At 64.9% G+C, this 57,166-nt stretch carries 48 protein-coding genes, 1 tRNA gene and 1 other RNA gene (2 of these 50 only partly in view); 19 read left to right on the top strand and 31 right to left on the bottom strand.

Annotated elements, in window-relative coordinates:
• The 5 genes from ACE04A_RS00860 to ACE04A_RS00840 form a co-directional block, all read left to right on the top strand.
• Positions 1–1,251, top strand: the 3' portion of a protein-coding gene (locus ACE04A_RS00860; protein ID WP_448717772.1) for an ABC transporter substrate-binding protein. Its footprint begins 75 nt before the window's first position; 1,251 of the gene's 1,326 nt are visible here — the last part of the coding sequence; the start codon falls outside the window, past its left edge; it ends in the stop codon at positions 1,249–1,251.
• An 87-nt stretch (positions 1,252–1,338) separates the two neighbouring features.
• Complete coding sequence (locus tag ACE04A_RS00855) at positions 1,339–3,051, top strand: ABC transporter permease (protein WP_448717771.1); 1,713 nt, start codon at positions 1,339–1,341, stop codon at positions 3,049–3,051.
• A complete protein-coding gene (locus ACE04A_RS00850) occupies positions 3,048–4,133 on the top strand; it encodes an ABC transporter ATP-binding protein (RefSeq protein ID WP_259249354.1) in 1,086 nt (361 codons plus the stop codon). The genes ACE04A_RS00855 and ACE04A_RS00850 overlap by 4 nt, the downstream gene beginning before the upstream one ends.
• Positions 4,134–4,143: 10 nt before the next feature.
• The gene (locus tag ACE04A_RS00845) at positions 4,144–5,052 is read left to right on the top strand and encodes a LysR family transcriptional regulator (RefSeq protein WP_485819789.1); all 909 of its coding nucleotides are present in this window, start codon (positions 4,144–4,146) and stop codon (positions 5,050–5,052) included.
• A 76-nt stretch (positions 5,053–5,128) separates the two neighbouring features.
• Positions 5,129–5,773: a histidine phosphatase family protein gene (locus ACE04A_RS00840; protein WP_100854946.1), complete on the top strand. Its 645-nt coding sequence runs from the start codon at positions 5,129–5,131 to the stop codon at positions 5,771–5,773.
• Positions 5,774–5,788: 15 nt separating this feature from the next.
• Here ACE04A_RS00840 and ACE04A_RS00835 read toward each other — a convergent pair whose 3' ends face one another.
• From ACE04A_RS00835 to carA, 3 genes are all read right to left on the bottom strand, one after another.
• The gene (locus ACE04A_RS00835; protein WP_448717769.1) at positions 5,789–6,553 is read right to left on the bottom strand and encodes an SDR family oxidoreductase; all 765 of its coding nucleotides are present in this window, start codon (positions 6,551–6,553) and stop codon (positions 5,789–5,791) included.
• Between the two features lie 104 nt (positions 6,554–6,657).
• A complete protein-coding gene (gene carB, locus ACE04A_RS00830) occupies positions 6,658–9,903 on the bottom strand; it encodes a carbamoyl-phosphate synthase large subunit (RefSeq protein ID WP_485819788.1) in 3,246 nt (1,081 codons plus the stop codon).
• 10 nt (positions 9,904–9,913) lie between these two features.
• Positions 9,914–11,068, bottom strand: coding sequence for a glutamine-hydrolyzing carbamoyl-phosphate synthase small subunit (gene carA, locus ACE04A_RS00825; RefSeq protein WP_050449029.1), 1,155 nt, complete (start codon positions 11,066–11,068; stop codon positions 9,914–9,916).
• Positions 11,069–11,272: 204 nt separating this feature from the next.
• On the opposite strand from carA, the gene tal reads away from it, so the two are divergent.
• The gene (gene tal / locus ACE04A_RS00820) at positions 11,273–12,226 is read left to right on the top strand and encodes a transaldolase (RefSeq protein ID WP_259249356.1); all 954 of its coding nucleotides are present in this window, start codon (positions 11,273–11,275) and stop codon (positions 12,224–12,226) included.
• Between the two features lie 93 nt (positions 12,227–12,319).
• Here the strand turns inward: tal and ACE04A_RS00815 are convergent, their stop codons facing one another.
• Positions 12,320–12,847, bottom strand: a complete 528-nt coding sequence (locus tag ACE04A_RS00815; protein WP_100854943.1) for a carboxymuconolactone decarboxylase family protein — start codon at positions 12,845–12,847, stop codon at positions 12,320–12,322.
• A gap of 99 nt (positions 12,848–12,946) precedes the next feature.
• Here ACE04A_RS00815 and ACE04A_RS00810 point away from each other — a divergent pair, with 99 nt between their 5' ends.
• The 4 genes from ACE04A_RS00810 to ACE04A_RS00795 are packed head-to-tail and all read left to right on the top strand — an operon-like array spanning position 12,947 to position 16,765.
• Entirely contained in the window at positions 12,947–15,139 is a 2,193-nt protein-coding gene (locus ACE04A_RS00810) for an ATP-binding protein (RefSeq protein ID WP_279996663.1), read from the top strand.
• Positions 15,140–15,164: 25 nt separating this feature from the next.
• Positions 15,165–15,518, top strand: coding sequence for a response regulator (locus ACE04A_RS00805; RefSeq protein ID WP_485819804.1), 354 nt, complete (start codon positions 15,165–15,167; stop codon positions 15,516–15,518).
• Positions 15,519–15,526: 8 nt separating this feature from the next.
• On the top strand, positions 15,527–16,180 hold the full coding sequence (locus ACE04A_RS00800; protein ID WP_447990873.1) for a hypothetical protein: 654 nt from the start codon (positions 15,527–15,529) through the stop codon (positions 16,178–16,180).
• A gap of 9 nt (positions 16,181–16,189) precedes the next feature.
• On the top strand, positions 16,190–16,765 hold the full coding sequence (locus tag ACE04A_RS00795; protein ID WP_438858881.1) for a biliverdin-producing heme oxygenase: 576 nt from the start codon (positions 16,190–16,192) through the stop codon (positions 16,763–16,765).
• Between the two features lie 29 nt (positions 16,766–16,794).
• On the opposite strand, the gene ACE04A_RS00790 is transcribed toward ACE04A_RS00795, so the two are convergent.
• The 12 genes from ACE04A_RS00790 to ACE04A_RS00735 form a co-directional block, all read right to left on the bottom strand.
• Positions 16,795–17,589, bottom strand: coding sequence for an ABC transporter permease (locus ACE04A_RS00790; protein WP_259249360.1), 795 nt, complete (start codon positions 17,587–17,589; stop codon positions 16,795–16,797).
• A 3-nt stretch (positions 17,590–17,592) separates the two neighbouring features.
• A complete protein-coding gene (locus tag ACE04A_RS00785; protein ID WP_259249361.1) occupies positions 17,593–18,402 on the bottom strand; it encodes an ABC transporter ATP-binding protein in 810 nt (269 codons plus the stop codon).
• Complete coding sequence (locus ACE04A_RS00780) at positions 18,395–19,435, bottom strand: ABC transporter substrate-binding protein (RefSeq protein WP_100854936.1); 1,041 nt, start codon at positions 19,433–19,435, stop codon at positions 18,395–18,397. The genes ACE04A_RS00785 and ACE04A_RS00780 overlap by 8 nt, the downstream gene beginning before the upstream one ends.
• Positions 19,436–19,447: 12 nt before the next feature.
• Positions 19,448–20,707 (bottom strand): CaiB/BaiF CoA transferase family protein, encoded by a 1,260-nt coding sequence (locus ACE04A_RS00775; RefSeq protein ID WP_279996666.1) that lies wholly within the window; start codon positions 20,705–20,707, stop codon positions 19,448–19,450.
• Between the two features lie 72 nt (positions 20,708–20,779).
• Positions 20,780–21,388, bottom strand: a complete 609-nt coding sequence (recR, locus tag ACE04A_RS00770; RefSeq protein WP_050449018.1) for a recombination mediator RecR — start codon at positions 21,386–21,388, stop codon at positions 20,780–20,782.
• A 21-nt stretch (positions 21,389–21,409) separates the two neighbouring features.
• On the bottom strand, positions 21,410–21,736 hold the full coding sequence (locus tag ACE04A_RS00765) for a YbaB/EbfC family nucleoid-associated protein (protein WP_006221090.1): 327 nt from the start codon (positions 21,734–21,736) through the stop codon (positions 21,410–21,412).
• Positions 21,737–21,780: 44 nt separating this feature from the next.
• Complete coding sequence (dnaX, locus tag ACE04A_RS00760; protein WP_448717765.1) at positions 21,781–24,231, bottom strand: DNA polymerase III subunit gamma/tau; 2,451 nt, start codon at positions 24,229–24,231, stop codon at positions 21,781–21,783.
• A gap of 151 nt (positions 24,232–24,382) precedes the next feature.
• An RNA gene (ffs, locus tag ACE04A_RS00755) (signal recognition particle sRNA small type) lies at positions 24,383–24,480 on the bottom strand.
• A gap of 501 nt (positions 24,481–24,981) precedes the next feature.
• Positions 24,982–28,461, bottom strand: coding sequence for a UvrD-helicase domain-containing protein (locus tag ACE04A_RS00750; protein ID WP_448717763.1), 3,480 nt, complete (start codon positions 28,459–28,461; stop codon positions 24,982–24,984).
• A gap of 3 nt (positions 28,462–28,464) precedes the next feature.
• On the bottom strand, positions 28,465–31,143 hold the full coding sequence (locus ACE04A_RS00745; protein ID WP_448717761.1) for a PD-(D/E)XK nuclease family protein: 2,679 nt from the start codon (positions 31,141–31,143) through the stop codon (positions 28,465–28,467).
• 21 nt (positions 31,144–31,164) lie between these two features.
• On the bottom strand, positions 31,165–31,419 hold the full coding sequence (locus ACE04A_RS00740) for a hypothetical protein (protein ID WP_448717760.1): 255 nt from the start codon (positions 31,417–31,419) through the stop codon (positions 31,165–31,167).
• On the bottom strand, positions 31,416–32,627 hold the full coding sequence (locus tag ACE04A_RS00735; RefSeq protein ID WP_485819787.1) for an MFS transporter: 1,212 nt from the start codon (positions 32,625–32,627) through the stop codon (positions 31,416–31,418). Before ACE04A_RS00735 ends, ACE04A_RS00740 begins: the two co-directional genes overlap by 4 nt.
• Before the next feature lie 370 nt (positions 32,628–32,997).
• On the opposite strand from ACE04A_RS00735, the gene ACE04A_RS00730 reads away from it, so the two are divergent.
• The 4 genes from ACE04A_RS00730 to ACE04A_RS00715 all read left to right on the top strand — a co-directional run bounded on the left by ACE04A_RS00730 (position 32,998) and on the right by ACE04A_RS00715 (position 37,710).
• Complete coding sequence (locus tag ACE04A_RS00730) at positions 32,998–33,276, top strand: DUF485 domain-containing protein (protein WP_050449774.1); 279 nt, start codon at positions 32,998–33,000, stop codon at positions 33,274–33,276.
• Positions 33,273–34,949: a cation/acetate symporter ActP gene (actP, locus tag ACE04A_RS00725; protein ID WP_448717758.1), complete on the top strand. Its 1,677-nt coding sequence runs from the start codon at positions 33,273–33,275 to the stop codon at positions 34,947–34,949. Before ACE04A_RS00730 ends, actP begins: the two co-directional genes overlap by 4 nt.
• 96 nt (positions 34,950–35,045) lie before the next feature.
• Positions 35,046–37,001 carry an acetate--CoA ligase gene (acs, locus tag ACE04A_RS00720; protein ID WP_485819786.1) on the top strand — a complete coding sequence of 652 codons (1,956 nt, stop codon included), beginning with the start codon at positions 35,046–35,048 and terminating at the stop codon, positions 36,999–37,001.
• A gap of 7 nt (positions 37,002–37,008) precedes the next feature.
• Positions 37,009–37,710 carry a response regulator gene (locus tag ACE04A_RS00715; protein ID WP_448717755.1) on the top strand — a complete coding sequence of 234 codons (702 nt, stop codon included), beginning with the start codon at positions 37,009–37,011 and terminating at the stop codon, positions 37,708–37,710.
• Here the strand turns inward: ACE04A_RS00715 and ACE04A_RS00710 are convergent.
• The 4 genes from ACE04A_RS00710 to ACE04A_RS00695 form a co-directional block, all read right to left on the bottom strand.
• Positions 37,687–39,429 (bottom strand): hybrid sensor histidine kinase/response regulator, encoded by a 1,743-nt coding sequence (locus ACE04A_RS00710; RefSeq protein WP_448717754.1) that lies wholly within the window; start codon positions 39,427–39,429, stop codon positions 37,687–37,689. The genes ACE04A_RS00715 and ACE04A_RS00710 overlap by 24 nt on opposite strands.
• A gap of 320 nt (positions 39,430–39,749) precedes the next feature.
• Positions 39,750–39,824: transfer RNA gene (locus ACE04A_RS00705), tRNA-Arg, on the bottom strand.
• Positions 39,825–39,943: 119 nt separating this feature from the next.
• A complete protein-coding gene (locus ACE04A_RS00700; protein WP_279995314.1) occupies positions 39,944–40,264 on the bottom strand; it encodes a type II toxin-antitoxin system RelE/ParE family toxin in 321 nt (106 codons plus the stop codon).
• Positions 40,261–40,542: a type II toxin-antitoxin system Phd/YefM family antitoxin gene (locus ACE04A_RS00695; protein WP_100854926.1), complete on the bottom strand. Its 282-nt coding sequence runs from the start codon at positions 40,540–40,542 to the stop codon at positions 40,261–40,263. Before ACE04A_RS00695 ends, ACE04A_RS00700 begins: the two co-directional genes overlap by 4 nt.
• A gap of 331 nt (positions 40,543–40,873) precedes the next feature.
• Here ACE04A_RS00695 and pbpG point away from each other — a divergent pair, with 331 nt between their 5' ends.
• Positions 40,874–42,109, top strand: coding sequence for a D-alanyl-D-alanine endopeptidase (pbpG, locus tag ACE04A_RS00690; RefSeq protein ID WP_447990895.1), 1,236 nt, complete (start codon positions 40,874–40,876; stop codon positions 42,107–42,109).
• Between the two features lie 93 nt (positions 42,110–42,202).
• On the opposite strand, the gene ACE04A_RS00685 is transcribed toward pbpG, so the two are convergent.
• Positions 42,203–42,592 (bottom strand): ribbon-helix-helix domain-containing protein, encoded by a 390-nt coding sequence (locus ACE04A_RS00685; RefSeq protein WP_100854924.1) that lies wholly within the window; start codon positions 42,590–42,592, stop codon positions 42,203–42,205.
• Positions 42,593–42,838: 246 nt separating this feature from the next.
• Between ACE04A_RS00685 and adhP the strand changes: the two genes are divergently transcribed.
• On the top strand, positions 42,839–43,864 hold the full coding sequence (adhP, locus tag ACE04A_RS00680; protein ID WP_259249373.1) for an alcohol dehydrogenase AdhP: 1,026 nt from the start codon (positions 42,839–42,841) through the stop codon (positions 43,862–43,864).
• 24 nt (positions 43,865–43,888) lie between these two features.
• Here adhP and ACE04A_RS00675 read toward each other — a convergent pair whose 3' ends face one another.
• The 4 genes from ACE04A_RS00675 to ACE04A_RS00660 form a co-directional block, all read right to left on the bottom strand.
• The gene (locus tag ACE04A_RS00675) at positions 43,889–44,467 is read right to left on the bottom strand and encodes a DJ-1/PfpI family protein (RefSeq protein WP_259249374.1); all 579 of its coding nucleotides are present in this window, start codon (positions 44,465–44,467) and stop codon (positions 43,889–43,891) included.
• 124 nt (positions 44,468–44,591) lie between these two features.
• A complete protein-coding gene (locus ACE04A_RS00670) occupies positions 44,592–45,296 on the bottom strand; it encodes an SDR family NAD(P)-dependent oxidoreductase (protein WP_448717751.1) in 705 nt (234 codons plus the stop codon).
• Positions 45,286–46,254, bottom strand: a complete 969-nt coding sequence (locus ACE04A_RS00665; RefSeq protein WP_448717749.1) for a Bug family tripartite tricarboxylate transporter substrate binding protein — start codon at positions 46,252–46,254, stop codon at positions 45,286–45,288. Before ACE04A_RS00665 ends, ACE04A_RS00670 begins: the two co-directional genes overlap by 11 nt.
• 96 nt (positions 46,255–46,350) lie before the next feature.
• On the bottom strand, positions 46,351–47,289 hold the full coding sequence (locus tag ACE04A_RS00660; RefSeq protein ID WP_448717748.1) for a dihydrodipicolinate synthase family protein: 939 nt from the start codon (positions 47,287–47,289) through the stop codon (positions 46,351–46,353).
• 140 nt (positions 47,290–47,429) lie between these two features.
• Between ACE04A_RS00660 and ACE04A_RS00655 the strand changes: the two genes are divergently transcribed.
• Positions 47,430–48,347 (top strand): LysR family transcriptional regulator, encoded by a 918-nt coding sequence (locus tag ACE04A_RS00655; protein WP_448717746.1) that lies wholly within the window; start codon positions 47,430–47,432, stop codon positions 48,345–48,347.
• Between the two features lie 180 nt (positions 48,348–48,527).
• On the top strand, positions 48,528–49,586 hold the full coding sequence (locus tag ACE04A_RS00650; protein WP_448717745.1) for an NADP-dependent oxidoreductase: 1,059 nt from the start codon (positions 48,528–48,530) through the stop codon (positions 49,584–49,586).
• On the opposite strand, the gene ACE04A_RS00645 is transcribed toward ACE04A_RS00650, so the two are convergent.
• The 6 genes from ACE04A_RS00645 to ACE04A_RS00620 are packed head-to-tail and all read right to left on the bottom strand — an operon-like array spanning position 49,539 to position 56,806.
• A complete protein-coding gene (locus tag ACE04A_RS00645; protein ID WP_447990906.1) occupies positions 49,539–50,045 on the bottom strand; it encodes an aromatic-ring-hydroxylating dioxygenase subunit beta in 507 nt (168 codons plus the stop codon). The genes ACE04A_RS00650 and ACE04A_RS00645 overlap by 48 nt on opposite strands.
• On the bottom strand, positions 50,042–51,355 hold the full coding sequence (locus tag ACE04A_RS00640; RefSeq protein ID WP_448717744.1) for an aromatic ring-hydroxylating dioxygenase subunit alpha: 1,314 nt from the start codon (positions 51,353–51,355) through the stop codon (positions 50,042–50,044). Before ACE04A_RS00640 ends, ACE04A_RS00645 begins: the two co-directional genes overlap by 4 nt.
• A 29-nt stretch (positions 51,356–51,384) precedes the next feature.
• On the bottom strand, positions 51,385–53,328 hold the full coding sequence (locus ACE04A_RS00635; protein ID WP_448717743.1) for an ABC transporter ATP-binding protein: 1,944 nt from the start codon (positions 53,326–53,328) through the stop codon (positions 51,385–51,387).
• Between the two features lie 3 nt (positions 53,329–53,331).
• Positions 53,332–54,228, bottom strand: coding sequence for an ABC transporter permease (locus tag ACE04A_RS00630; protein ID WP_448717741.1), 897 nt, complete (start codon positions 54,226–54,228; stop codon positions 53,332–53,334).
• On the bottom strand, positions 54,228–55,244 hold the full coding sequence (locus ACE04A_RS00625) for an ABC transporter permease (protein ID WP_447990912.1): 1,017 nt from the start codon (positions 55,242–55,244) through the stop codon (positions 54,228–54,230). Before ACE04A_RS00625 ends, ACE04A_RS00630 begins: the two co-directional genes overlap by 1 nt.
• Positions 55,244–56,806, bottom strand: coding sequence for an ABC transporter substrate-binding protein (locus ACE04A_RS00620; protein WP_448717740.1), 1,563 nt, complete (start codon positions 56,804–56,806; stop codon positions 55,244–55,246). The genes ACE04A_RS00625 and ACE04A_RS00620 overlap by 1 nt, the downstream gene beginning before the upstream one ends.
• A 227-nt stretch (positions 56,807–57,033) precedes the next feature.
• Between ACE04A_RS00620 and ACE04A_RS00615 the strand changes: the two genes are divergently transcribed.
• Positions 57,034–57,166: the 5' end (the start) of a V4R domain-containing protein gene (locus tag ACE04A_RS00615; RefSeq protein WP_438858193.1), read on the top strand. It continues 365 nt past the right edge of the window; only the first 133 of its 498 coding nucleotides appear in the window; it begins with the start codon at positions 57,034–57,036; the stop codon falls past the right edge of the window.

Raw genomic sequence — 57,166 nt, 5'->3', positions numbered from 1 at the left:
ACGGTGATCACGTCGTTCCCGAAAGATCTGACTCAGGCCTACAAGACCGCGTTCGAAAAGGCCAACCCCGGCATCACGCTGGAAATCCTGAACAAGAACACCGTGTCCGGCATTGCGTACGTGCGCGAAACCCCCGCGGGCCAACGCCCCGAGGTGTTCTGGGCCAGCGCGCCCGACGCCTTCGAAGTGCTGGGCCGCGACAAACTGCTGGCCAAGTCTTCCGACGTGGCCAACAAGGACGTGCCGGACAAGATCGGCAACTATCCCATCAATGACCCGTCCGGCATGTACCTGGGCCAGGCGTTGGCGGGATACGGCATCGTCTACAACACGCGCTACATTGCCGCGCACAAGCTTGCCGCGCCGGTGGAATGGAAGGATTTGCTGTCGCCCAAGTGGTTTGGGCATGTCGGCATCACCTCGCCCTCGCGGTCGGGCACGATGCACCTGACGGTCGAAACCATTTTGCAAGGCGAAGGCTGGGATGATGGCTGGAACACGCTGCTGCGCATGTCGGGCAACAGCAGCGCCATTACGGAACGGTCCTTCGGCGTGCCCGACGGCGTGAACAACGGCCAGTTCGGCGCCGGCCCGGTCATCGACTTCTTTGGCCTGTCCAGCAAGTATTCCAAGTTCCCGGTGGAATTCGTCTACCCCTCCGAGACGGCCATCGTGCCGGCCAACATCGCGCTGATCGATGGCGCGAAGAACAGCGAGGAAGGCAAGAAGTTCATTGCCTTCACGCTTAGCCAGGCGGGCCAGGAACTGCTGCTGCAACCCAAGATCTCGCGCCTGCCCGTGCTGCCGTACTCGGCCTTGGCCGGCAAGATTCCGCCCGGCTACCCGGACCCCGCCGACATCGCCAAGCGCAGCAAGGTGCAGTTCAACGCCGACCTGTCGCAAAGCCGCTATTACGTCGTGCAATCGCTGTACGACCAGACCATCACGTTCCGCCTGAAGGAATTGCAAGCCGCCACCAAGGCGATCTATGACGCCGAGGCCAAGCTGGGCGACAAAGCCAAGAGCGGGCGCGCCGCCGAGCTGCTGGGGCAGGCGCGCAAGCTGGCGTGGGCGCCGCTTATCGATGGCAAGAAGGCCGCCGACCCGGCGTTCCTGGCGGTCTTCGCGGGCAACAAGAAAGACGCCTCGGTGAACCAGCAGATCACCCAGTTGGAAGGCGAGTGGAACGGCCGCGCTCGGGCGAACTACGAAGAAGCCGTGAAGCTGGCCAGAGAGGCTGCGTCACTCTAAGCCACACGTCGCAAGGCGCGTGCGGTGGGCACGACAACATGCCCCCGCCGCGCGGGCAATCCCCTGGCAACACATTCGGGAATCTCGATGACTTCTTCGGGCCACTCACGCCTGCCCGCCGGCCCCGTATTGACGGCGCTGCTGGTGTTCGGCTTTCTGCTGCTTTTTCTTGCCGTGCCCGTGGGCACGGTGTTCTACAGCGCTTTCGTAAACGCCGACGGCAGCTTCACGATGGGCCACTTCGGCGCGTTCTTCAACCAGCCATTGATGCAGGAAGCGTTCTTCAACAGCCTGTACGTGGCGGGCTGGTCTGCACTGCTGGCGTCCCTGATCGCCGTGCCGCTGGCGTACTTCACGGTGCGCTTCGATTTCCGGGGCGCGCTGATCATCCAGACGCTGGGCGTGCTGCCGCTGATCATGCCGCCCTTCGTGGGCGCGGTGGCGATGCAGCTGATCTTCGGACGATCGGGCAGCGTCAACCTGCTGCTGAACGACTGGTTCGGCGTCACGATTCCGTTCATGGAAGGCTTGAACGGCGTCATCTTCGTTGAAGCCCTGCACTACTTCCCCTTCATCCTGATGAACCTGGTGGTGGCGCTGCGCAACATAGACGGCGCCATGGAGGAAGCCGCGTTCAACCTGGGTTCGCGCGGGTTCCGCCTGTTCCGCCGTGTGATCTTTCCCTTGGCCCTGCCCGGCTATGTGGCGGGCGCGTCGCTGGTGTTCGTCAAGGTGTTCGACGACCTGGGCACGCCGCTGGTGCTGGGCACCACCAACATGCTGGCGCCGCAAGCGTACCTGCGCATTACGCAGGTGGGCCTGGAAGACCCGCTGGGCTATGTGATCAGCGTGATCATGATTGCGTTTTCGATCCTGGCGTTGTGGCTGTCGGCGCGCGTGCTCAAGGGGCGTGATTACTCCACGCTGCAAAAGGGCGGCAATTCGATCCAGAAGCGCAAGCTGGGGCCGATGGAAAGCGTGCTGGCCTACGGCTGGATCATCCTGGTGCTGATGTTGGTGCTGTCGCCGCACATGGGCGTGCTGCTGCTGTCGCTAGCCAGCGTCTGGAGCTATGCGCCGCTGCCCGACGGCTACACGCTGGCGCATTATTCGGCGGTGTTTTCCGAGTCGCAGGGCATGATCGCCAACACGCTGCTTTATTGCGGGCTGGCGGCGGGCGTGGATGTGATCATTGGCACCGCCATCGCCTACCTGATGCTGCGCACCCGGCTGCCGGCGCGCCAGTGGCTGGATTTCATGGCCTCCGCCGCCCTGGCGATACCCGGCATCGTGCTGGCCATCGGCTTCTTGCGCACGTTCCGCGGGATCGAGCTTCCCGGAACCGGCACGCTGCTGACCTCGTCGTGGATCATCATCATGATTGCGTATTCGGTCAGGCGCTTGCCGTACGCGCTGCGATCTTGCGTGGCGTCCTTGCAGCAGATCAATGTGTCGCTGGAGGAAGCCGCGCAATCACTGGGCGCGACGCGCATGAGCACGATCCGCCGCGTAGTGGTGCCGTTGATGGCGGGCGGCATGCTGGCGGGCTTCGTGACCAGCTTCGTGACGGCGGCGGTCGAGCTTTCGGCCACCATCATGCTGGTCACCAAGGACAGCCAGGCGCCCATGAGCTACGGCATCTATCTGTATATGCAAAGCGCGGCGGGCCGGGGGCCGGGGGCCGCGCTGGGCGTGCTGGCGGTGGCCGCGGTGGCCATCGGCACGTATGTATCGCACCTGCTGGTGGAGCGCGCGCAGTCGCGCCAGCGTCCGGCACGCACTGAAGGGGAATCCGCATGAAGAAAGTCAGCGTAGAGTGCCGCAACATCCGACTGTCGTATGGCACGACCGAAGTGCTGAAGGATGTGAACATCCACGTCGAGCCGGGGGAGTTCTTCGCGTTGCTGGGGCCGTCCGGTTCGGGCAAATCGACGCTGTTGCGGCTGATTGCCGGTTTCAACCGGCACAGCGCGGGCCAGTTGCTGGTGGATGGCAAGGACATCAGCGGCACGCCGCCCTGGAACCGCAACATCGGCATGGTGTTCCAGAACTATGCGTTGTGGCCGCACATGTCGGTCTGGGACAACGTGGCGTTCGGCCTGGTCGAACGCAAGCTGCCCCGCGCCGAGATCCGCGCCAAGGTCGAAGCCGCGCTCGAACTGGTGGGACTGTCGCAGTTTGGCAAGCGCCGGCCCAATCAGTTGTCGGGCGGGCAGCAGCAGCGCGTGGCGCTGGCCCGAACCATCGTCATCGAACCGCAGGTGCTGCTGCTGGATGAACCGCTATCAAACCTGGACAAGAAGCTGCGCGTGCAGATGCGCCAAGACCTGCTCAGCCTGCAACGCCGGCTGGGCATCACCACCATTTTCGTCACGCACGACCAGGAAGAAGCCATGACCACGGCTGACCGCATGGCGGTGCTGGACCATGGGGTGGTGCAGCAGATTGGCGCGCCCAGCACGCTGTTCGACTATCCGGTGAACCGCTTCGTGGCCAACTTCGTGGGCACGATGAACGTGCTGGAAGGCGATGTGCGCGAACGCACCAGCGGCAGCGTCGTGCTGGCGGTGCCGGGCGTGGGTGACCTGCATCTGCCGCTGACGGCCGAAGCGCCCGCCGCAAGCCGCCTGGCGGCCAGCTTCCGGCCGCACACCGTACAGATTGAAATGGCGGATGGCCTGGGCGATGCGCGCTATGTGTGGCTGCCGGGCATTGTGGAAAGCAGCGAGTTCCTGGGCGAATTCACGCGCTATCAGGTGTTGATCGGTGAGCAGCGCCTGACGGCCGACCAGTCACATCTGGCGGGGCTGTCGCCCTTTCCTGCCGGCGCGCCGGTTTCCATTGGACTGGAGCCCACCCAGGTACGGCTGTTGGCGGCCTAAACTTGCCGCCATGGAAATCTATCAGATCCGCGCCTTCGTCACGGTTGCCCGGCTGGGCAACCTGACCAAGGCGGCCGAAGCGCTGTCCTTGACCCAGCCCGCCGTGACCGCGCAGATCAAGGCGCTGGAACAAAGCCTGGGCGTGGCTTTGTTCGACCGCAGCGGCGGACGGCTGGCGCTGGCCAAGGCGGGCGAGGTGCTGCTGCCCACGGCGGAATCGCTGCTGGTGCTGGGCGCGCAGTTCAAGTCAGAAGCACAGCAGTTGCAGGGCAGCCTGCATGGGGTCGTGGAACTGGGCGTGCCCAGCGAAAAGCCGGACTTCCTGCGCCTGGGTGAGCTGGCCTCGGCCGTGACGCAGCGCCTGCCTCTGGTGGAATTGAAGACCCAGACCCTGCCCACCGCCACGCTGGCCGAACAGGTCAGCACCGGCCGGCTGCCGGCCGCGCTGACCATCGCCGCCAACCCGCCGCGCGGGGTGCTGTGGCTGCCGTTGCGCAGCGTGCGCTATCGCATTGCCTTGCCGAAAGACCACGCCACGGCGCTCAAGCGCGGCGGCTGGCGCGAAGTGGCCCAGTTGCCGTGGCTGGACGGGCCGTCGGGCAGCCATACGCATCTGCTGCTGCGCGACATGTTCGAACGCCATGGCCTGACACCGCGCATCGTCATGCAAAACGATGACCAGGCCAACCTGGAGGCGCTGGTACGCGCCGGCGCGGGCTGCGCGCTGTTGCGCGAAGAGACCGCGCTGGCGGGCGCCGCCTCCAATGATTTCATCGTGTGGGGCCAAGCCCGCGCCGACGCCATGCTAGGCTTCATCCTGCCTTATGAGCGCGCTAGCGAGCCCGCGCTCGTCGCGTTAAGCTCGATCATTCATGCCATTTGGAAGCCGCGCGCGGTGATCGCGCCGGCCCAGCTTTGATGACCAAGCGTTGATTAACAAGCGTTGATCACCACGCTTTGCCCCACTCCCTGCCTTATTCCCCACTACGACCGTAATGACTGAAATCTGGTTCATCCGCCATGGCGAAACCGACTGGAACCGCCAGCGCCGCCTGCAAGGCTGGAAAGACATCCCCCTGAACGAATTCGGCGTCAACCAGGCCAGCCTGCTTGCCGCGCGCCTGCGCGACGAGGCCCGCGAAACGCCCATCCACGCCATCTACAGCAGCGACCTGCAACGCGCCCACGCCACGGCGGTGCCGGTATCCGAACAACTGGGTTTGCGCGTGCGGGTAGAGCCCGGCATCCGCGAGCGCGGCTTCGGCGTGCTGGAAGGGCTGGACCACGAACACATCGACGTGCAGGCGCCCGAAGCCGCCGCCGCCTGGAAAAGCCGCGACCCCCTGCGGCCGCTGGATGGCGGCGAAACGCTGGGCCAGTTCCAGTCGCGCGTCATTTCCACCGTGGACGACATCGCCAGCCGCCACGACGGCGAGCGCATCCTGATGTTCACGCACGGCGGCGTGCTGGACATCATCTGGCGCCATGCCTCGGGCGTGCCGCTAAACGGCGCGCGCGATGCCGCGCTGCTGAACGTCAGCATCAATCGCGTCGGCGTAGAGGGGCGTAAATGGGAAGTGCTGGATTGGGGCGACGTGGGCCACGTGGCCGATGAGGTCGGCGACGACGTGGTGCCGTAACGCACGCAACACGCATCACCCCACTTTGCGCGGCTTGCGTGGCGCGTTGCGCGCCAGCTTGTCGTACAGCGCGTTGGGCAGCAGGCGCATCAGCTTGGCCACCACGCCCATCTGCCACGGAATCACCGTATACGACGTGCCGCGTGCAATCGCCGCATGCGCGCGTTGTGCAAAGGCGTCCGCTTCCATCAAAAAGGGCATGGAATACGGGTTCTTCGCGGTCATGGCGGTCTTGATGTAGCCCGGGGCAATTGTCACCACCCGGATACCGTCAGCCGCCAATTCCAGACGCAGGCTTTCGCAATAGGTCACCACCGCCGATTTAGAGGCGCTGTAGGCGCCCGCGCCCGGCAGTCCGCGCACGCCCGCCACGCTGGCAATGCCCACCAGGCGGCCCGATCCGGCGGCGCGCATGGCGCCTACGAAGGGCTCGAAGGTGGCCACGGTGGCCAGCAAGTTGGTGTCCACGATGGCCTTGAAGACGTCGTAGTCCTCGCCGTGCTCGGTCAAGGTGCCCGCGCTGATGCCGGCGCTGGCGATGACGACATCCACCCTGCCCTGGCAAAACGCAATGAAATCGGCCGCCGCCGCATGCAGCGCGGCGCGGTCGCGCACGTCCACCGCGTAGCAACGATGCTCGCCCGGCAGGCTGTCGGCCAATTCGCGTAGCGCGTCTTCGCGCCGGCCCAAGAGACCCAGCGTGGCGCCCGATGCGGCGTACTGCTGCGCCAGGGCGCGACCCAGGCCACTGCTGGCGCCGGTGATGAAGACTCTGTTCATGGGATCGTCGTAAGCGGATAGGAAGATAGAAAAGAAAAAGGGCGGCCCTGTTCAAGGGCCGCCCCGGCATCCTACCTCAAGCCCGTAGGCTTGGCGCTATCGCGTCAGTCTTGACCGCTAAGCGATGCGTGCAGTTCCTGCAACGGATACACCTGCAGGCCCAGACCCTGGCGCAGATACTGCATGCCTTCGACCGCGGCGCGGGCGCCGGCGATAGTGGTGAAGAAGGTGACGCGGGCAGCCAGCGATTGCGTACGGATCGTGCGCGAATCAACGATGGCGTTGCGGCGTTCTTCGACGGTGTTGATGACCAGCGCGATTTCGCCGTTCTTCACCATGTCGACGATGTGCGGACGGCCTTCGGTGACCTTGTTGACCACTTGCACCGGAATGCCCGCGGTTTCAATTTCGGCCGCCGTGCCGCGCGTGGCAACCAGCTTGAAGCCCATGGCATGCAGGCCGCGCGCCACTTCCACGGCGCGGGGCTTGTCCTGGTTCTTCACGCTGATGAACACCGTGCCGGATTCCGGCAGGCGCACGCCAGCAGCCAATTGCGACTTCACGAAGGCTTCGCCGAAGCTCATGCCCACGCCCATCACTTCGCCGGTCGACTTCATTTCCGGACCCAGGATGGTGTCCACGCCCGGGAACTTCACGAACGGGAACACGGCTTCCTTGACCGAGAAGTAAGGCGGCACGACTTCCTTGGTGATGCCTTGCGCCGCCAGCGTCTGGCCGGCCATGGCGCGCGCGGCGATCTTGGCCAGTTGCAGGCCGGTGGCCTTGGACACGTAGGGCACCGTACGCGAGGCGCGCGGGTTCACTTCCAGCACGTAGACGTCACCGCCCTGGATGGCGAACTGCACGTTCATCAGGCCGCTGACGTTCAAGGCCTTGGCCATCATCGTGGTCTGGCGCTTGATCTCGGCGATGACTTCCGCCGACAGCGAGTAAGGCGGCAGGCTGCAAGCCGAGTCGCCCGAGTGCACGCCGGCCTGCTCGATGTGTTCCATGACGCCGCCGATGAAGACGGTTTCGCCATCGGCCAGGCAGTCCACGTCGACTTCGGTAGCGTTGTTCAGGAAGCGGTCCAGCAGCACGGGCGAGTCATTGCTGACCTTCACGGCCTCACGCATGTAGCGCTCGAGGTCTTGCTGCTCGTGCACGATTTCCATGGCGCGGCCGCCCAGCACGTAGCTGGGGCGCACGACCAGCGGGTAGCCGATCTCGGTGGCGTGGGCCAGGGCCTCGCCTTCGGTGCGCGCGGTGCGGTTGGGCGGCTGACGCAGACCCAGCTTGTTCAGCAGCTTCTGGAAGCGTTCGCGGTCTTCAGCAACGTCGATGGATTCCGGGCTGGTGCCGATGATGGGCACGCCGTTGGCTTCCAGGGCACGGGCCAGCTTCAACGGGGTCTGGCCGCCGTACTGGACGATCATGCCGACCGGGTTTTCCTTGTGGACGATTTCCAGCACGTCTTCCAAGGTCAGCGGTTCGAAGTACAGGCGGTCGGACGTGTCGTAGTCGGTGGACACAGTTTCCGGGTTGCAGTTGACCATGATGGTCTCGTACCCGTCGTCGCGCAGCGCCAGCGCGGCATGCACGCAGCAGTAGTCGAACTCAATGCCCTGGCCGATACGGTTCGGGCCACCGCCCAGCACGATGATCTTCTTGCGATCGGTGGGGGCGGATTCGCACTCTTCCTCGTACGTGGAGTACATGTACGCGGTGCGGGTGGCGAATTCGGCGGCGCAGGTGTCCACGCGCTTGTAGACCGGGCGCACGTTCAACTGGTGACGCAGCTTGCGCACTTCCGATTCAGCGGAATCCAGCAGGAACGCCAGGCGGCGGTCGGAAAAACCACGGCGCTTCAGTTCCCACAGCGTGGCGTAGTCCAGGTCGGCCAGCGTCTTTTGTTCCAACGCCAGTTCGATGTCGACGATTTCCTTGATCTGCGACAGGAACCACGGGTCGATGTGCGTGATGTTGTGCACTTCGTCCAGCGTGAAGCCTTGCGCAAAGGCGTCGCCCACGTACCAGATGCGTTCCGGACCGGGCTCGCCCAGTTCGACTTGCAGCTTTTCGCGGTCGGTGGTTTTCTGGTTCAGGCCGTCGACGCCGACTTCCAGGCCACGCAGCGCCTTCTGGAACGATTCCTGGAAGGTGCGGCCGATGGCCATGACTTCACCCACGGACTTCATCTGGGTGGTCAGGCGCGCGTCGGCGGTGGGGAATTTTTCGAAGGCAAAACGCGGCACCTTGGTGACGACGTAGTCGATCGACGGTTCAAACGAGGCGGGCGTGGCGCCGCCGGTGATTTCGTTCTTGAGCTCGTCCAGCGTGTAGCCCACGGCCAGGCGCGCGGCGACCTTGGCGATGGGAAAGCCGGTGGCCTTGGATGCCAACGCCGACGAACGCGACACGCGCGGGTTCATCTCGATGACGATCATGCGGCCGTCACGCGGGTTGACCGCGAACTGCACGTTCGAGCCACCCGTATCCACACCGATCTCGCGCAATACCGCGATCGATGCGTTACGCATGATCTGGTATTCCTTGTCGGTCAGCGTCTGGGCCGGCGCCACGGTGATCGAGTCACCGGTGTGCACGCCCATCGGGTCCAGGTTTTCGATCGAGCAGACGATGATGCAGTTGTCCGCCTTGTCGCGGCCCACTTCCATCTCGAATTCCTTCCAGCCCAGCAAGGATTCTTCGATCAGCAGTTCGCTGGTCGGCGAGGCTTCCAGGCCGCGGCGGCAGATGGTTTCGAATTCTTCGGCGTTGTAGGCGATACCACCGCCCGAGCCACCCATGGTGAAGCTGGGGCGAATGACGGCCGGGAAACCCGAGGTACCAACTTCGGAAGCGATGCGGCGCTGCACTTCCCAGGCTTCGTCCATGCTGTGGGCGACGCCCGACTTGGCCGATTCCAGGCCGATGTCGGTCATGGCCTGCTTGAACTTCTGGCGGTCTTCGGCCTTTTCGATGGCGTGCTCGTTAGCGCCGATCAGTTCCACGTTGTGCTTTTTCAGCACGCCGTGGTGGGCCAGGTCCAGCGCGCAGTTCAGCGCGGTCTGGCCGCCCATGGTGGGCAGCAGCGCATCGGGCTTTTCACGCTCGATGATTTTTTCAACCGCTTGCCAGGTGATGGGCTCGATGTAGGTGACGTCGGCCGTTTCCGGGTCCGTCATGATCGTGGCGGGGTTGCTGTTCACCAGGATGGTGCGGTAACCCTCGGCCTTGAGCGCCTTGCACGCCTGTGCGCCGGAATAGTCGAATTCGCAGGCCTGCCCGATGATGATGGGGCCGGCGCCGATGATGAGTATGCTTTTTAGGTCTGTACGCTTGGGCATGATGCAATCTTTACTTTTGGCCGGACATCAGGGCGATGAACTTGTCGAACAGTTCAAGGATGTCGTGCGGACCCGGGCTGGCTTCGGGGTGACCCTGGAAGCAGAAGGCCGGGCGGTCGGTGAGCTCGAAGCCCTGCAGCGTGCCGTCGAACAGCGACACGTGCGTGACGCGCGCATTGGCCGGCAGGCTGGCCGCATCGACCGCGAAGCCGTGGTTCTGGCTGGTGATGAACACGCGCTTGGACTGCAAGTCTTGCACGGGGTGGTTCGCGCCGTGATGGCCCGTCTTCATCTTGAGCGTCTTGCCGCCCACGGCCAGGCCCATGATCTGATGGCCCAGGCAGATGCCGAAGACCGGCAGCTTCTTGTCCAGGAACGTGCGCGTGGCGTCGATGGCGTAGTCGCAAGGCTCGGGGTCGCCGGGGCCGTTGGACAGGAACACGCCGTCGGGATTGAGCTTCAGGACGTCTTCGGCGCTGGTTTGCGCCGGCACCACGGTCAGGCGGCAACCGCGATCGGCCAACAGGCGCAGGATGTTCGTCTTGATGCCGAAGTCGTAAGCGACGACGTGGAACTTGGATTGGTCGGGCTTGGAGAAGCCTTCGCCCAACTGCCAGGTGCCTTCGGTCCATTCGGTGCTGGCTTTCTGCGACACGACCTTGGCCAGGTCCTGGCCGGCCATGCCGGCAAAGCCCTGCGCCATTTCAACGGCGCGCTCGGCGTCGGTGCCGACGAAGATGCAGGCGCCCTGGGCGCCTTTTTCACGCAGGATGCGCGTGAGCTTGCGGGTGTCGATGCCGGAAATGGCAACGATGCCCTGCGCGGCCAGATAGTCGGGCAGGGATTGCGTGGAACGGAAGTTCGACACGCGGGCGGGACAGTCGCGGACCACGAGTCCGGCGGCATAGACGCGATTGGCTTCCACGTCTTCGGCGTTGACGCCGGTGTTGCCAATGTGCGGATAGGTCAGCGTAACGATCTGACCGCTATAGCTGGGATCGGTGAGAATTTCCTGGTACCCGGTCATCGCGGTGTTGAACACCACTTCGGCAACGGTAGCCCCAGGCGCACCGATCGACACGCCTCGAAAAATGGTACCGTCCGCCAGAGCCAGAATTGCAGGAGGGAAGCGGTTGATCCCCTCGGGAAAAAGTTGCGGCAGCACAGTAAACCCCGGTTTTAGAATCGATAATCAAACCTTCGGATTATACCTTGACCGGGCAAATTCCCCGGCGAACCGCGCCAAATAAGGCCGGAATCGCTGATTGGCCCCTGCGCGACCTCCGGCTTGTGGGCGACGGCGAGACACCAAAGGCAGTGATACGCTAGGGAATCTTCAACCCTTGCCGTTGTGAGCCGCACCTTGTCCATGCCCAGCCAACTTGACGCCTTGCGCAACCACACCACCGTTGTCGCCGACACCGGCGATTTCGAAGCCATGAAGGCGTTGCGCCCCACCGACGCCACCACCAATCCGTCCCTTATTCTTAAAGCCGTTCAGCAGGATGCTTACCGCCCCCTGCTGGAACACACCGTGCGCGATCATCCGGGTGCGTCCGCGCCGGAACTGGTCGACCGCCTGCTGGTGGCCTTTGGCCGCGCCATCCTGAATATCGTGCCGGGCCGCGTGTCCACCGAAGTGGATGCCCGCCTGTCGTTCGACACCCGCGCCACCATCGAGCGTGCGCGCGGCCTGATCGCCCTGTACGAAGCCGCCGGCGTGCCGCGCGAGCGCGTGCTGATCAAGATCGCGTCCACCTGGGAAGGCATCCAGGCCGCCCGCGCCCTGCAAGCCGAAGGCGTGCGCTGCAACCTGACGCTGCTGTTTTCGCTGCCCCAGGCCGTGGCCTGCGCCGACGCGCGCGTGCAGCTGATTTCGCCTTTTGTTGGCCGCATCTACGACTGGCACAAGAAAAGCGCCGGCGCCGCGTGGGTGGAAACCGATAACGCCGGGCCGCAAGATCCGGGCGTGCTGTCGGTGACGCGCATCTACCGGTATTACAAGCAGCACGACATTTCTACCGAAATCATGGGCGCCAGCTTCCGCAACGTGGGCCAGATCCTGGCGCTGTCGGGCTGCGATCTGCTGACCATCAGCCCGGACTTGCTCAATCAGTTGGCCGGCACGCAAGGCGATGCACCGGCGCAATTGCGCGCCGACGACACGGGCCCCGCCATTGATCGTATCGGCGCGGACGAAGTCAGCTTCCGCACGCTGCTCAACGACGACGCGATGGCCAGCGAAAAACTGTCCGAAGGCATCCGCCTGTTCGTCGCCGACGCGGTGAAGCTGGATGCATTGATCGACGCTCAGCGCCGCTGAGCCATCTACTTTCAGCTAAAAAAACAAGCGTGCCCAGACTTTGGGCACGCTACTTGCTGACACGCCTGATGGCCTGCCTGTTTAGCGATGAGCTTAGCGGTGGTCGTGCGAATGCACCTGCAACGCTTCCAAAAAGCGCGACACCATGTTGTAGGCCGCGACCGTCGCGGTCAGTTCGACGATGAGCTTTTCCGAGCCCATAGCCGCGCGGGCCGCCTGAAACACCGGTTCCGGCACCTGGACGTTGCGCGTCATGGCGTCGGTGTAGGCCAGTACGGCTTTCTCGCGCTCGTCGAACAGCGTTGAGTTCTCCCAATCGCCCAGGGCATCCAACTGGGCTTGCGACACACCTTCTTTAAGCGCGATCGGCGCGTGCTGATCGGCCTCGTAGGGCGCGCCGTTTAGCGCGGCGACGCGCATGATGACCAGTTCGCGCACGTCGCCGGGCAAGGTACTTAGTTGCCGAATGGACGTCAGGTAGTTCAACCAGCCTCCGGCCACGGCGGGGCTATGTAGCAGCATTTGGTACAGATGAAGCACGCTGCCCCGTTCGGCAACGATGCGGTCCACCAGGGGACGTGCTTCGGGATGAGACAGATCGGCGTAGGGAAGACGGGCCATGGGCGCTCCAGAGAGTCGAAGGGGCTGCAAATGCATACATTCGAACAATATATTTGACATAATGACAGCTCATTGCGCGTCCCAGGTACCCCACCCACAATGAATGCGCCAACCCAATCCCCCACGCCAGTCACGCTCGCCAACTGCGACAGCGAACCGATACATATACCGGGCGCCATCCAGCCGTTGGGAGCGTTGCTGGCGTTCGACGCGGATGGCGTGCTGCAATTTGCCAGCGAAAATGCGCCTGCCGTGCTGGGGGTGTCGCTAACCTTGGGCGAGTGCTGCCTGCCAGGCGCGCTGCCCGCCAGCCTGGCCGAGTACCTGACGGTGTGGCTGGACAAGTCCGATCCCGTTTTCGACCCCTTCGCGCTTGCGTTGAACGACGCTACGTACGACGTGATCGGCCACCGCAATAGCGACGGCCTCACGATTATCGAACTGGAGCAACGCGTCCAGGTCGGCGAGAGCGTCGCCGACCCCGCACGCATTTACCGCAGCATCGAACGTGTACGCCGCGAGCGTGACATCGCCGGCTTGCTCAAGAGCGCCGTGCGCGAGGTGCGCCGCGCCACCGGTTTCGATCGCGTCATGGCCTACCGTTTTCATCCCGACGACAGCGGGGAAATCGTCACGGAAGAACGCCACGAATCGTTGGAAGACTGGGTGGGCCGCCGCTATCCCGCGGGCGACATCCCTGCACAGGCGCGCCGTCTGTACACCGTGAACACGCTGCGCCAGATTGCCGATGCACGTTACGCGCCGGTGCGCGTGCTGGGCGCGCCCGCGGCGGCCGCGCAGCCGCTGGACATGAGCTTTTCGGTGTTGCGCAGCGTGTCGCCGATCCACCTGGAATACATGGCCAACATGGGCGTGCAGGCATCAATGAGCCTGTCGATCGTGATCGGGGACCGGCTGTGGGGCATGATTGCCTGCCACCACCATGGGCCCCGCCCCATCCCCTACCCCGCGCGCCTGGCCTGCGAAGCGCTGGCGCAAGTGCTGTCCGCCGCGTTGGCCAATATCGAAGGGGCTGAACGCGCCGCCCAGGCCCGCCGCAATGCGGCCTTGGTCAGCCAGCTGACCGAACGCGCCTCCGCCTCCGAAAACCTGCATATGGCCTTGTCGAGCGGGCCGGACACGCCCGCGTCGCTGATCGCGAACGATGCCGCGCTGTGCCTGTGGGGCAATAGCGTCACGGTGTTTGGCGGCATCGCGCCGCGCGGCGAGTTGTCGGGCATTCTGTGCGCGCTGGACCAAAGCGGCCAGCGCCTGGTGCATACCGACAACATCGCCCTCGACTACCCCGACCTGCAAACCGATCTGGTCCCTTATGCCGGCCTGCTGGCCTGCAAGTTCGACCCGATGAACAACGGCTGGCTGATCTGGCTGCGCAAAGAGCAGATCGAAACGCTGGTGTGGGGCGGCAAGCCCGAAAAGCAATACGCGGTCGGCAACCAAGGCCCGCGCCTGACGCCGCGCGGCTCTTTTGAGGCTTGGCGCGAAGTGGTGCGCAATACCTGCACCCCGTGGCTGCCCGCCGAACTGGAAGCCGCTGACAATCTGCGCGACGAACTTTCCCACATTGCCACGAGCCGGGCCGCCGACGTCGACCGCGCGCGCACCGCGCTGCTGGCCATGCTGGGCCATGATCTGCGTGACCCATTGCAATCCATTTCCATGGCCGCCACGCTGCTGTCCAAAACGGATTCCGGCGCGCGCATGGGCGAACGCATCCGTTATTCCAGCGGCCGCATGCAGCGCCTGATTTCACAGGTGCTGGATTTATCGCGTCTACAGGGCGGCATGGGCCTGGGCATCGAAAAGCGGCCGTGCGCCCTGAGCGATCTGGTCAACGGGCTGATCGACGAAAAGCGGCAGGCCTACCCCGGCTTGCGCATCGAACCCGATGTGGAACCCGGCTTGATGCTGATGGCCGACACCGATCGCATCGCCCAGGTTGTGACCAACCTGATGAGCAACGCGCGCCAGCACGGCGCGCCGCGCCAGCCCATCATTGTTCAGGCGCACCAGCGCGGCAACGACATAGAATTGCGCGTCATCAACCATGGCGCGCCCATTGCGCAAGAGGTGTTGACGCACCTTTTTTCGCCTTTCAAACCCGAATCGCTGGGCCAGTCGCGCAACCGCAACGGCCTGGGGCTGGGCCTGTATATCGCCGAACAGGTCGTGCGCGGCCATGACGGCGAGATCTCGGTTGCGTGCCGAGACGGCCTGGTCATTTTTACGGTGAGGCTGCCGCGCGACGTGCGCGACACGCCCGCCCCTTGAACCTTGGAGACACCTTTTGAACGAAGTGCGCGCAGTTCGCGTCCTGCTGGTTGACGACAATGAAATGGGCTCGGAGCTGCTTGCCGAGTTCCTGGCGCTTTCAGGCGTGGAAACGCGCTGCGCCGCCTCAGGCGAAGCCGCCCTCGACATGATTGACGGCTTCAGCCCCGAAGCCGTGCTGGTTGACATCCTGCTGCCTGATATGGACGGCTATGAGTTGGCGTCCCGCTTGCGCTCGCGCGGCGCACCACCGCGCATCTATGCCCTGAGCGGCCTGGCGCGCCACGAGCGCCGTGACGCGGACGGCATGTTCGACGGCTGGATCGAAAAGCCCGCCGCCCCCGACGCGCTGCTGGCCATCTTGCAACAGACTCACTAGGGCCGCCCATGTCTATCGCCAACCCCCTGGACGCCCTTGCCGCGCAAGGTGTGCGGTTCAAAGTGCTGGCCCAGGTGTTCCCGGTGCTGCGCCACGAAGTCGTGGGCCCGCTGTCCAACGCCACGCTGGCCGCCGCGATGCTGCGCCAAACCCCGGACGGCGCGGATGCCGACGCCTTGCAGCAGCGCTGCCATCGCCTGGCGGGCGACCTGACCGGCATGCTGGAAGACAGCGTCACCATCGTGCGCGAACTGGACCAATGGCTGCTGGACAGCGACGCCACCACGTCCATCGAAGCCCTGCTGCGCGAGTGCCGCAAGCTGATGTTTTCGCATCTGCTGCTGTCGCGTCATAGCATCGTCTGGCCCGAAGACGCGGCCGACATTCAGGTGCCGCAATTCACCTCGCGGTATCTGCTGCTGGCATGGCTGCTGAGCCTGCTGTCCGTCCTGCCTGCCGACGCCGCGTTGACGCTGGATTGTTCGCAGCCCGATGCCTGGCATGTGCATTTTCCGAACAGCCTGGCGTCGACGGCGCCGTCCGAGCAACCCGCCTTTGCCCCCGAAGAAGTGGAACTGCTGGCGGCGGTATCCGGCTGGCGCCTGGAGCGCCAAGCGCAGTGCTGGTCGTTGCACCTGCCTGTTGCCAACCAAGAGCAATAAGCAACCGCCATGATTTCGCCCGTACACCAACGGCTTCGAGACGGCACGCGCGACAGGCACGAAGCGTTGGATCAGGGCTTGGCCCTGACCAGCGGCGAGATGGACCGCGCCGGTTATTTGAACTATCTGCGCGCGTTGCTGGGCTGGCTGGAACCCTTGGAACAGCGCCTGTGGCAACTGGACTGGCCCCACAGCCTGCAAGCCTCCGCGCGCGCCGGAAAAAGCGATTGGATCCGTGCCGACCTGGCCGCCGCTGGTGACGCGGCACCGGTGTCGTACTGCGCTGACGCGCCCCGTATCGAGGCGGCCGACGCCTATGCGTTGGGGGTTGCATACGTCGTGGAAGGGTCGCAACTGGGCGGACGCTTTCTGGCTAAGCACCTGGCCGATGTCACGCCCGCGCTGCCGCTGCGCTATCTGCGCGGCTATGGCGACGCGCTGGGCCCGATGTGGAAGACGTTTCTACAGTTTCTGGATAGCGAGGCCGGCGCCCAAGGGCGCGAAGACCACGCTTTGCAAGGCGCGCGTGACGCCTTCGACAGCCTGACGGCTTGGCTGCACAGCCGGCACGCGCTGCGAACCTGAACGGTTCGCGGCGCGGCCGCGCCGGTTGATTACAGCTTTTCGGTTTCGCCCGATTTGGGCTGCCACTTCATCAAGCGCTTTTCACCCACGCCGACGATGTAGTCCAGCACCAGCGCAAACGCGGTCAGCACCACGATGCCCGCGAACACGGTGTTCACGTCGAACGTGCCTTCGGCCTGCAGGATGAGGTAGCCCACGCCGCTTGCCGAGCCCAGGTATTCCCCCACCACCGCGCCCACGAAGGCCAGGCCCACGGACGTATGCAGGCTGGAAAACACCCAGCTGGTGGCCGACGGCAGATAGACGTGGCGCAGCAACTGACGCTTGCGCGCGCCCAGCATGCGGGCATTGTCGAGCAGGGTTGGGCTGACTTCGCGCACGCCCTGGTAGACGTTGAAGAACACGATGAAGAACACCAGCGTGACCGCCAGCGCCACCTTCGACCAGATCCCCAAGCCAAACCACATGCCGAAAATAGGCGCCAAAATGACGCGCGGCATCGAGTTGGCGGCCTTGATGTAGGGGTCGAGGATTGCGCTTGCGCGCGGCGACAAGCCCAGCCACAGGCCAAAGCCCAAGCCCGCGATGGTGCCGATGAAAAAGGCCAGCACGGTTTCGGTCAGGGTCACCCACAAGTGCGTGTAGATGTCCGCGTTGGTGACGAACCAGGCCCAGATGCGGCCCCAAACCTTCAAGGGTTCACCGAAGAAGAACGCGATCTTGGGATCGCGTGCCGCGAAATGCCAGACGCCCAGGATGACGACCAGCAACAGCAGTTGCCAGAAGCGCAAGCTGGCGGAACCGGATTTAAGTGACTTCGACATACCTCAGGCTCGCTTCTGTTGGGCATAGCCCTTGAGCACTTCTTCGCGCAGCACCGCCCAGATGGCCGAGTGCAGTTCAACGAAGCGCGGATGGGCGCGTACCTCGGCCACGTCGCGCGGACGCGGCAGGTCAATGGCGAATTCCCCGATGGGGTGCGTGCCGGGACCGGCCGACAGCACGATCACGCGGTCGCTCATCGCGATGGCTTCGTCCAGGTCGTGCGTGATGAACAGCACGGCCTTGCGCTTGGCCATCCACAAGTCCAGGACTTCGTTTTCCATCAACTGGCGCGTCTGGATGTCCAGGGCGGAAAACGGCTCGTCCATCAGGATGATGTCGGGGTCGCGGATCAGCGTCTGGGCAAGCATGGCGCGCTTGCGCATGCCACCCGACATCTGGTGCGGATAGCGGCTTTCGAAGCCGCCCAGCCCCACACGACGCATCCACTCCCGCCCGCGCTCCAGCGCTTCGGGGCGTGGCACGCCGGCGAAATCCAGGCCGGCCACCACGTTGTCCAGCGCGCTGCGCCAGGGCAACAGCGCTTCGCCCTGGAACATGTAGCCCGCACGCTCATTGATGCCGGACAAGGGTTGGCCGAAGACCTTCACCTGCCCGCTCGACGGCGCCAGCAAGCCGGCGCCGACATTGAGCAAGGTGGACTTACCGCAGCCGGTCGGGCCCACCACCGACACGAACTCACCCGGCGCAATGGCCAGAGTTGTGTCGCTGACGGCGGTGTAGCGCTGCGACCGGTCGTCGCGCGAAACAAAGGTGCAACTGATATTTTCCAGCGATAGTGCGGCTTCAACCATTGGCGTACTTCTCGTTGGCGCGGCGAGCAAAATCGTTGGTCCAGACCTTCGACGGGTCGATCTTCGACGCGTTGAACTCCGCCTGGTACGCGGCCAGCGCCTTGAGCGCCGTGGCCGCGCCGTCCTCGGGGATCATGCCGTCGGGCGACAGGCCTTCCAGGCTTTTCGCGATGGCGGCCTTGTAGATGGCCGGGTCGCCCAGCAGATAGGTTTCCGGCACGACCTTGGCGATTTCATCCGGACCTGCCTTCTGAATCCACTTGTCGGCGCGCACCATTGCATTGGCCAGCGCCTGGGTGGTGTTCGGATTGGCGTCGATGAACGCTTGCGGCGCGTACAGGCAACCGGCCGGCATATTGCCGCCGAAGATGTCCTGCGTGTCCTTGAGCGTGCGCGTGTCGACAATGATCTCGATGTCGCCCGGCATCTGCAACATCGACACCACGGGGTCGGTGTTGGAGATGGCGTCGATCTGGCCGCTGCGCAACGCCGTCACGGCACCCGCGCCGGCGCCCACGCCAATGATGGAAACGTCAGAGGCCTTCAAGCCATGCTTGGCCAGGAAGAAGCTGACGACCATGTTGGTGGACGAACCCGGCGCGGTCACGCCGATCTTCTTGCCCTTGAGGTCGGCGGCGCCCTTGTAGTTGGGCAGGTTCTTCTTGGACACGCCCACGCCGATCATCGGCGCGCGGCCTTGCAGCACGAAGGCGCGGTAGGCCTGGCCCTTGGACTGCATCGACAGCGTGTGTTCGAAGGCGCCCGACACGATGTCGGCGCTGCCACCCACCACGGCTTGCAGGGCCTTGGAGCCGCCCGCGAAGTCGGCGATGCTGACGTCCAGCCCTTCGTCCTTGAAGTAGCCGCGGGCTTCCGCGATGGACAGCGGAAGGTAATAGATCAGGGGCTTGCCGCCCACGGCGATCTGGACTTTGGTCTTCTCAAGCTTCTGAGCCCGCACGATGGCGGGTGCCATGCCCATGACGCCGGCGGCGCCAGCCATCTTGAGCAAGTCACGGCGAGTAACTGACATTGGGTTGTCTCCTTAGTTGTCGGGTTTACCGATAGCGCCGGTCTTCGCCAGCTCGTCAATAGCCGCTGAATCATACCCCAGCGCTTTCAGGACTTCCTCGGTATGTTCCCCTAATTTCGGGCCTACCCAGCGCGTCTGGCCAGGGGTTTCCGACAGCTTGGGAACCACTGCGGGAAGCTTCACGGGACTGCCGTCGGCAAGCTGATGTTGTTCGATCATGCGGCGCGCCAGGAACTGCGGATCGCTGAACATATCGGCCACGCTGTAGATTTTTCCGACCGGCACATCGGCGCCCTTGAGCGTGCCCAGCGCCTCGTCGATGTTGCGGCCGTTGCACCACTGCTGGATCGCGCCGTCGATTTCTTCCACGCGGCGCGCGCGCCCATCGTTGCGCACCAGGTCGGGGTCTTCGGCCAGGTCGTCGCGGCCGATGGCGCGCATCAGGCGGTGAAAGATGGCGTCGCCATTGCCCGCGATAACGATGTTCTGGCCGTCGCGGGTGGTGTAGGTATTTGATGGCACGATGCCCGGCAGCGCGCCGCCGGTACGCTCGCGCACCACGCCGGCCACGTCGTATTCGGGCACCAGGCTCTCCATCATGTTGAAGACGGCTTCGTACAAGGCCACGTCCACCATCTGCCCCTGCCCCGCCTGGCAGGCATCGCCCGTCTTGCCGTTCCACCGCCCGCCCGTGGCGTCGCGGTGGCGCAGCGCCATCATGGCGCCGATCACGCCGTGCAGCGCGGCGATGGAGTCGCCGATGGAAATGCCGACCCGCAGCGGGGGGCGGTCAGGATGGCCCGAGACATAGCGCAGACCGCCCATCGATTCGCCGATGGCGCCAAAGCCGGGCTGGTCTTTCATGGGGCCGGTCTGGCCGTAGCCCGACAAGCGCACCATGATCAACGCCGGGTTGATGGCGCGCAGTTGCTCAAAGCCCAAGCCCCACTTTTCCAGCACGCCGGGCCGGTAGTTTTCCACCACGACATCGGCGTCCAGCGCCAGCTTGCGGGCAATTTCCTGCGCGCGTGGGTCTTTCAGATTGAGGGCGATGGATTGCTTGTTGCGCGCCTGTACCGTCCACCAGAGCGAATTGCCCTCGTGCAGGTGGCGCCAACTGCGAATGGGGTCGCCACCCCCCGTGCCATCCGGCCCGTGCGGCGTTTCCACCTTGATGACGTCGGCGCCGAATTCGCCGAAGATGCGCGCGGCAAAGGGGCCGGCGATAAGCGTGCCGAGTTCCAGGACTTTCAGTCCGGTCAGCGCTGACATGGTTTGTCTTCCTCACGTTTCGTGCCGAGCCGGTACGTTGCCGGTGGCTGTTTTAACGTTGCGAGCCTTGGATCAGGTGGTCTTGCGCTCCATCAGCGCCCAGGCGATGGTGCCGGCATCCACGTATTCAAGTTCGCTGCCCGCGGGCACGCCACGCGCCAGGCGAGTAACGCGCAGGCCGCGTTCACCAAGTGCTTCGCCCAGGAAGTGGGCGGTGGTTTCGCCTTCGGCGGTGAAGTTGGTGGCCAGGATGACTTCCTGCACCACCCCATCGGTTGCGCGCTTGATGACGCGATCGAAATCCAGCTCGCGCGGGCCGATGCCCTCAAGCGGCGCCACCCGGCCCATCAGCACGTAGTACAGGCCACGGTAGCCGTGGCTGGACTCGATCATGTTCTGGTCGGCCGGGGTTTCCACGATGCACAAGAGCGACGGGTCGCGCTTGGGGTTGGCGCAGGTGCCGCAGACCTCGTCTTCGGAAAAGCTGTTGCAACGGGCGCAATGTTTCAAGTCCCGCACCGCGCCGGCCAACGCCCGCCCCAGCATGTCCGCGCCTTGCGGGTCATGCTGCAACAGGTGATAAGCCATGCGCCGGGCTGATCGGACGCCCACGCCGGGCAGGCGCCGCAGCGCCTCGATCAGGGACACCAGCGGTTCGGGTTCAGGCAGTAAGGGATCCATTGCAGCCCAGGGCAGCCTTGATCAGAACGGCAGCTTCATGCCCGGGGGCAGCGGCATGCCGGCGGTGACGCCCGCCATCTTTTCCTGCGACGTGGTTTCGGCCTTGCGCAGCGCGTCGTTGAACGCGGCGGCAACCAGGTCTTCCAGCATGTCCTTGTCGTCGCCCAGCAGCGACGGGTCGATCACGACGCGCTTGACGTCGTGGCGGCAGGTCATGGTGACCTTGACCAGGCCGCCGCCCGAGGCGCCTTCGACCAGGATCTCGGCCAGCGCGTCTTGCGCCTTCTTCATGTTTTCCTGCATCTGCTGCGCCTGGCGCATCAGGCCGGCCAGTTGTCCTTTCATCATGATGGATGTTCCTTGAACGAGGGGAATAAGAGATGGCCGCCGCGTCAGGCAGCGGCCGGGGGATCAACGTGGCGGATGGAGCCGGCGACGACCTGCCCGCCGAAATCGGCCAACAACGCTTGCACGAAGGGATCGACGGCCACAGCATCTTCGGCGGCCTGCTGGCGCGCGGCGCGTTCGGCTTTGGCAACCGCATGCGCCGTGTCGTCACCAGTGATGCCGACTTGTACATCCAGCCGGATGCCCTGGCCGAAATGTTCGCACAAGACGGTTTGCAGACGCACGCGGCTTTCGCTTTCGGCCAGCGTCTTGACGGCCACTCGCAGCACGATGGCATCGCCCTGCACGCCGGCCCATTCGCTTTGCCGCGCCAATTCGGCCGCCAAGCCGGTGACGGGCAGGCGCGCGGCCAATTCGGGCCAGCCGGCCTGCGTCATGTCAGACATGCGAGCGCGCGAGGCGCGCTTGCGCGACGGCGCGGGGGCTTCGCGACGGGCTGCCGGTGGCGGCGCCACCGACGGCGCGCTGGCCAGCGTTTCAAATTCGTCGTCGTCCGGGTTGGACGTGAAACCGCCCTCCGGCACAAAGCCGCCTTCGGCTTCAAACGGGATTTCTTCGTCAACCCAGGACGGCGGGCCGTCGTCGTCGGCCTCGGCCGGCGCGGTGGCCAGCACGGCAGCAACCGCGGGCGTGACCGCCAGCGCGGCGGAACCTGCGCCCTTGCCGGCGGCGGCGTCGACGGCGGGTGCGGTAGCAGCGGCGGGCGCGACGGCAGCGGCCGCATCGGCGTCAAAGGCAGGCGCGGCGGGGGACAGCTCTGGCGTGGGTTCCGGCGTAGGCGCCAGCATGGATTCGGGCGCAGGCGCTGCCGCCGCTTGCGCGGTAGACGTCGTGCCAGCCGGAAGGTCTTCCCACGGCGGCACGCTGCCTGGCGCGGGCGTCACTGCCGTTGCGGCAGTGGCCGACTGCGGCGCGGGCAGGGGTGCGGCTTGCGGTGCCGGTTGCGGCGCGGTTTGAGACGCGGCTTGCGGTGCGGCTTGGGCCGTAACTTGTGGCGTCGGCGCGGCGGGCGCGGGAGCCACCTGGGCAGGTTCGGCAACCGGCGCGGTGGACGCGACCGTTGCCTGCGGCGCGGGTTCGGTCACTGCGGCTGGCGCGGGCGCAGCCGTGGGGGCGGTCACCGGGGCTGCCGCGCGAGCAGCTGCGGGTTCAGCCACTGGCTCTGCCACAGAAGCAACAACGGGGGCAACAACGGGCGCAACCATTGGCGCGCTGACGGCTGCGGCGGCTGGCGCAACAACAGGCGCAACCTCGGCCGCCGCAACAACGGCTTCCTGCGCGGAAGCCGCAGCCGGCTCCGCCGTCTGGCGGGCGGGAGTGGCAGGCGCTTCCAATGCAGTCTGCGGACCGGCGTCGCCATTGAGCGCCAGCATGCGCAGGCAGGCCATGATGAAGCCCGCGTATTCGTCCGGCGCCAACGTCAGTTCGCTGCGGCTATGCACGGCCACGGAATAGAACAACTGGACGGCGTCGGGATGCAGGCTCTGGGCCAGCCGCGCAATATCCGCGGCCAGCGGGTCTTCGGCAGCCGTAACGCCCGTGACGCGCTGTTCGATCGCAACGCGCGACAGCAGCACGGCCAGGTCGGCCAGCGCCCCCGCGTACGACAACCCGCGTATGGCCAGCTCATCAGCCACGGCCAACACGCTCTTGGCGTCACCCGCCGACAAGGCGTCAAGCAGGCGCACCAGATGGCGCTGGTCGATGGTGCCGAGCATGCCGCGCACGGCGTCCTCGGTCATGTTGCCGGCGCTATAGGCAATGGCTTGATCGGTGAGCGACAGCGCATCGCGCATCGAACCCTGCGCGGCCTGGCCGATCAGGCGCAAGGCCGGCACTTCAAAGGCGACTTCTTCGTGACCCAGCACCGCTTGCAGGTGCCCGACGATGGAGTCGGCCGGCATCTGCTTCAAATTGAATTGCAGGCAGCGCGACAGCACCGTGACCGGGATCTTTTGCGGATCGGTGGTGGCCAGGATGAATTTGACGTGGGGGGGCGGCTCTTCCAGCGTCTTCAACATGGCGTTGAAGGCGTGGCCGGTCAGCATGTGCACTTCGTCGATCATGTAGACCTTGAAGCGCCCCGCGCCCGGGGAGTACACCGCCTGTTCGAGCAACTGCGTCATTTCCTCGACGCCGCGGTTCGAGGCCGCATCCAGCTCCAGGTAGTCAACAAAGCGCCCGGCGTCGATTTCCGTACAAGCGCGGCAGACGCCGCAAGGCTTGGACGTGATGCCGGTTTCACAGTTGAGCGACTTGGCCAGAATGCGGGACAACGTGGTCTTGCCCACGCCCCGCGTGCCGGTAAACAACCAGGCATGGTGCAGGCGTTGGGTGTCGAGCGCATGAGTCAGCGCGCGGACCACGTGATCCTGTCCCACGAGGGTATCGAACGATCTCGGCCGCCACTTGCGGGCCAGTACCAGATAAGTCATGGCTGGATTGTAGAGCCTGTTTCGCGTGCTGGCTGAAATGCAAAGGGGACGGGCTTATTCCCGTGGAACGAATCCCTGGAAAATAACCCCGTCCCCCTTGAAAGCGAAGGGCCATGAACTGAAATCATGACCCTTTGCTTTGAAGAATCCGGTTGGCGAGCCTTACTCCGGCACTGACCCTAAACGACTATGGCTGCTTCGTTCCCGACCTGACCAGGTTCACCGTCGAACCATGCGGAGGGGCCCGCCAACCGGAATTCTAGCAGAGCTGCGCTTCGCTTGCTTGCAGCCTTCCGGTTGGCGGGCCCCTGTGGGGCGGTATGTTGCCCCCTCCCCGGCCCTCCCCCCGAGGGGGAGGGGGTGATGGCTTTGCTTCGCTTGCCATTTTTGGCTCGCTTCGCTTTGCCTTGCTTTCTGCGGCTTGCTTCGCTTTGCCGGGCTGTTTGCCGCTGTTCGATTGGCCGGATTTTTGGCGGCTCACTTGCTCGTAGGATGGGTGAAGCGCTTGCTCGTAGGATGGGTGAAGCGCTTGCTCGTAGGATGGGTGAAGCACTTGCTCGTAGGTTGGGTGAAGCACTTGCTCGTAGGATGGGTGAAGCACTTGCTCGTAGGATGGGTGAAGCACTTGCTCGTAGGATGGGTGAAGCGCTTGCTCGTAGGATGGGTGAAGCGCGGGTTGGCTGTCAGAAGAAAATAGATCGTCTACGCGCGCAACCCATCTCCCGCATACTTCACACCCCCCCACATCCCTCACCCCTGCAAATCAATCCACGCCTTCGCCCTGGGAAAGTACAGCGCGGCTTTGGCCTTGCGGCCGTCTAGCGATGTGACTTGCGTGCAATACCGCAGCAGCTGATCGCCATGTCGTTGACGCATCCGTGCCGCGAACGCCGCTGGGGGTTCGCCGGGATGGGGACGGCCGGTTTTGTAGTCGACGATCAGCCAGCCGTCTTCGGTGCTCAGCGCTAGGTCGATCACCGATACCTTGCCGGCGGCGTCGATCAGCGGCCATTCGCGGCGGGCGCCGGATTGGGATAGCAGCCATAGGCCGCGCTCATCCGCCAACGTGGCTTGCAGCGTTTCCAGCACGGCCTCGGCGGCGGCGGCGGCCTGGCTGGCGGGGATGCCGGCGCGGGTTAGTTGGCGACGCATGGCGGGTAGGCGGTCGGCCAGAGCGTTGGCCGGCCAGGCGTGGATGCCGTCTTGGCCGATGCGGGCAAGCCAGGCGTGCGCCAGCGTGCCGATGGCGGCGTCGTAGCCGGCTTCAAGCTGCCAGGCGGGGTGTTCGCTGCCGTCGCCCCAGGCGCCGCGTTCGGCCGCGCCGAAGCCGGGGCTGATGACCACGTTGGACAGCCGCGCCAACTGCGCAAGGCCGTCGCCGGCCACGCGGCGCAGCGGCTCGCCTTGCCATTCCGGGGTGTCGACCGCGTCGGGCTCGGCCTCGTTTTCCTGCTTGGGTGGCACCGGCGGCACCAGGCACGGCCACAAGCGGCCCAGCAAACTGGCGGATGGCGGCGTCTTGGCTTGACCCGTGGCCTCGTCGACCGCGACATGGCCCACCAGGTGCAGGCGTTTGCGCGCCCGTGTCGCCGCCACGTATAGCAAGCGATCAATCTCGTAGGACGCGCGGCGGGCCTCGCGGGCGCCCAGGTAGCGCGATATCGGGTCGGCCTCGACCTCGGCGCGCGGCTTGACCGGGCCGAACAGCACACGGCCGCTGCTTTGTTCAAAACGCACCAGCGGCGCCTGATCACCCCGGGGCGCGCGGTGCAGGCCGTACAGGATGACCGTTTCAAACTGCAGGCCCTTGGACTTGTGCATGGTCATGATTTCGACCGCGCCGTCGTCCTCGTCCGCCGCATCGGGCGCGGCGAACAGGCGCGAGATGCCGGCGTCCAGCGCTGCCGGATCAATGCCGCCGTGCGGCGCCAGCCGCTCCAGCAGTTGGAACAGGCTTTCGGCGTCGTTCGAGACCGACAGGCCGGTGTACAACGCCGGGCCGCCCAGGCGCCGCCACAAGGATTCCACCCAGGCCGCGAACGGCATTGCACCCGAGGCATTGCGCTTGTCCAGCAAAATGGCGGCCACCTGGCGCAGGCGTTCGAATTCATCGGCGCTCAACACCGATTGCGCGGCGGGCGTTTCCAGCGCTTCGCTTGCTTCGGACGCTGCCGGAACCGCGTCGAACAAGGAACCCTGCGGTTCACTGCGCGCGGCCTGGGGCAGCGTCACCGGCGCCGTCGGCGGCGCAATGCGCAGCGCGCGTTCCAGCAGCACGGGAACGGGCGTGATGTGGTCGTCGCCAAACAGGCGCTGCAGGGACGTCAGCGTCAAGCCGCAGTACGGCGCGCGCAAGACCGACAGCCAAGCCAGCCGGTCGGCCGGATGCGACAGCGCCCGCACTAACTGCACCAGGTCGGCCACCACCGGGCGCAAAGCCAACGGCACCAGATCCACGGCGCGGCAACGGATGCCTTCCTGCGCCAGCCGGCGCGTCAGGTTGCCCAGGTGGCTGCGCGCGCGCACCAGCACCGCCACCGGATGCTTGGCGCCCTTGTGGTCGATCAGCGCCTGGCGCACCAGGCCCAGCGCGATTTCCTCGGCCTGCTCTTCCGCCGGCGTTCCGCCCGCCCGCGACCAGGCCGGGTGAAAGCGCACCGCCGGGTCCGGCAGCGCCTCGTGGAAGGCCGTGGACGGGCTGTAGGCAATGGCCCCCGCGGCGGCGTCGCTGCGCTTGGGCAGCAGGCCCGCGAACGATTGGTTCACCCATTCCACGATGCCCGCCTGCGAGCGGAAGTTGTCGGTCAGGTTCAGGAAGTCGGGCGTCAATTCGCCCACGCCGATGTCGGCCACTTCCAGGAACAGGCCCACCTCCGCCTTGCGGAAACGGTAAATGGATTGCATCGGGTCGCCCACCAGGAACAGGCTGCGGCCATCGCCCGCCTGCCAGCCCGAGGTCAACGTGCGCAACAGGTCAAGCTGTGTCTGGCTGGTGTCCTGGAACTCGTCGATCAGCAGGTGGCGGATCGACGCATCCAGTTTCAGCAGAAGCTCACCGGGATCGTCGGCGCTGCCCAATGCGGCCGCCGCGCGTTGCGCGATTTCGATGAAGTCCACCTCGCCCTGGTCCGCGAAGCGCAGGCGCAGTTGCGCCACGGCCAGTGCCAGCGTCATCAACTGCGCGCCCAGCACTTCCCATTGCGCGTCCGTGAAATGCGGGTTGGGGATGTCGCGCACGGCGTTCAGCCGGCGCACCCAGGCGGCCTTGTCGTCCGCCGCTTCCAGCCATGCCACAAAGGGTTCCTTGTGCGCGCACTTGGCCGGAAAGCCCAGGTTTTTGTTGACGGTCTTGCGCAGGCTGCCGGTGCCCGTCAGCAGCAGATGGGCCACGGCGCGCCACTGGTCCAGCATGTCCGCATCAGGCGGCAGCTCTTCCGTCCAGTCCAACAACGCCAGCAGCTTGTTGTCGTCTTCGCCGTCTTGCAGATGAGCCGCGGCCAACCGGGCCGGGCCGCACAGCGCGTCGGCCCAGCCATAAGGCATGGCTTCGCAAAGCGCGTCCAGGTCTTCGCCGATGGCCTCGGCCAGCATGGCTTGCATGCCGGCGCGGTCGGAACCGTGGCGCAGCAGCGGCAGCCATTGGTCGCGCTGACCCAGCATGTCGGCAATGGCGTCCTTGGCCGCTTGCACGTCTACGTCCAGATGCTGCAACAGAATGCGCACGGCGTCGTAGTCGTCGGCCAGGTCCAGCGTGGCGCGGGCCGCTGCTTCGTAATGGGCGCGCGCGTCGTCGGTGATGTCCGGCATGCCGCCCAGTTCGGACAGCCACGGCATGCTGCGCACCAGCCCCGCGCAGAACGAGTCGATGGTGCGGATTGCCAGGCGCGCCGGGTGGTCCAGCAGATGCCAGCCCTGCTCGGCGTTGCGGGCCAGCGCGGCGCGCGCCAGTTCCCAACTGCGGCGTTCGTGCATGGCCTCGGGCGGCCCGTCCAGCCCGCGCCGCAGCTTGCTGAGCACGCGCGCATGCATCTCGGACGCGGCCTTGCGCGTGAACGTGATGGCGACGATTTCCTCGGGCCGGTTCACCGTGGCCAGCAAGGCCAGGATGCGGTCGGTCAGCAGCTCGGTCTTGCCGGACCCGGCCGGGGCTTGCACCAGGAATGAGCGGGTGGGGTCCAGCGCGTCGGTGCGCGCGGCGTGATCCTGTGGCAGGCGTTCTGTGTCGGCCATGGCTCAGGCGTCCTCGTCGTCAAGATGCAGACGCAGGAACGGCAATGCATCGCAGTATTTCAGGTCGTCGCGGCGGTAGGCCACATTGCTGGCCACGCCCGCCACGTATTCATCGGCCAGCGCCTCGATGGCCACCCGCCACCGCTGCCGGATCTCCGGCCAGGTCAGGCCGTCGAAAAACTTGCTGTCGCTGGCCAGCGTCACGCCGGGCACGCCCAGGTCTTCGTCTGCCAGGCCTTGCGCGGCCACTTGTCGCGCGTGAATCTGCGCCAGCACCAGGCCCGCGACTTCGCCGCCCGCCGCATCGGCCAGCACCGACGCATAGAACGGCAACTGCACGTTCACGGGACGGCTGCGCGACCAATCGGGTTCGGGCTTGGCGGCGGCCACGCCGGTCTTGTAGTCGACGATGACGTTGCGGCCATCGGCCAGGCTATCGATGCGGTCCAGCCGCAGCTTCAAGGTCAACGCGCCGCGCTGCCACTGGTGGCTCTTTTCGACCTGAGCCACCGCGAACGGCAGGCGCTGCGCCTCCATGTGGAGCCACGACGCCAGCACGGTCTGCGCGCGCTGGCACTCCAGCGTCTTCAACGCGGGCGCATAGTCCTTGAGTTCTTCATCGGCGGCCTGGGCCACGGCTTGTTCCAGCAAGGCGGCCAGCCGCTGAGTGGCGATGACCTCGTGCAGCGCGTCCTGGTCGGGCATCATGCCCCACACCAATTCCAGCGCCTTGTGCAGGAACTGGCCGCGCACGTTCACCGTGGCGCTATCGGCATAAGGCGCCAGCTCGCGCCCGCCCAGGCGGTGCCGCACGAAGGCCCAAAGCGGATTGCGCGCCTGCGTGTCCAGCACGTCTAGCCCGCCGCCACCACGGTTGCCCGCCGCCAAGGGCGGGCCCTGCCTGTCGTCCAGCGACTCCTGCGGCAGCGCCGCGGTGGTTTCGACCAGCGGCGGCGTCCAATCGGTCAAGGCGGCGCCAGCAATCAGGGGCGATGGCCGCAGCTCGCGTTCGCCATCCATATGGGCATGGCTGACGATGATGTCGGGTGCGCAGCGGCACAGCGCGGCATACATGCCTTCGGCCCATTCGCGTTCGCGTTCCGGCGTGGCGCGCGGGGCCTTGGCCTGGCGCAGCACGGCCAAGGGCAACAGCGGGTTGGGCTTGGGCGACGCGGGCAGTACGTCGTCGGTCAGCCCCAGCATCCACACGCCGTCCCAGTAGCCGCCTTCGGCCTCCAGCAGGCCCAGGACGTCCAGCCGCGCCGTGGGATCGCGCTGCGGCTGGAACGACGCCGACCGCGCCACGCTTTGCAGCAGGTTGACCGCCGCCACGCCACCCAGTCGGCCGGCCGCCGGCGCCAGCGCCGAAAAGCTGCCCAGTGCATCACCCAATGCGCCCATGACCTGATACGCCACACTGTCCAGCGCGCCTTCGCCCGGAAAACCCAACGCCGTCAACGCCGCCTTCATGCGCAGCATCCAGACGTCGCACGTGGCCTGGCGGCCGCCCTGGGTCCAGATGTCCAAGGCCTGGTTCCAGGCCTGCGCCAAGGCGGGCGTGTCGGCCAGCAGCTTCTTCCAATCGTTCGGGCTGACGCGCTGCACCGCCTGACGACGCCAACGCGCATCGATAGCGGCCAGGCGCGCGCGGTCGCGCACGTCGCCGGCGCAATGGCCGGCCAGCAGCGCCGCGCCCAGCACGTCCACGCCGCAGCCCTTGCCGCCCGCGCATTCGGCCAACGCGCGCAGCCACGCCAGCGCGGCCCGCGCCATCGGCCAGTCATTCAGCGGCCGGCCCACGGCCACGTTGAAGGCATAAGCCGGCGCGCCGTCGCGTCCGGCCAAGGCCTGGCTCAAGACACGGCGCGCAAACGGGGATTCGGCTTCCAACTGTGGGGACACGATGGCAAACCGCCCCTGCGGATGCGCCCGCAACTGGCTGGCGGCCCAAGCCGCCGCCGCGCGCCATTCCGCGCCCTGGTCAGCGGCTTCGAAGCGGCGGGCCACGGTTTCAACGCGCTGTTCGTCGCGCCATTGCGCAACCCGGCAGCCCTGGCCTTCAAAGGCGCGCAGCAGGCGGCGAAAACGTGGCGATACGTCAGTAAAGCCGGCCAGCACCAATTGCCCGGGAATGGGTAAGCGGCCTTCTTCCAAGGCGCGCAGCACGCGGGCATAGCCTTGGTTGGCGTCCTCGGCGTCGATACCCGCCAGCGTTTGCCGATAGCGCACGCGCCACTTGGCAAAGCCGCGGTATTCGTCGGTGTCGGCGCCGGAGGGTACATGCAAATCCCATTCGTCCATCAACAGATCGGCGTCCATGGACAGCTTGGCCGCCTGGCTGGCGTCCAGCAGCACGCGCTCGGCCTCTTCGGCGCGGATGGCTTCGGTCCAGACCAATTGCGTGGCGAAGCTGTCCAGCCGGTAGGCGGGCACGTCGTCGTCGGCTTCAAACGCCAGTTCGTTGGCGGATTCTGCAAGCCAGGCGGACAAGGGCAAGATGCGCGGCAGCTCGCTGACCTGGCGTTCCAGGCGCAGCAGGCCAGCCAGTTCCAGCGTCAGCCGGCGCGACAGGCGGTTGTTCACCGTCAGCACCAACGTGTCGGCGGCGGCCAGGGCGCCGATGTCCGGCAGGGACAGCAAGGATAGTGAAAGCAAGGGAGGGGAAAGCGGCGCGTCCTGCATGGGCATCCGAAAAAGAAGCGGCTAGAAACCGCACAGGGCGGCCAGATTTTCCCAATGCAGCTGCATGTCGGGCGTGGTGTAGCCCCAGAACGCCAGGCCCAGCACCGCCACCAGCGCCAACACGCCCACGGCGCGCCAGCCTCGATGGCGGCGGACGGTGGGGGGAGTGGCGTGCGGCATGGTCAGGGGTTCCATAGGGCAGGCAGGCGGGTAGCGGATGTCGGTGACGGCAGGGTTGCTGTCGGTCGGGTTGTAGTCGGCTTGCGGCGATATCAAGTTGCCACGGGTCGGGGTTCGGCGACATTCACCGGCTGCTCGCGCACCGGCAGGCACAGCAGCGCGGCAATGATGGCAAGCGCCAAGCCCAGCCACCAGACCATATCGTAATTGCCGGTCTTGGCGTAAGCATACCCGCCCAGCCAGACGCCGATAAAGCTGCCCAACTGGTGCCCCAAAAAGACAATGCCCGACAGCGTAGCGGCGTAGCGCAGGCCGTAGATCTGCCCGATCAGCCCTTGCGTAAGCGGCACGGTGCCCAGCCAGAACAAGCCCATCCACGCCGCGAACACATACAGCACCCAGGCCGACAGCGGCACCGCCAACAGCAGCACGATGCCAAAGGCGCGCATGAAATACACCAGGGCCAACAGGCGCTTCTTGCTGTATTTGCCGCCCAGCTTGCCGGCATAGAAAGAGCCCACCACATTGAACAGCCCGATCAGCGCCACCGCGGTCGCGCCCTGCCCGGCCGTCAAGCCGCCGTCGGTCACGTAGGCGGGCAAGTGCAGCGTGATAAAGGCCGTGTGAAAGCCACAGACGAAGTAGCTCAGGAACAGGAAGTGGAACGACGGGTGGCGCACTGCCTGGCGCACGGCGGCGGCCAGCGATTGCTGCGGACCCGACTGCGCTTGCGGGCGGCCGCGCAGGAAGTAAGCCAGCGGCGCGGCGCAGGCCACGAACAGCGACAGCACCCATAACGCGCCCGGCCAGTCCATGCCGGTGATGAGCGCCTGCCCGGTCGGCACCACCGCGAACTGGCCCAACGAGCCGCCCGCGCTGGCGATGCCCATGGCCGTGCTGCGGTAGGCGGGCGGCACCGCGCGCGCCACCACCGGCAGGATCACCGGGAACGTGGTGCCCGCCTGGCCCAGCCCGACCAGTACGCCCGCCGTCAGGTACAGCGTGGCTTCGTCGGTGGCGAAGCGGGTACCGATCATGCCCAGCATGTAGAGCACCGCGCCCAGCGCGATCGTGCGGCCGGAGCCGTAGCGGTCGGCCAGGATGCCCATGAAGATACAGGCCACGCCCCAGCCCAGGTTCTGTAGCGCGAACGCCATCGAGAACACGTCGCGCCCCCAACCGTGCGCCAGGCCCATCGGCTGCATGAAGAGGCCAAAAGTGGCGCGCACGCCCATCGCAAGCAGCACCACCAAGGTGCCCAGGATGAGGGTGCGCGTGGAAATCGTATCGGTTTGGTTAGACATGAAACCCGTGTCTGGTTGTTGTTTGGGTTTGCGTCCCCTCCTCGGGACCCGGCCAACATCATATACAAGTCGCCGCCCGCGCAACGGGAATAGCCCTGTTGCCGAATCGCACTTTGCGCGCCCTGTCACTAGGGCCTACCCCCTACGACCAAGGTCGTGTGTCCGAGCCTGTGATGCGTCTCTATATTGGGCAGAGGCCCGCGAGGCATCGCCAGACGAGCCGATCCGGATGCGCTGACGGCGCCCGGCCATAACAACAAGGAGCCCTATCGTGCCCACCCCCAAACACGTGCCTTCACCCCACGTGCCCCCCTCCCACATGCCCCCCTCCCCCCAAGCACCCGAACCCGAAAGCAGGGTCGCCGCCGTCATGCGACATCCCAAATATCAGGAACTGCTGCGCCGCCGCAGCCGCGCCAGCTTGTTGTTCTTTGCCATCACGGGCGTGATCTACGCCGGTTTCATTCTGACGCTGGCCTTTGACCCCGTGTTCTTCGGCAGCCCGGTACCCGGCATGACGATGAGCATCGGCGTGCTGACCGGCACGCTGGTCGTGTGCAGCGCCGTGGTGCTGATTTCCGCCTACGTGCATATCTCCAATTCCGTGTTCGACCCGCTGCTGGCCGCCATCATCAAGGACGTGTCATGAAAAACAAGAAACTGGGCGCCGCATTGATCTTCATCCTGGGCTGCACGCTGGCGGGCGCGGCGCGCGCCGCCACCGGCGGGCAGGCCAGCATGTCCGCCATCGTGATGTTCCTGGCTTTCATCGCCGGCACCATGGGCATCACCTACTGGGCCGCCAAGCGCACCCGCACCACGTCCGACTTCTACACGGCGGGCGGCGGGCTGTCGGGCTTTCAGAACGGCCTGGCCATCGCGGGCGACTACCTGTCGGCCGCGTCGTTCCTGGGCATTGCGGGCATGGTCTACGTCAGCGGATTCGACGGCATGATCTACGCCATCGGCTTTCTGTTCGGCTGGCCCGTGGTCATGTTCCTGATCGCCGAACGGCTGCGCAACCTGGGCCGCTACAACTTCGCCGACGTCACCTCGTTCCGGCTGTCGCAGACGCCGATGCGCGTGCTGGCGGCCAGCGCATCCCTGCTGATCATTGCGCTGTACCTGATTGCGCAGATGGTGGGCGCGGGCAAGCTCATCGTGCTGCTGTTCGGCCTGGACTACAACGTCGCCGTGGTGATCGTCGGGTCGCTGATGATGATCTACGTGGCCTTCGGCGGCATGACCGCCACCACCTGGGTGCAGATCATCAAGGCGGTGCTGATGCTGCTGGGCGCCACGCTGATGACGGTGCTGGTGATGGCCGCGTTCAACTACAGCCCCGACGCCCTGCTGGCGGAAGCCACGCGCGTGCACCCGTCCGGCAGGGAACTGCTGGCGCCGGGTGCGCAGGTCAGCAGCAACCCCTTGAACGCCTTGTCGCTGGGTATTGCGCTGGCGTTCGGCACCGCCGGGCTGCCGCACATCCTGATGCGATTCTTCACCGTGTCCAACGCCAAGGAAGCGCGCAAGTCGGTCATCTACGCCAGCTCATTCATCGGCTACTTCTACCTGCTGACATTCATCATCGGCTTTGGCGCGGTGGCGCTGCTGGTGCGCCATCCCGAGTATTACGTGACGGGCGCGGACGGCCAGTTCGACATGCTGAAAAGCCTGATCGGCGGCACCAACATGGTGGCCGTGCACCTGGCCAATGCAGTGGGCGGCAACCTGCTGCTGGGCTTCCTGGCGGCCGTTACCTTCGCCACGATCGTCGCGGTGGTGGCGGGCCTGGCGCTGGCGGGCGCGGCGGCCATTTCGCATGACCTCTACGCCAACGTCATCGCGCGGGGCCGCGCCACCGAAGCGCAACAGATGCGTATCTCTCGGCTGTCCACCATTGCGCTGGGCGTCATGGCCATCTTGCTGGGCATCGTGTTTGAAAACCAGAACGTGGCGTTCATGGTGGGCCTGGCGTTCGCGATTGCGGCCAGCGCCAACTTCCCGGTGCTGGTGCTGTCGATTTCCTGGCGCGGCTGCACCACGCGGGGCGCCACCATCGGCGGCTTTCTCGGGCTGGCCTCGGCCACGATCTGGGTGGTGCTGAGCGACACGGTATGGGTCGATGTATTCGGCTTTGCCACGCCCATCACGCCGTTCCCCAACCCCGGCATCCTGTCCATCCCGCTGGCGTTCTTTTCGATCTGGCTGTTCTCCAAGCTGGACAACAGCCCCCGGGCGCATCAGGAAGCCGCGGCCTTCGACGCCTTGACCGTCCGCAGCCAGACAGGCATCGGCGCGACCACCGCCGTCGCCCACTAAGCATGCCTATCAGTTACGCCCATTAGTTACGCCTGTTATTTACGCCTGTTATTTACGCCCATCAATTTCGCCCATCAACCACGCTCAGGAGCCATCATGGAACCCATACCCGATCGCTATCCCGTCCCCCAAGGTTTTGCCGGACCGCACACGGTTACGCAGGACCAGTACGAAGCCGCGTACGCGGCCTCGATGCAGGACCCCGATGCGTTCTGGGCGAATGCGGCCAAGCGCCTGCAGTGGTATCGCGAACCCACCCAGATCCGCGACGTCAATCTGTCGCCCGACGACTTTCATATACGCTGGTATGCCGATGGCGAACTGAACGTCAGCGTCAATTGCCTGGATCGACACCTGGCAACACGCGGCGACAAGACCGCGCTGATCTGGGAATCCGACGACCCCGGCACACCGTCGCAACGCCTGACCTACCGGGAACTGCACGCCAAGGTCTGCAAGATGGGCAACGCGTTGCGCCGACTAGGCATCGGGCGCGGCGACCGCGTCACGATCTATATGCCGATGATTGCCGACACCGTGGTGGCGCTGCTGGCGTGCGCGCGCATCGGCGCGGTACATAACGTGGTGTTCGGCGGGTTTGCGCCGGCGTCCATTGCCGACCGCGTGCGCAACTGCGGCGCTTGCGCCATCATCACCGCCGACGGCGGCCGCCGCGCGGGCCGCGGCGTTGCGCTGAAAGCCAACGTGGACGCCGCGCTGGACATGCCGGGCATGGAAGGCGTGCGCACCGTGCTGGTGGTGCCGCACACGGGCGAATCCGTCAACATGACGCCCGAACGCGACTACTGGCTGGACCGCCTGATGGAACGCGAACCGGACGACTGCCCGCCTGAACGCATGAACGCCGAAGACCCGCTCTTCATCCTCTACACCTCGGGCAGCACCGGCAAGCCCAAGGGCATGCTGCACACCACGGGCGGCTACCTGGTCTATGCCGCCTACACCCACGCCACGCTCTTTGACATCCGCGACAGCGACGTCTTCTGGTGCACGGCCGACGTGGGCTGGATTACCGGCCACAGCTACCTGGTCTACGGCCCATTGGCCAACGGCGCCACCACCCTCATGTTCGAAGGCGTGCCCAGCTACCCGGACGCCTCGCGCTTCTGGCAGGTCATCGACAAACACGCCGTCACCATCTTCTACACCGCCCCCACCGCGATTCGCGCGTTGATGCGCGAAGGGCCCGAGCCCGTGCTGCGCACGTCGCGCAAGTCCTTGCGACTGCTGGGGTCGGTGGGCGAACCCATCAACCCCGAAGCCTGGCGCTGGTATCACGACATCGTAGGCGCGGGCCGCTGCCCCATCGTGGACACCTGGTGGCAAACCGAAACGGGCGGCATCCTGATTTCGCCATTGCCCGGCGCCCGCCCCGGCAAGCCGGGCGCGGCCAGCACGCCCTTCTTCGGCATCCGCCCCGAGCTTGTCGATGTGAAAACCGGCGCCATCATCAACGGACCCGGCGAAGGCAATCTTTTCATCCGCGATTCCTGGCCCGGCCAGGCGCGTTCGGTGTACGGCGACGAGCAGCGATACATCCAGAGCTGCTTCAAGGACTACCCGGGCATGTACTTCACGGGCGACAGTTGCCGCCGCGACGAAGACGGCGACTACTGGATCACCGGGCGGGTGGACGACGTGCTCAACGTCAGCGGACACCGCTTGGGCACCGCCGAACTGGAAAGCGCATTGGTGTCGCACCCCAAGGTGGCCGAAGCCGCCGCCGTGGGTTTTGCGCACGACATCAAGGGCCAGGGCATCTACGTCTACGTCACGCTGAAAGCCGGCGCGCAGCAGTCCGACACGCTGCGCCAGGAACTGGTGGCGCATGTGCGCCGCGAGATCGGCCCGATTGCAACGCCCGACCACCTGCAATGGGCGCCCAGCCTGCCCAAGACGCGCTCGGGCAAGATCATGCGCCGCATCCTGCGCAAGATTGCCGAGAACACCATCGACGACCTGGGCGACATCACCACGCTGGCCGATCCCACCGTGGTCCAGACGCTGGTGCGCGAGCGGCGTGTGGCATGATCGGCCCATGCCTGTCCTGCTGATCGCCGACGACCACCCGCTGTTTCGTGAAGCCTTGCGAGGGGTGATCGGCCGTGTGTTCCCGGACGCCGTCATACACGAAGCCGACCAGATCTCCGTGCTCTACGATCTGGTTGACTCGTGCCCCAACGCCGACCTGCTGTTGCTGGACCTGGACATGCCCGGCTCGTTCGGCCTGGGGCCGCTTGGCCATTTGCGCAACCAGCATCCGCAACTGCCCATCGTGATTGTGTCGGCGCATGAAGACCCGCTCTTGATACGCCGCGCGCTGGATCACGGCGCGATGGGCTTCATCCCGAAATCATCAGACGCCGATACGCTGGGCTCGGCCTTGCTGCATGTGATGGACGGCGGCACCTGGGAGCCCGATGCGGGTCACGCCACCATTGCCGCCACCATTACCGCAAACCGCGGCGCCCTGCCGCGCGAGCCGGCCATGGCGGCCAATGTGCGCGAACTGACTCCGCAGCAGTTCCGGGTATTGCAGATGGTGGGCGCGGGATTGCTGAACAAGCAGATTGCGCACGAATTGCAGGTATCGGAAGCCACCATCAAAGCCCACATGACCGCCGTGATGCGCAAGCTGCGGGTATCGAATCGCACGCAAGCCGTGCTGATCGCCGCGCGGCTGGGCCTGAGTACGTGGCGCTATGGCGCTATCGCGTCAAACCCCAGGGGTGAAGCGTGATGCGGCCAAGCCATGCTGCTCCGAACTCCGATGCTCCAAACCCTGCGGCGCCAATCCTTGATGCGCCAATTCGTGGTGCGTCAACATCTGCGCGCGCAGCTTTGCCGTCAGCAAGGCACGCAGCGACGCGGGCTTGATGGGCTTGGTCAGCACCCGATAGCCGCGCGCCCGCGCCGCCTGCGCCAAGGCATCCGCGCCATCCGCCACCAGCAGCGCGCCTCGCGCGGCAGGCGAGCCGGCGCGCAGGGCGTCAAGGCTATCCAACCCGTTCATGCGGTCGCGCAGAAGGAAATCCACTAATAGAACATGAGGCTGATGGCGCATCAGCGTCATGGCGTCGTCCAGCGTGGTCGCGCACCACACACTGGCCTGCCAGCCGCCCAACAGCGCTTGCAGGCCGCCGAGCACGTGTGAGTCGTTGTCCAGGCACAGCACCCGCAAGCCCTGTAGCGAGGCATGCACGGGCGGCCATTGCAACCGCGACGCCGCGCCGCTCAAGCGCGCCGGCGCGGGCCTCGGGGTTGCAACGCTGGGCACGCTGACCGAAAACACGCTGCCCCGGCCCAGGGCCGAGCGCGCGTCCAGCCCATGCCCCAGCAACAGCGCAAAGCGACGGCATATGGACAGCCCCAGGCCGAAGCTGCGCCCTTCGCGGTTCTGCGGCTGTTCGTAGCGCTGGAACTCGTCGTAGATGCGGCGCAATTGATGCGGGGGAATGCCCGGCCCGGTGTCCCACACTTGCAGTTGTACTTGCCCACCCCGCGACCGCGCGGACAGCAGAATGCGGCCGCCACCCGTATAGCGCAACGCATTGGCCAGGAAGTTCTGCAAGATGCGGCGCAACAGGCGCGGGTCGCTGCGCACCAGCAGCTTGCGTTTGGCGTGCAGGCGCAACTGCAAGCCGGCCCGCAGCGCCACATGGCCGTACTGGTCGGCCAGTTGGCGCAGCATCGGCTCCACGTTGAAGTCACTGAATTCAGGCTTGAGCACCCCCGCGTTCAGCCGCGATACGTCCAGCAGGCCGTCAAGCAGTTCTTCCGCCGCGCGCAGCGACGTGTTGATGCGGCCCGCCAGATAGCGCTGTGCCTCGGGCCGGTCTTCCTCGTTCAGCGCCGACGCAAACAGGCGCGCCGCGTTGATGGGCTGCAGCACATCGTGGCTGACGGCGGTCAGGAACTGGGTGCGTGATCGCTGCGCCGCTTCGGCCTCTTGCGCCCGCGCGCTGACCCGTTGCTCAAGCGTGTTGTTGATGTCGCGCAGCGCGCTTTCCACGCGCTTGAAGTCGGTGATGTCGCTATAGCTAGTGACGTAGCCGCCGCGCGGCAATGGCCGGCCACGCAGTTCCACCACGCGCCCGGACCGCAGCGTGCGCTGCCGATGGTAGACGGCGCCGGCTTGCATCAAGGCGATGCGCTTGCCTACCAGGGCGTCGATGTCCAGGCCCGGGTCCGACCCGAACTTGCCGCGATGCGCATTGAAGCGGATAAGGTCGGCCACGGGTTGGCCCACACGCAGCAGGCCGTCGGGGTAATCGAACAGGCGTTGATACTGCTGGTTCCACGCCACCAGCCGCATGCGCGCATCCACCACGCTTACGCCCTGATCCATGCTGTCCAGCGTGGCCAGCAGGTCGGGCATGCGTAGCGGGTTGTGCCTTAGGGCGGCATACGCCAGCAGGGCGAAGGTCAACAAGGCAAGCGCAAGCCAGCCCAGCATCATGGTGAAAGTCTCCTGCGTCAGGGGTCGGGCCGCGGGCGCAGGTTGTCATTGTGTGGCGTCCCGTCGGCACTGCGCGCATTATGACGCCGCGTTGGTACGGGTGGCACATGCCGACGGCATCTGGACCGCAATTTCAGACGAATCCTAAATCGCCAAGCGTGTGCGCTCGGCGGTCACCGCGCTAGTGATTTGCGCCATGGCAGCAAACGGTTCAGCACGGCAGTTCAGCACGATTCAATGCCGGACACTTCAGATTTCAGAGTGGGGAATAGGCGACAGGCGCGAATGGCCTGGCTGGAAACAGAAGCAGAAAGACAAGCTGGCGTCTCCGACAGGAATCGAACCTGTATCTAGGACTTAGGAGGTCCTTGTTCTATCCGTTGAACTACGGAGACACGCTGCGGGCGGAATTGTATCGCTTTTCAGGGACGACCCTGCAACGCAAGGCGGATTATGAATTGGGCCCCACGACTCACGTGCGCAATGTAGCTCGCGTCCGCGTCCGGCCAGGTGGCTAACCTGTTCGGACGGGCCGCCTTGCGAGCTTTGTCTTGAAGTCCTGACGTGTGTCGCAGATGACGTGGATATAGACGATCTTCCCTACCACCTCATAGATGACGCGGTTCTTCGCAGCGGTGATTTCGAGGAAATGCGTGGCAGGCAGTTCGAGAGGGGCGTGGCCGACCTGCGGAAACTGCTCGAGGTTAAGGATTGCTTTCTTTATCTTGGCATAAGAAGCCTGCCAAACCGCCTGAGAAAAGTGCTTTCTAATGTAGCGGCGAATTTCATGCAAATCGTCTACAGCGGACTGAAGAAAAACAACCTGGTGGCTCATTCCGAACCTTCTTTGTCCATTGCCTCAATCTGAGCGAAAACATTGGCAGCTGGAACGACCCGGCCCTCTTCAATCTCGCGGCGTCCGCGGGCCAACAGTTGCAGTAGCGCAATCGTTTGTTCTTGCTCTTCGTAGCTCAGAACATCCATCACCACGAGTTTTGCCTCCCCGTTTTGAGTGATGAGCATCGGTTCTCGATTCTCAGAAATCTCCTTGACGATCTCTGCCGCATGGCTTTTCAGGTAGCTGATGGGCTTGACTTGGGTTGAGTATTTCATGGTTGTCCTCGGATCCAATGAGACTGATTCTAGACTGAATTTAGTCTTCTAAAGACGGCTATTACCGACGTTCAGCCAAATGAGGGTTATTCCGGGCTACGCTCACGCGCGTTCAGCCGTTAGCTTCTCACCTCACGCCTGTGACAAATTGCATCCATGACACATGCGTCACTATTATTTTTTTATGACAAGATCGCGAATCGCCTTGCGCGCCTCTTGATGTACTGTTTAAATTCATCGCGTAAGCCCCTAATTCATCTGGACTTTTCCTGAACCGACGATACGCCGGCTTGCGAAACACTTCTTCACAGACTGATAAGCCTGCTCAACCATGGCATTTTCCTGGACACGTGCAATTGCGAACGCGGTAGCGCCCATGGCGCTGGCGATGTGCGCGCTCCTGCCCCACGCCGCGCAAGCCGCGAAAAATTCCGACCCTTGCAAGACCAACGCCAAATCGGCGGCTTGCAAGGCGCAACAAGCCAAGAAGGCCCCCGCCCCGAAGGCGGCTTCGGGCAAGGGTTCCTCCGGCAAGCAAGCCGCTGCCAAAGCCTCCCCCAGCGCCAAGAAGGCGCCTCCCAAATCTTCATCAAGCGCCAAGAAAGCCCCGCCCAAGTCGTCGTCCACCGCCAAGAAGTCGCCGCCCAAGGGTGGCAAGCAAGTGGCCGCCAAGGGCACGCCGCCCAAGAAGGGCGCCGCCGGCAAGAGTGGCAAACCCAACAAGCCGAACCGCGCGCAACGCGCCGCGGCCCTGGCGGCATCCGCCGCCATGCCGCCCGCCGCTTCGTCGGTGCGTGCTGAAGCCGCCGCGCTGCGCTCCAGCACGGCGTATGTGCAAGACCTGGAAACGTCCACCGTTCTGTTCGCCAAGAATGAAAACGTGGTGCGCCCCATCGCTTCCATCTCGAAGCTGATGACGGCCGTTGTGGTGGTGGACGCCAACTTGCCGATGGATGAAATGCTTGAGATCACCGACGATGACATCGACGGCCTCAAGCACACCACGTCACGATTGCGCGTGGGCACCAAGCTGTCACGCGGCGACATGCTGCACCTGGCCTTGATGTCGTCCGAGAACCGCGCCGCCAACGCGCTGGGCCGCCACTACCCGGGCGGCCTGCCCGCTTTCGTGGCCGCCATGAACGCCAAGGCGCAATCATTGGGCATGACCAGCACGCGCTTTATCGAGCCCACCGGTTTGTCCAGCGACAACGTGTCGTCGCCACATGATCTGGCCCGCCTGCTGCGCGCGGCGTCGCAACGCCCGCTGATCCATCGCTACTCGACCGACACCGAGTACGACGTTGAAATCAACAACCGCACGCAAACCTTCCGCAATACGAACCTGCTGGTGCGCAAGCCCGACTGGGACATCAAGGTGTCCAAGACCGGCTACATCAACGAGGCCGGCGAGTGCCTGGTGATGCTGGCGCGCATCAATGGCCGCGACCTGGCCATCGTGCTGCTGGATTCGCAAGGCAAGCTGTCGCGCATTGGCGATGCGGTGCGCATCCGCCGCATCGTACAAAACGAAGTGGCGCTGGCGTCCATACAGCCCGGGGGCTGAACACTGACGGCGGGGGCACCCATAGCGGGCGGCCCCACATCGCGCAACAATGCATAAGGCCCGATCTGATCGGGCCTTATTTTTTTGACCAGCCTAGGCGGCGACGCGCCGTTTGGCGCGCAGCGGTTCCGCGTCGTACATCGATGCCGGCAGTCCTTCCAGCACCGCTTGCGGGTTCAGCGACCGGATCGGCACCGAAGCATCGTGAGGAATGCGCCCATCGGCCTGCAGCAACTGATAGCGCAGGCAGCACACGCGCAGGAACGACGTGAAATTGGCGGCCTCGCCGCGATATTCGATCAGCTCGTCGTACAGCCGTTCGATCAATTGCGTGACGCGCATGCCGTCGCGCCCCGCGATTTCTTCCAGCACCTGCCAGAACAACTGCTCCAGCCGCAAGCTAGTCGCCACGCCATGCAGGCGCAGCGAACGGGTTTCGGGCGCGTAGGACTGCTCGCTCGCGCGGATGAAGATTTCACACATATAAGCTCCCGGACGAGAGGCCAGGGGCACCTGCCGGGCCCACCTCGCGAAGAACCACTTTACGACGTTTGCCGCAGCGCTCGCAACACGCCAGGCGGCTTACGTCCCCGACACCCGATCCCGTCAACGCGTTGCGCGAAGCCACCTGTCCCCACCCTTTGCATGCGGTCCCGATTGATAAAAATCATGGTGCCGCCTACGCAAGCGGTCGAGCATAGAAGAACTGACCTGACTTCGGAGCAGACGATGGACAAGACAATGAAGGCCGCGGTTGCACGCGCATTCGGCGAACCCCTGGTGATTGAAGAAGTGGCCGTGCCGCGCCCGGGGCCGGGCGAATTGCTGGTCAAGATAGAAGCCTGCGGCGTGTGCCACACCGACTTGCACGCCGTCCAGGGCGACTGGCCCGTCAAACCCAAACCGCCCTTCATTCCCGGCCACGAAGGCGTGGGCCACGTGGTGGCGGTGGGCGCCGGGGTGACCCATGTGAAGGAAGGCGACCGCGTGGGCATCCCCTGGCTGTATTCCGCCTGCGGCCATTGCGAACACTGCCTGGGCGGCTGGGAAACATTGTGCGAACAGCAACAGAACGCCGGCTACTCCGTCAACGGCGGTTTCGCCGAATACGCACTGGCCGCCGCCGACTACGTGGGGCTGTTGCCCAAGAACGTGAGCTTTGTCGACATTGCCCCCGTACTGTGCGCGGGCGTCACCGTGTACAAGGGCCTGAAGATGACGGATACGCGGCCGGGCAACTGGGTCGTCATCTCCGGCATCGGTGGGTTGGGCCACATGGCGGTGCAATACGCCCGAGCCATGGGCTTGAACGTGGCCGCGGTGGACATCGACGACAGCAAGCTGGAACTGGCCCGACGCCTGGGCGCCGAGGTCACCGTCAACGCCAAGACCACCGACCCCGCCGCTTACCTGAAGCGCGAAATCGGTGGCGCGCATGGCGCGCTGATCACGGCGGTATCGCCCAAGGCGTTTGAGCAGGCGATGGGCATGGTGCGGCGCGGCGGCACCGTGGCGCTGAACGGTCTGCCGCCGGGCGATTTCCCGCTGTCGATCTTCGACATGGTGTTGAACGGCGTCACCGTGCGCGGCTCTATCGTCGGGTCGCGGCTGGACCTGCAAGAGTCTTTGCAATTTGCCGAAGCCGGCAAGGTGCGCGCCACGGTGTCCACGGATCGGCTGGAAAACATCAACAGCGTGTTCGACCGCATGAAGCAGGGCCAGATCGAAGGCCGGGTCGTGCTGGACTTTGCCTGATCCCATCCAGCGCGGCCCCGCGCATCAGGGCGTGATCTTCGTGCCCAGCACCACCAGGAATTGCGACAGCCACGCCGGGTGCGCGGGCCAGGCCGGCGCCGTCACCAGGTTGCCATCGGTATAGGCTTGATCGATACCGATCTCGGCATAGGTGCCGCCCGCCAGCCGCACCTCGGGCGCGCACGCGGGGTACGCCGAGCACGTGCGCCCTTTCAGGATGCCGGCCGCCGCCAGCAGTTGCGCGCCGTGGCACACCGCTGCAATGGGTTTGCCGGCCTGATCGAAGTAGCGCACGATATCCAGCACTTTTTCATTCAGTCGCAGGTATTCCGGCGCGCGGCCGCCGGGTATCACCAAGCCGTCGTAGGACGCGGGCTCGACGCGATCGAAGTCGAAGTTCAACGCAAAGTTGTGACCACGCTTTTCACTGTAGGTCTGCGCGCCTTCGAAATCGTGGATGGCGGTGGCAATGGTGTCGCCGGCCTTCTTGTCCGGGCAGACCGCGTGCACCGTGTGCCCCACGGCCAGCAGCGTCTGGTACGGCACCATGGTTTCGTAGTCTTCGGCGTAATCGCCGACCAGCATCAACAGTCGTTTGCTCATGAATGTCTCCTTGGAATGAAGGGCGCCCGGTTCAGCGCCCAGCATGGGGCTCCGGTTCTTGATGTTCTGGGAGACATTGTGCGCGCGTCCGGCGGGCGGGGGGTGGTAATGGGATACCACACGCTCAGCGCGGCAGTGATGCGCCGCCGCAGATTGCGATGTCCTGACCGGTGATGGCGGCGGCCTGGGGCGACAGCAGGAATTCGACCAGCGCGGCCACCTCCTCGGGTTGGATCAATCTGCCTATCGGCGGCATCCGTGGCGCGCTGGCCGCCCGCGCGGGGTCCTGCAACATACCTGTCTGCGTGGCGGCCGGCGACACCACGTTCACGGTGACGCCCTGAGACGCCAGTTCCGCCGCCCAACTGCGCGCCAGCGCCACCAGCGCGGCCTTGGACGCCGCGTACTGGCTACGGCCGGGCATGCCCTGGGCCGTCCGGCTACCCACCAGCACCACGCGGCCGTCACCACGTTCGGCCATGTTCGGCGTCAGTAGCTGGGCCACCCTGACGGCAACGTCCACGTGCAGCTTCCACATGCGTTCGCCGTCGGCGGGGTCCAACTGCGCCAAGGGCCCCACCCGCATGATGCCCGCGGCATGTACCAACGCCCGGGCCTGCTTGCAACTATCCAGCGCCTGCCGGGTCGCGACTTCATCGCACAGGTCAACGGTGATGTGCCGATAGGCCGCGTGCCGCGCCACGGCCGGCCCGATGTCCAGGCCGGCCACCTGCCAGCCCGCGTCCAGCAGGCGCTGCACAATGGCCAGGCCGATACCGCCCGTGGCGCCGGTCACCACCGCCAGTCCGCCCGCCGGATTATTCGACATGGATGTTTCCTTCCTCGATGATCTTGCGCGACCGTGCCATGTCGTCTTTCTGAAAGCGTGCAAACGCCGTGGCCGACCCCGGCGTCAACGACACGCCCAGTTGTTCGTACTTGGCCGTCATGCCGGATGACAAGGCCTTGTTGACCTCGGCGTTCAGCTTCTCGACGATGGGCCCAGGCGTGCCCGCCGGCGCCCACAGCCCGTACCAACTGTAGAACTGATAGCCGGGCAACACTTCGCTGACGGTGGGCACGTCGGGCAGATTGGGCAGGCGCGCGTCAGACGTTACGGCAAGGATCTTCAGCATGCCGCTTTTGTAGTACGACACCGCGCCCAGGACCGGGTCGATGAAGCCATCAATGCGCCCGCCCACCAGATCCTGCAACGCGGGCGACGTGCCGCGATAGGGGATGACCATGTAGTCCAGGCCCCCCTGGCGTTTCAAGAGCTCGGTGGCCAGGTGACCCGCGGATCCGATGGAGCCCACGGCAAAGGTAAGCTGGCCCGGGTTCTTCTTGGCGTAGGCCAGCAATCCGGCCAGGTCGGTAACGGGCAGGTCTTTCTTCACCGAGACCGACAGCGGCGCCTTGCCCGCCATGGCCACCGGCACGAAATTCTTGTCGACGTCGAAGGGCACCGCCTTCATGGTCATGGGCGCCGTCGTGAACGTCGACGCGTTGAACAGCAAGGTGTAGCCATCCGCCGGCGATTTGGCGACGACATCGGCGCCGATAATGCCGTTGCCGCCCGACCGATTTTCCACGATGAAGCTTTGGCCGGTCTGTTCGCTGAGCTTCTGCGCCAGGTCGCGGCCCAGCATGTCCAGCGTGCCGCCCGGCGGAAACGGGATCACGAACCGGATCTGCCGTGACGGGTAGGTGTCTTGCGCATGCGCCACGCCGCCCCCAATAGCCAGGCACAACGCGACCATGGCGCGCGACGCGATTCTCTTTTGCATGATGTGTCTCCTCTTATTTATTTTGCTTGCGGCATCGTGCAGGGGGTTGGCGTCATGCCACCCCGTTGCATCCGTGCCGCTACAGACGCGAGTGCTTCAGCGAGCCAGCAAGCCCGCGCCGGTCAACGCGTTGCGCAACGCCTGCATGTCGGCGTCGTTGGGCGCCTCGGTAGGCGGGCGCACGGTCGCGCTTTCCAGCACGCCCGCCAGATACATGCCGGCCTTCATGCGGGCATGGGCTTCCCCGGTGGGTTCGCCGCCGCCGTAGACGGCGTCTTTCAGCGGCGTGATCAAGGCCTGCACCTGCTGCGCGCGCTTCAGGTCGCCTGCCTTGACGGCATCCCACAGGTCGCTGATCAGTTGCGGGATGAACGTGGCGAAGCCGACCAGCGCGCCGTCCACGCCCTGCACCATCGACGCCAGCAGATATTCATCGTGGCAGGTCAGGATGGCCTTGGACGCATCGGCGTCGCGCAGCGACTGGATGTCGCGCGCATATTTGTTCATGTCGCGCTGGCCCACCTTGAACGCCTGCACGTAGGGCAAGCGGGCCAAGTCGCCCAGCAGCTTGGACGAATAAGAAGCCCGCGTCCACGCCGGATACACGTGGCACACCAGGTCAAGATCAGGCGCGGCCTCGTGGATCGCCTGGAAATACTCCAGCGCATGACCTGGCGTGAAGCCAAAGCGCAGCCAGTGGTGCGGCGGCATGACGTCCAGCGCGGCGGCGCCCGCTTCGCGCGCCGCGCGGGCATGCTCCTGCGCCTCGGCAATGCCTTCGCAGACAATCGAAGAAATCACCGGCAACTTGCCGCGCAGCTCGTCGGCCACGATGCGAGTCACCTGGGCGCGTTCCGACGGGGTAAGGGAAAACACCTCGCCCGTATGCCCGTTGGTCATGACGGCGACAACACCATCATGTCCCGCCAGCCACGAGGCCAGACGGCGCAGGGCGGGTTCGTCGATACGATGATCGTCGGTAAAGGGGCAGGATATTGCCGGGATGATGCCGCGGTAATTCGAGATGGAAGCCATCGTTGTCTCCGTATCTTATGGGTAGGGAATGGCAGTTATGATTGCGGCACCCCCATGGGGTCGTCCAATACTCGAAACGCATAGAATTATGTTTGCCATGGCGCACACCTGACATGGGACCTGGAAACCGACCCCTGGACATGAATTGGCTGGAAGACTTTTGTTCTCTGGCCGAAACGGGTAGCTTTTCGCGCGCCGCGGAAGCCCGCGCCATCGCGCAACCGGCGTTCAGCCGACACATCCGCGCGCTGGAAGAATGGGTGGGCGCTGACCTGTTTGACCGCAGCACACACCCCACCGAACTGACCGCCGCGGGCCGAAAATTCCTGCCGCTGCTCAAGCAGGTCATGGCCGACCTTGAAGCCGCGCGCATCAAGGCGCTGGCCGCCCACGCCCAGGAAGGCGCCAGCCTGCGGTTTGCCGCCACCCATCTGCTGTCGTTGACGTTTTTCCCGAAATGGCTGACCCGGCTGGAATCGGCACTGGAAGTCGGCGCGATCCAGATGATGTCCGACAGTTTCCAAGCCTGCGAAGACCTGATGGCGCAGCGGCGCGTCCAGTTCCTGCTGTGCCACCGCCATCCGCAAGTCGCCAGCCGCCTGGACGAAGCCCCCTACCCCAAGGTGCATCTGGGCACGGACGTGCTGGTGCCGGTCAGCGCGCCTGCTGCCGACGGCCCTGCCGGCGAACCCGCGCATCGGCTTGCCGGCGACGGCCTGGTGCCCTTTCTTGCCTATGGCCCCGCATCCGGCCTGGGCCGCATCGTCAGCCACCAACTGCGGCACAAGGCGATGCCCGTTGAACGCATCCAGACGGCGTTCGTCGGACCGCATGCCACGCTGCTGCGATCCATGGCGATACAGGGGCGAGGCATCGCCTGGCTGCCCGACATGCTGGTGCACGATGACCTGCACCAGGGCAGCTTGATTCGGGCAGGCGGGGAAGAATGGGACATCCCGCTGGAGATCTGCCTGTTTCGGCAGCCTAGTGATATGGCTGCCGTGGCCGAGAATTTGTGGGCACTGGTGGCTGCGGGAAACCCTCCACCGCGGGAATAACCCGGGCCGCCCCGGCATTGCGCCATCGCCCTGTTTCCGGCGCTTGCCGCACAAAACCGTTTAGATTACGATCGACATCATAATGAATGCCGCGTGATGGATTTCAACGTCGCGCGGGCTTCGTGTTGACCGCGGCCACCCGGGCGCGCGGCCTTTTATCTGGCCACAGGCTACGCAACCATGCAGGCATTTTTCATCGAGCGCTACAAAGACGTTGGCAAGCTTGGCCAATTGCCCGAGCCCTCTGTCGGCGACAACGACGTCTTGGTGCAGGTCCATGCCGCCAGCGTCAACGCGCTGGACGCCAAGATCCGCAAAGGTGAATTCAAACTCATCCTTCCCTATCGTTTCCCCCTGGTGCTCGGCAACGACCTGGCGGGCGTCGTCGTGGGCGTGGGACGCAATGTGCGCCAGTTCAAACCGGGCGACGAAGTCTATGGGCGTGCCCCGGACAATCGCATCGGCAGCTTCGCCGAGTTGATCGCGGTAAATGAAGACGCGCTGGCCCTCAAACCCCGCAACCTGGACATGGAACAGGCGGCCTCGCTGCCCTTGGTAGCGCTGACCGCCTGGCAGGTGCTGGTCGAGACCGCACAGGTGAAACCAGGGCAAAAAGTCTTCATACACGCAGGGTCCGGTGGTGTCGGAACGATCGCCATCCAGCTTGCCAAGCACCTGGGCGCTTTTGTCGCAACAACGACCAGCACTCGCAACGTCGATTGGGTGAAGGGCCTGGGTGCCGACGTTGTCATCGACTACCGCACGCAAGCGTTCGAATCGACACTGCGCGATTACGACGTCGTCCTCAACAGCTTGGGGCCGGACGTACTCGACAAATCGTTTCAGGTGCTCAAGTCCGGATCCGGAGCACGACTGATTTCAATCTCTGGTCCACCCACGCCCGCCCTCGCCGAACAACAAGGGCTGTCTTGGGGATTGAAGCAGGCATTGCGGTTTCTTAGCTGGCGCGTTCGCCGGAAAGCGACCAAGCTCGGCGTCAACTATGACTTCGTATTCATGCGCGCACACGGAGAACAGCTACGACAGATCACCGGGCTAGTCGAATCCGGCGCCATCCAACCCGAGATCGATCGCGTTTTTCCATTGGATGCCGTGCAAGAGGCCTTGGCCTATGTCGAAAGCGGCAGAGCCAAGGGCAAGGTGGTGATCAGGGTCCGGGCAACGCCGCCCCTACAACAACAACTGGATAGCAGGCAGACTGGCGTCGGCGTTCAGTAGCACGACCTTTTTCATGCGTAGCCTGAACGCGCCGGGCGCGCCTTCAACCGTGTGATACGCCGTAGCCGCCAACATGCGTTGTGTGTCTCCTTGCGTCTCCACGTACAGGAAGGGTGTGCGCGTCTGGTGCAGAGCCGAGCCAGGCTCGCCATCCATGAGCTGCGGCGCCTGCAAGATGCGCAGGCCGCGCACCGTCGGGTGCAAGGAATGCGCGCGGGGATTGCCATACCGCTGCATGCGCAGACGCAGCAACAACAGGTCTTCGTAGAGCAAGGACGGCGACTCGTCCCCCAGGGGCTGGTCCGGCGACAGCGGCATCCAGTACAGGCCGCCCTCCGCGTACAAGGACAGCCATTCGTCATAGCGCTGGGTATCCAGCAGCATGGCCTCGTGGTAGACGAATGCACTCAGAGAAGCGCGCAGCGCCGCCGTATCCGGGGAAGCAAGGTCTGTTGTCACGCCACGTCTCCCATCAGGTTCAGCCAGCCGCGATGTTGATTGCGGATGACCCACTCGTTATTGCCGCTTTCCATTGAACTGGCGCCGGCATGAAGTTCGCCCTCTTGATAGCCTCGATGCAAGCTCAGCCATTCATTACCGTCACAGGCCAGGCCGTGCTGCTGGCTTTCGAACAGATGCACGTCGTCATGCGCGACCACCGACATGGGCGAGAACACCAACCTGGCGTACGAAGCGGCGCGCTGCCGCAGGCGGGCCGGGGCGTTCTTGGGCGCGAAAGCCCAGGTCTCGACCAAGGTTTCGTTGACCGCCAGCGGACGCAGCACGCGCAGGATCATGGGCGACGCCTTGGCTGCCAGGCTGGGATAAAGCACCGTGTTCTGCGGGGAAAACGCCAGAATCCGTTGCGCGCCCTCTTTGCCATGGCGCGCTTCCAGTTCAGCTTGATAGTCGGGCAGCGGGGCGTAGCCGGTATGGATGCTGAACTTCGTGCCCAAGATGCTGTGCCCGTGCGGCAGCACCCGTGCGCCCATCTCCGAATAGAAGCTGTAGCCCGCGCCAAAGGGCAGCAATTGCTCCATGGCCAACACGGTGTCGCCGCCTTCGGGCAGGTCTTGCGCCACGTGCTTCGCGGCGCTGGCAGCCGATTCGTGCGTGGAGATGGGATGCACGGTGTCGTTGACGTTTTCCAGATAGAGCTTCCAGTTGCAGCCGATGCGGTTGCGCAAGGGTGAGCCCAGCACGGACAGTTCGCCGTCCGCCGCGCGCGCCACCATGTTGTCAAGCGTGGCGAGGGCTTCTCCGAAATAGGACTCGAAGTCCGGGCCGTCCTGGCTTATCCGAGCGAAAACGAAGCCCTTGTAGTTCACGTAGGCGCCCGGCGACGCCAGGCCTTTGCCGGACGGGCAGGCGGACAGGTTCGTGCCCTCGTAGTCGTTCTTCAAGGGAATGGATAGCAGGCTGCCATCCAGCCGGTAGGTCCAGGCGTGATAGGGGCAGCGCAACACCTTGCCGCAATTACCCGCGTGCTCGTGCACCAACTGGCTGCCCTTGTGCGCGCACCGGTTCATCAGCACCGTCACCTCGTTCGCACTGGCGCGCAGCATGATCATCGACTGTCCGGCGATGTGGGTGGTGGTGTAGTCGCCCACGGCGGGCGTCTGGCTTTCGTGGCCCACGTACACCCAGGCGCGCGTCCACAACCGGGTCTGCTCGGCGCGGTACACATCGGGATCGATATACAAGTCCCGGTGTACCTGGTCCGGCCCGACCAGATGCCCGAACCCCTGTTGGAAAGAACCGTCCTTCATAGCGTCTCCTGAACATTCATGGTTTGGGGTCAAGCAGCCGCTTGCGCCAGGTTCGGCGCGGGCGTATCGCCAACGGGAAGCGGCGTCCACGCGCGGCTGGCGGAATCCGGGGGCACGGCCGCGATCAGCGCGCGGGTGTAGCGATGCCGAGGCCGTTCAAAGACCTCATCGACGGGGCCTTGTTCCACGACCACGCCCTGGTGCAACACCAGCACGCGTGTGCACAAATAGCGGACGACGGCCAGGTCGTGCGACACGAACACCAACGCAATGCCCAGTTCTTGCTTCAAGCGCAACAACAGGTTCAGGATCAGCGCCTGTACCGACACGTCAAGACCCGAGACGATTTCGTCAGCCACGATCAGGCGCGGCGTCACGCATAGCGCACGGGCGATGTTGACGCGCTGCTTCTGCCCGCCGGATAGCTGCGAGGGCAGGCGGTCCACGGCCTCCGGCGGCAGGCCGACCGATGCCAGCAAGCGCAGCGCGGCCTCCAGGCGCGCCGAACGCCCCGTGTTGGCGCTCGCACCAGCGGGCGCGGCTTCCAGAATCTGCGTCACCAGCGAACCCACCGTGCGCCTGGGATTCAGGGCGGAATCGGGGTTCTGAAATACCAATTGCACGTCGTGCGGGTCCGCCAGAGGCGCTCGGCCAGTGGCCGGCCGCGACGGCTTTGCAGACGGCGTGTCGGTGGCACTCTCGGACGTGGCATACGCAATGCGCCCCGCGCTTGGCGGAACCATTCCGGCGATAAGGCGGGCAAGGCTGGTCTTGCCGCTGCCGCTTTCACCGACGATGCCCAGAAACTCCCCCTGCGCGACGGACAGCGACAAGGGCTGCAGGATCTGCAATTGGGGCCTGGCTTTGAACAGACGCGCGCGCCCGGGATAGCGGAGCGCAACGTCGCTAAGCGTCACCACCGGTTCCGCTCGCGAGGGCGGCATGGCGCGCATCGCCAGGAACGCGGTTCCATCCTCGTCAGCCGGGGCGCGCAAAGGCGGAATGGACGAAAGGCAACGCGCGGCGCGCTCGCCGCCACGGTCCAGCAACGCAATGTCGCGCTGGCCGCAAACCTCTTGACGCGACGGGCAGCGAGACGCAAACCGGCATCCGCGCAGCGTGGCGAAGTCGCGCAAACCGGGCATGAAATCGGGCAAGGTGCGCAAGGCCTGCGTCGGTGCCGCCATGCCTGGCGCGGATTCCTTCAGGCTGCGCGTGTAGGGATGCAGGGGCTCGTCCAGCACCTGGCGCGCCGAACCGAATTCCACCACTTCGCCCGCGTACAGGACGGCGATCGAATCGCAGACGTGCGCGGCCAAGCGCAGATCATGGGTCACCAACACCACCGACGTTTGATGGCGCCGCTGTTGTTCCGCCAGCACCCGCATGATCTGTGCTTGGGTGATGACGTCCAGCGCAGTAGTGGGTTCGTCGGCAAAGATCAGCGCCGGGTCGCCGCAGAACGCCATGGCGATCAGAATGCGCTGGCACTGTCCGCCCGACATCTGGTGCGGATACCGCGCCAGCATGCCGGCCGCATCGGCCAGGCCGACTTCGTGCAGGCGCTCCCGGGCATAAGACTCGTGCCGCGCAGCCGGTATGCCCACATGGCGCAGGTGCTCGAACAGTTGCTGGCGCACTGTCAGCGCGGGGTTGAGGCCCGACAGCGGCTCTTGCGGAATGAACGCAATCTGGCGCCCCAACATTGCGCGGCGTTGCGCGGTGGGAAGCTGGTTCAAATCGGTGCCACGAAAATGAATGGCGCCTTGCGTGATCGTGAACCCGGGTGGCAGGTTGCCCGCCACCATGCGGCCAATCATGCTTTTTCCCGCGCCCGATTCGCCCACCAGGCCCAACATGCGGCCTTCGGGAACATCCAGATCTATGCCGCGCAAGACGGCGGCGGGCAGGCGCTGGCCGCCCACGTCGACGTTCACGGTAAGCGTCAGGTTCTGCAAGCTCAACAGCGACATGGCCTAGTTCCTTCCACGCTTGCGCGGATCCAGCATCTGGCGCATGCCGTCGCTGAGCAAATTGAATCCGAACACCGTCAACACAATGCCGGTCACCGGCGCGATCAGGGTCCAGATGGCTTCCTGCATGGTGCCGCGGGCGTCGGCAATCATGACGCCCCAGGCGACGACGTCGGCGGGCACCGATAGGCCGACAAAGCTGAGGATGGCTTCGACAATGATGGCGATGCCGATCTGCAGGCTGAACAAGGTAAGGATCAAGGGCACCAGGCCCGGCAGCATCTCGCGCAGCATGACGCGCATATGGCCGAAGCCCATCAGCCGCGCCGCCGTCACATAGTCATTGCGGCGGATCTTCAAGGCTTCGGCCCGCACGACCCGGCAAAACCGCGTCCAGTCCACCAACACGATGGCAAGAATCACGTTACCCACGCCGGTGCCCAGGCCCACCATCAGGATCAGCGACAGCACCACCGGCGGAAACGACATCCACAGGTCCACCAGATAGCCGATTGCCTTGTCCACGCGGCCGCCAAAATAAGCGGCCACCAGGGCCAGGGTGCAGCCAACCAGCATCGCGCCTGTCGCCGCACAAAGGCCCACCCACAAAGCCACGCGCGTGCCGAAGATCAGGCGCGACAACACGCAGCGGCCCAGGCTGTCGGTACCCAGTGGATATTGCAACAACCCATCCGCCGCCCAGGCCGGCGGCAACAAGGGAGACAGCAGGTCCTGCGCCAACGGATCGTTCGGCGCGATGGCGGGCGCAAACAACGCCACCGCCAGCAGCGCCAGCACAATCGCCCCGCCCAACGCGGCCTTGGGCGAAGCGCGCAGGGCCACCCACCAGCCAGACAAGCGGGCCGCAAACGGGGCCGCGTGAAAATTCAGCGTCGTCATCAGAGGTCTCTCAAGCGGGGGTCGATCACGGCGTACAAGCAGTCGACGCTGGCGTTGATCAGCAGGATCACCGCGCAAAAGACCAGCGAAATGCCCTGGATCAGCGGCAGGTCATGGTTGCGCACCGCCTGCACCATCATGTTGCCCATGCCGGGGAAAGAGAAAATCATCTCGATCAGCAAGGTGCCGCCAAACAGAAAACCGAACTGCACGCCGATCAGGGTCAGCGTGGGCAAGAACGCGTTGCGCAGCATGTGCCGCAGAATCACGCGCCGCTCGGGTTGCCCGCGCAGGCGCGCGACGGACACGTATTGTTCGTGGCTGGCTTCCAGCAGGCTTGCGCGCAGCACCCGCACGATCAAGGGGCTGAAACCCAACGCCAACGCCAGGGCCGGAAGCACCAGATGGGACGCCGCGTCGCCCCATGCCGCCCAGCGTCCCTGCAACAGGAAGTCCAGCAGCACAAAGCCGGTCGGGCCCGACATGGCCACGTCCGAACTGAATCTGCCGGAGAACGGCAGGATGGGCCAATGCACGCCAAAGCCCAGCATCAGGAATATTCCCCACAGGAACCCGGGAATGGAGATCAGCAGCACCAGCCCCGTGTCGGCAATCAGTTCGCCGCGGCGATCATGCAGCACGTACAGCAGCAAGCCGCCCGGAACGCTGATGGCAAGCGCCATGATGAGCGCCACGATCGATAGCTCCAGCGTGGCCGGCAAGGTGGTGGCGATCAACTGCGTGACCGGCACGCCGGAGCTGATGGAACGCCCAAGGTCGCCGTGCAACACCTGCCCGAGCCAGATGCCGTATTGCACGATCAGGGACCGGTCCAGCCCCATCGTGTGCCGCAATGCCTCGACTTCGGCGCTGGTTGCGCTGGGCGGCAGCATCATGCCCAAGGGGTCCGCGGGCAATAACCGCAGCACCACGAAGACCACCACGGACAGCGCCAGCATGGTGGGCACTGCCACCGCCAGCCGCCGCACAAAATGGGATACCAGCGCTGCCCACATCAGCGGCCCCAGCGATAGGTCGCGGGCAAGATGTAGCCGGTTTGATAGACCTGCATGTCCACGGATTTCTTGGACGCCACCGTGGCCACGGATTGCAGCAGCGGCAGGCTCCAGGCGTGTTCGGTTGCCAGGCGCGCCAGGTCGCGGTAGCCCTGGATGCGTTTGTCAGGGTCGGCCTGGGCCGCCAGCGCGTCGATGGTCCTGGCCAGCTCCGGTTCTTTCCACGTGGAAAAGCGCAGGCGCGGGTCGAGGATCTTGCCGGCGAATATTTCGGGGTCGCCGGTGGCGTTGGCCCAGCTATACAGCATGACGCCGGGCACCTTCGATGAATGGCTCAGCTCAAGGTACTTTGCCAGCGTGATCTCTTGCAGATCGGCCTGCACCCCAATCTGCGACCACATCTGCACAATGGCGCGCGCCATTTCGTAGTCGCTGGGAAAGGTGTTATTGGTCGACAGGAACTGGATCTTCAACGGCTTGTCCGGCCCGTATCCCGCGCGAGCCAGCTCGGCCTGCGCCGCGGCCTTGTCGAACGCATAGTTGAACCCGGCCACGTCCCCCGGCGACCCGGGCGTGGCCAACACGGAAAGCGGCTTGGCCACGTTGGCGTAGAACGCCTTGGAGATGGCCTGCTTGTTGATGGCCAGGTGCAGGGCGCGCCGCACGTGCTCGTTCTGGAATTCCGGCACATAGCTGGGAATTTGCAGAATGAAGATCTCGCTGTACGGATAGACCTCGGCCTTCAGCGCGGGGCTTTTGTTCAGGCGGTTCACTTCGCGCAGCGGGATCTGCACCGCGACGTCGGCCCTGCCCGATTCCAGCATCGCCACGCGCGCCGACGAATCTGGCACGAACTCGAACACCACGCGCTTGATGGCGGGTTTCGGCCCCCAGTATTTGTCATACGCCTCAAGCACCACGCGGGAACCGCGTTCATAGCGCACGATCTTGTACGGACCGGCGCCAATAGGCGCGGCCTGGAAACCATCTTCACCCACCTTTTCAAAGTAGGCGTGGGGCAGGATGTACGAGGTCAGAAAGCCCAGGTAGTTCGGCGCCGTGGGGGTCGGTGTGGAAAACACCATCGTGGCTTCGGTGGGGCTGGCGACTTGAATGTCTTGCAGTGCGCCGAAGAAGCCGTTGATGGCCAGGCGCTTGTCCTGCTTGGGACGGTCCAGGAAGCTGAACTTGAAATCGTCGGTCGTCAGCTTGGAGCCATCGTGGAAGGTCACATCGTCGCGCAGCACGATGCCCAAGCGCATGTTCTTGTCGTCCAGCCAGCGCCAGCTTTTGATCAGCGCCGGCTGCAGCTTCAGATTCCCGTCTATGAACAGCGCGGAATCGAAGACCGCTTTGTACAGCGACTGCCCCGCCGGGAACGTGACAGCGGTGGGATCCCATGAGGGCACGTCCACCGGATACGCGATTTTCAACTCTTCCGACGGCGCCGCCGGCTTGTCCGCCTGCGCCCAGGCGGACGCGGCGAATAGCCCACCGCTGACCACTACCAGACAGGACAACAAAGTCCTGCCCAACCCCCGTACCCACCATGCGTCAAACATGAACGGCCTCCGATATCGGAATCGTTGCAAAGGCGCCCGGCACCGCCGCGCGAACAGTATACTGTTGTGAATTTAAGCACTAGTACTTGAACTTTAAACTAATTATTTACCCTAGTATCAGCGGCTTATAGCAACTTAAAACAATATATTGTTAAGGGATAACCCCTGCCTTGGCGGCCGCTACCCCGCCATCCCTCCATCACCCAACCGGCCTTGGAACAGATCAAATGGGACAACTTCAAGAACGCCTTGTGTGGAACCCTGACGCGGGCGCCATCCATGACGCCGACCGCCGCTACGTCATGCTGCGCGCGGACGTGCTGATGGGCCTGTTCACCGCCCTGCCCCCCGCGCAACGTC

This window comes from Achromobacter colocynthidis (genome assembly GCF_057334535.1).
This window is presented reverse-complemented; position numbering and strand designations above follow the sequence as displayed.

What these genes read in the sequence shown, in the direction of transcription:
- ACE04A_RS00855 (WP_448717771.1), top strand. Translation starts at nt 1,339, where the DNA reads ATGACTTCTTCGGGCCACTCACGCCTGCCCGCCGGCCCCGTATTGACG.
- ACE04A_RS00850 (WP_259249354.1), top strand. Translation starts at nt 3,048, where the DNA reads ATGAAGAAAGTCAGCGTAGAGTGCCGCAACATCCGACTGTCGTATGGC.
- ACE04A_RS00845 (WP_485819789.1), top strand. Translation starts at nt 4,144, where the DNA reads ATGGAAATCTATCAGATCCGCGCCTTCGTCACGGTTGCCCGGCTGGGC.
- ACE04A_RS00840 (WP_100854946.1), top strand. Translation starts at nt 5,129, where the DNA reads ATGACTGAAATCTGGTTCATCCGCCATGGCGAAACCGACTGGAACCGC.
- ACE04A_RS00835 (WP_448717769.1), bottom strand. Translation starts at nt 6,553, where the DNA reads ATGAACAGAGTCTTCATCACCGGCGCCAGCAGTGGCCTGGGTCGCGCC.
- carB (WP_485819788.1), bottom strand. Translation starts at nt 9,903, where the DNA reads ATGCCCAAGCGTACAGACCTAAAAAGCATACTCATCATCGGCGCCGGC.
- tal (WP_259249356.1), top strand. Translation starts at nt 11,273, where the DNA reads ATGCCCAGCCAACTTGACGCCTTGCGCAACCACACCACCGTTGTCGCC.
- ACE04A_RS00815 (WP_100854943.1), bottom strand. Translation starts at nt 12,847, where the DNA reads ATGGCCCGTCTTCCCTACGCCGATCTGTCTCATCCCGAAGCACGTCCC.
- ACE04A_RS00810 (WP_279996663.1), top strand. Translation starts at nt 12,947, where the DNA reads ATGAATGCGCCAACCCAATCCCCCACGCCAGTCACGCTCGCCAACTGC.
- ACE04A_RS00800 (WP_447990873.1), top strand. Translation starts at nt 15,527, where the DNA reads ATGTCTATCGCCAACCCCCTGGACGCCCTTGCCGCGCAAGGTGTGCGG.
- ACE04A_RS00795 (WP_438858881.1), top strand. Translation starts at nt 16,190, where the DNA reads ATGATTTCGCCCGTACACCAACGGCTTCGAGACGGCACGCGCGACAGG.
- ACE04A_RS00790 (WP_259249360.1), bottom strand. Translation starts at nt 17,589, where the DNA reads ATGTCGAAGTCACTTAAATCCGGTTCCGCCAGCTTGCGCTTCTGGCAA.
- ACE04A_RS00785 (WP_259249361.1), bottom strand. Translation starts at nt 18,402, where the DNA reads ATGGTTGAAGCCGCACTATCGCTGGAAAATATCAGTTGCACCTTTGTT.
- ACE04A_RS00780 (WP_100854936.1), bottom strand. Translation starts at nt 19,435, where the DNA reads ATGTCAGTTACTCGCCGTGACTTGCTCAAGATGGCTGGCGCCGCCGGC.
- ACE04A_RS00775 (WP_279996666.1), bottom strand. Translation starts at nt 20,707, where the DNA reads ATGTCAGCGCTGACCGGACTGAAAGTCCTGGAACTCGGCACGCTTATC.
- recR (WP_050449018.1), bottom strand. Translation starts at nt 21,388, where the DNA reads ATGGATCCCTTACTGCCTGAACCCGAACCGCTGGTGTCCCTGATCGAG.
- ACE04A_RS00765 (WP_006221090.1), bottom strand. Translation starts at nt 21,736, where the DNA reads ATGATGAAAGGACAACTGGCCGGCCTGATGCGCCAGGCGCAGCAGATG.
- dnaX (WP_448717765.1), bottom strand. Translation starts at nt 24,231, where the DNA reads ATGACTTATCTGGTACTGGCCCGCAAGTGGCGGCCGAGATCGTTCGAT.
- ACE04A_RS00750 (WP_448717763.1), bottom strand. Translation starts at nt 28,461, where the DNA reads ATGGCCGACACAGAACGCCTGCCACAGGATCACGCCGCGCGCACCGAC.
- ACE04A_RS00745 (WP_448717761.1), bottom strand. Translation starts at nt 31,143, where the DNA reads ATGCAGGACGCGCCGCTTTCCCCTCCCTTGCTTTCACTATCCTTGCTG.
- ACE04A_RS00735 (WP_485819787.1), bottom strand. Translation starts at nt 32,627, where the DNA reads ATGTCTAACCAAACCGATACGATTTCCACGCGCACCCTCATCCTGGGC.
- ACE04A_RS00730 (WP_050449774.1), top strand. Translation starts at nt 32,998, where the DNA reads ATGCGACATCCCAAATATCAGGAACTGCTGCGCCGCCGCAGCCGCGCC.
- actP (WP_448717758.1), top strand. Translation starts at nt 33,273, where the DNA reads ATGAAAAACAAGAAACTGGGCGCCGCATTGATCTTCATCCTGGGCTGC.
- acs (WP_485819786.1), top strand. Translation starts at nt 35,046, where the DNA reads ATGGAACCCATACCCGATCGCTATCCCGTCCCCCAAGGTTTTGCCGGA.
- ACE04A_RS00715 (WP_448717755.1), top strand. Translation starts at nt 37,009, where the DNA reads ATGCCTGTCCTGCTGATCGCCGACGACCACCCGCTGTTTCGTGAAGCC.
- ACE04A_RS00710 (WP_448717754.1), bottom strand. Translation starts at nt 39,429, where the DNA reads ATGATGCTGGGCTGGCTTGCGCTTGCCTTGTTGACCTTCGCCCTGCTG.
- ACE04A_RS00700 (WP_279995314.1), bottom strand. Translation starts at nt 40,264, where the DNA reads ATGAGCCACCAGGTTGTTTTTCTTCAGTCCGCTGTAGACGATTTGCAT.
- ACE04A_RS00695 (WP_100854926.1), bottom strand. Translation starts at nt 40,542, where the DNA reads ATGAAATACTCAACCCAAGTCAAGCCCATCAGCTACCTGAAAAGCCAT.
- pbpG (WP_447990895.1), top strand. Translation starts at nt 40,874, where the DNA reads ATGGCATTTTCCTGGACACGTGCAATTGCGAACGCGGTAGCGCCCATG.
- ACE04A_RS00685 (WP_100854924.1), bottom strand. Translation starts at nt 42,592, where the DNA reads ATGTGTGAAATCTTCATCCGCGCGAGCGAGCAGTCCTACGCGCCCGAA.
- adhP (WP_259249373.1), top strand. Translation starts at nt 42,839, where the DNA reads ATGGACAAGACAATGAAGGCCGCGGTTGCACGCGCATTCGGCGAACCC.
- ACE04A_RS00675 (WP_259249374.1), bottom strand. Translation starts at nt 44,467, where the DNA reads ATGAGCAAACGACTGTTGATGCTGGTCGGCGATTACGCCGAAGACTAC.
- ACE04A_RS00670 (WP_448717751.1), bottom strand. Translation starts at nt 45,296, where the DNA reads ATGTCGAATAATCCGGCGGGCGGACTGGCGGTGGTGACCGGCGCCACG.
- ACE04A_RS00665 (WP_448717749.1), bottom strand. Translation starts at nt 46,254, where the DNA reads ATGCAAAAGAGAATCGCGTCGCGCGCCATGGTCGCGTTGTGCCTGGCT.
- ACE04A_RS00660 (WP_448717748.1), bottom strand. Translation starts at nt 47,289, where the DNA reads ATGGCTTCCATCTCGAATTACCGCGGCATCATCCCGGCAATATCCTGC.
- ACE04A_RS00655 (WP_448717746.1), top strand. Translation starts at nt 47,430, where the DNA reads ATGAATTGGCTGGAAGACTTTTGTTCTCTGGCCGAAACGGGTAGCTTT.
- ACE04A_RS00650 (WP_448717745.1), top strand. Translation starts at nt 48,528, where the DNA reads ATGCAGGCATTTTTCATCGAGCGCTACAAAGACGTTGGCAAGCTTGGC.
- ACE04A_RS00640 (WP_448717744.1), bottom strand. Translation starts at nt 51,355, where the DNA reads ATGAAGGACGGTTCTTTCCAACAGGGGTTCGGGCATCTGGTCGGGCCG.
- ACE04A_RS00635 (WP_448717743.1), bottom strand. Translation starts at nt 53,328, where the DNA reads ATGTCGCTGTTGAGCTTGCAGAACCTGACGCTTACCGTGAACGTCGAC.
- ACE04A_RS00630 (WP_448717741.1), bottom strand. Translation starts at nt 54,228, where the DNA reads ATGACGACGCTGAATTTTCACGCGGCCCCGTTTGCGGCCCGCTTGTCT.
- ACE04A_RS00625 (WP_447990912.1), bottom strand. Translation starts at nt 55,244, where the DNA reads ATGTGGGCAGCGCTGGTATCCCATTTTGTGCGGCGGCTGGCGGTGGCA.
- ACE04A_RS00620 (WP_448717740.1), bottom strand. Translation starts at nt 56,806, where the DNA reads ATGTTTGACGCATGGTGGGTACGGGGGTTGGGCAGGACTTTGTTGTCC.